The following is a 40,471-nucleotide window of genomic DNA, read 5'->3' as shown; positions in this document are numbered from 1 at the left end:
CGCAGTGAAGCCGCAGGCCAACATAAGGGGTGCCTTTTCTTTTGGTTCGTTTTCTTTGGGCAAACAAAGAAAATGAACTCGCCCCATAGGGCGAAATTTAGTGCCAAAAACATTTTGATTTGTTGGGGTTTGCACACTCAACCCAAACTTCGGGCTGACTATGCCTTATTTCCCTTTAATGATTTTAGAATCTGTTGGAGCTCTTTGATTTCCTCAGCCAAACAGGAAATTAATCGTGTGGTTTCAGTCAAAACTTTACCTATATCCTCTGGTGAGTGTTTGTCGAATGGGCTTTTGCCTGTTCTTGACAGAAACTCATGTCTAAAAGCGTTATGAGCAATGAAGTTTCGCCATTTAGTAATTTTCTTAATCTCATCAGCCTGTTCAGGCTTGGAAGATATATCTTTGTATTTAGATATTAAGGATCCAAGAGGTAGGTTGTTAATGTCTTTTTCCTGAAATCTGAACTTTACCGGTTTTGGGACTGAGAGTTGAATAATTTCATAAGATAAGCCTATACAGATTTTTAGTACTTCCTCAAGCATCTGAAAGCTTAAGATTGCGTGAATTGAGGCTTCGATATAGTTGTGACCTTTCATATTTTCATCTCATATTTTCAGAATTAAGTAACAAATCCAACTGCGCCTGCCCCTTCTCATCAACGACTGGCAATTCAAACCCACTCAAACTCAACCCCACCAACCTAACCGGTTTATTCCCTGCCTCAGTCCGAGCCAACAACTTCGGAATCCATTCCTGCAACTCGGCTAAGCCAATACTCCGATCCAGTGTTTGAGCCCGTGTGACTTGCTGAAAGTCAGCATATTTCACTTTAACGGTAACGGTTCTGCCTTGCATATCGTGTTTGTTGAGGCTTTCAAGCACTTGTTCGGCGAGGCCGAGCAGGATGTTCGTCAACTCAGGAACGGACAGAATATCTTCGGCAAAGGTTGTTTCCTTACCAAGCGATTTACGGATTCGTGAGCTACGTACCGGGCGTTCATCAATCGCCCGGGCGATGTTGTAGTAATACTGACCGGATTTACCGAAGCGTTCGGTGAGTTCGGCTAAGGACTTCTGCCGTAAGTCATTACCAGTATGGATGCCGAGGTTTTTCATTTTGGCTTCGGTGGCAGGGCCGATACCGTGAAATTTGCCGACGGGGAGTTTGTTTACAAATTCCTGACCTTGCTCGGGGCGGATCAGATAAAGGCCATCGGGTTTATCCATATCGGAGGCAATTTTGGCGAGAAATTTATTGTAGGAGACGCCAGCCGAAGCGGTGAGCCCAGTCTCGGCGAGGATTTCAGCTTTGATGGCTTTGGCAATCAAGGTAGCAGATCCGTTAAACGATTCTGTGTATGTGACATCCAGATAGGCTTCATCTAACGAAAGTGGTTCAACTTCTGAAGCATAACGCCAGAATATTTCACGGATTTGGTTGGATACTTCTTTATAGGCATCAAAACGGGGGCGGACAAAAATGGCTTCGGGGCATAAACGATAAGCTCTTGATGAAGCCATCGCTGAATGAATACCAAATTTGCGCGCTTCATAACTACACGCTGCGACTACGCCACGGCTGTCGGGTTGACCGCCCACGATTAGCGGTTTGCCTTTCAGCTCGGGAAAGTCACGTTGTTCAACCGAGGCATAAAACGCGTCCATATCCACGTGAATGATTTTTCGTTGTTTAGCCATTAAGAATTAGTGTTGGTAAGTTCTCGATATTTTCTCATAATCCATCTGCGGATGTGCCAATAGATATTGCTATCTTGATCCGACAGTCATTTCAGAGTGGATTGCCGGAAGCGTCAATGTTACTTTAGCGAATTAAACCTCATCAGTGAGCTTACGTTTGATTGCAAGTATCCGTTCCTGGCAAGAAAGTCTGCGGGCTTTTTTTACCCCCCAAGTTGTCACCATGCTGTTTCTCGGCATTGCGGCGGGGTTGCCGTTATTACTGATTTTTTCATCTCTCAGCCTATGGTTACGTGAAGCGGGCGTCGATCGCAGTGCAGTCACTTATTTCAGTTGGGCGGCGCTGGGTTATTCATTTAAATTTGTCTGGGCGCCGCTGCTGGATATTCTGCCATTACCGATTTTGCATCGCCTGTTAGGTCGACGGCGTAGCTGGTTATTTTTGTCACAGTTGATGATTATCGCTTCGATCATAATGATGGCGATGGTCGATCCGGCAACACATTCCTTAACCTTAATGGCTGTTGCGGCTGTGTTACTGGGCTTTTCAGCCGCGACGCAGGATGTGGTGATTGATGCCTATCGTATCGAGTCTGCCGATACCCGTTTGCAGGCATTAATGTCTGCCAGTTATATCGCCGGATATCGAATCGGCATGCTGATGGCTGGGGCTGGTGCGTTGATGCTGGCCAGTTATTTTGGCTCTGAAATGGGTGAGTACGATTATCTGGCCTGGCGACAAAGCTATTTAATTATGGCGGCACTGATGCTGATTGGTGTGGTCACCACCTTGTTAAGCCCTGAACCTGAGGTAAATAAAAAGGTTCATGAGGATCGCAAGCGGGATTATCTGGGGTTGATGCTGACGTTTGCGTTGTCGATAAGCGGATTTATTGCCTCTTTCTATCTTACCAGCGACTGGGCTGGTCAGGCACGTTTGCAGTTACTTAACGTTTTTAATAATGGCCCTATGTCGGCGGTTGGTGTTGAGTTAGTGCGCTTAGTACTGGCCACCATGGTGGCCGTGATTATTGCCAGAGTGTTGATCTTGATGGGCTGGGCGCAGAAAAGCATTGTGCATCGAAGCTATGTTGAACCCGTGCAGGATTTCTTCAAACGCTACGGCCTATCTATGGCGTTGTTGTTGCTTTCGTTGATTGGGTTATATCGAATATCCGATATTGTGCTGGGTGTTGTGGCCAATATTTTTTATCAGGATATGGGCTTCACCAAGCCAGAGATTGCCACGGTGGTGAAAACCTTTGGTTTGTTTATGACCATTGTTGGTGGTTTTCTTGGCGGTATTCTAGCGTTACGTTTTGGGGTGATGCGCATCCTGTTTTTAGGGGCGGTTTTATCGGCATTGACCAATCTGTTGTTTATGCTGCTTGCCCAAATGGGCAATGATATCTGGATGCTGTATATCGTGATTTCTGCTGATAATCTGTCCGGCGGTATGGCGAGTGCCGCCTTTATTGCATTTTTATCCAGCCTGACCAATATCTCGTTTACCGCGGTGCAATATGCCATTTTCAGTTCATTAATGACCTTATTGCCGAAAATCCTTGGAGGGTATTCCGGGACGATGGTCGAAAGCATTGGTTATGAGCAGTTCTTTTTGATGACTGCTTTAATGGGGGTACCAGTATTGCTGCTGGTCTTCCTGGCTGCCCGCCGTTTTCGAATTGATGGTTAGCTGATTAGCTTATGTGGCGCTGGCTATTCATTATCATGGTGATCTTTGTTGGCTGGCGTTACTGTTCACCCGACGCCATCCATTACGCCGCGCCTGATAAAGTCATAGATAAAGCACCTTTACAAGCCGAAGTAGCAGATCTTCCGCCTATACCTTTTGATGACTATGCAATACAGCCGATGGCTGAATTTACCCTGGAAGCCAGAGTTCTGGCACGGGAAGATTATTGGTTAGGACGTGAAACTGATTTATCACCCACCGATTTGGTATTGGGCTGGGGAGAAATGGCGGATCCTGAAGTTGTTAAACAGATCAACATTCGCCAGTCCGGTCGCTGGTATTTCTGGCAGGTCGATTCATTTCCGATTCCTCGTCGGAACATTGAAACCCAAAGCGCCAATATGCATTTGATTGCGGCGAATGATGAAGTCGCCAGAACGCTTAAGCAGATCCGTCCGGGACAATTAATTACTCTGCAGGGCTATCTGGTAAATGTGAATGCCGATGATGGCTGGCGCTGGCGCAGTTCGTTAACTCGGGATGATACTGGTGCCAATGCCTGTGAATTAATTTACGTGAAACAACTGAAAATCATTTCCTAACAGCTGGTTTTAGCGGGAAATTTCCCCGAAATGTTTATGCTATGTTGACTGCTTGAATTAACAACAAGGAGTTAATTATGTCGAATAGCGCTATTTCAATCGATGATTACGAGGCCATTAGCAAACTGATTCAGCATTATATTGATGGTGCTGTGGCAGGCCGTGGTGAACTTATGAAACCGGCGTTTCATCAGGATGCCACCATTTATGGTTATGTTGGTCCGGATTTATTTGCCGGCCCCATTCAGGGCTTGTATGACTGGAATGATGAAAATGGACCAGCCAAAGAGATGCAGTCCAAAATTACCCATATCGATGTGGTTGGCACAGCAGCCAGTGTTAGACTCGAATCAGATAATTGGACCGGTCATCGCTTTACCGATTTTTTTAATTTATTGAAAATTGATGGCAAATGGCAGGTAATGAATAAAGTCTTTCATCTGCATGATTAAAGCTTATCGAGGGTCTGTTTATTTTTCATCGCCGCCTCTGTTGGGACTGAAAACGTACCAATCAAGGCGCGAGGAGTGCAGTTTAGCCGTTCTAAATAAATGACGAGCAACGCAGAGTGGTGCGTTTTCTGTCACAACCCATAGGGCTGGGCCTATTTGTCCATCCCATAGGTTGAGAATGCCTACACCCTATCAATTACACCTTGCAAGATGGAAAATAGACACCAGCAGTGGTGACGATGAAAGATAAACAGACCCTAAACTGCTGGATTAATCCAGCAGCTTGTAACACGGTTTGTAAGCATTTTCGTCCTGTCCCAGTTTCATACGTTTTTCACGGACGAAGATACGTAACAAGTCATCGATGGCTCGCATTAAATCGGGATCGCCGTTGATGATGTAAGGGCCATGTTTGGCTACTTCGCGAATACCAAAGGCTTTTACATTACCGGCAACAATCCCGGAAAATGCCGAACGTAAATTGCTGGCCAGTTCATGACCTGGCATATCGGGATACAAACGTAATGAAGCCATATTCTCATGGGTAGGAATAAACGGCTGTTGCAGCATCGGATCGATATGCAGTTGCCAATTGAAATAATAGGCATCCTGCGAGTCACGACGGGCAAGATGTACCTGATCCACGGAATCACGAATGATTTGGCCCACTGTGGCGGGCTCGCCAATGACAATTTGATATAGTTCAGCCACCTTATCACCCAGACAACGGCGTAGGAATTTATCCAGTGTCTCGAAATAATCACGGCAGGATTCGGGGCCGGCAAACACCAGCGGAATACCTTGTTTGTTTTCCGGGTGCAGCAAAATGCTTAGCAGGTAGAAAATTTCCTCGACCGTACCTACGCCACCTGGGAACACAATAAAACTGTGACCGAGACGTACAAATGCTTCCAGCCGCTTTTCAATATCCGGCATGATGACTAGTTCATTAACGATGGCATTGGGTGATTCTGAGGCAATAATCCCCGGCTCGCTGATACCGAGATAACGACCGTTTTTGAATTGTTGCTTGGCATGACCCACCGCCGCACCTTTCATCGGGCCTTTCATTGCACCAATACCACAGCCAGTAATGATATCGAGATTTCTCAAGCCCAGTTCATAGCCCACATGTTTAGCGTAATCATATTCTTCACGGGGAATCGAATGACCACCCCAGCACACCACCAGATTTGGTGTCATATTTGGCTTGATGGCATCGGCGTTACGCAGAATCATAAACACGCTATCGGTGATCTGTTCTGATGTCGGTGAAGTTTGCCGGGCAAGAATTTTGAAATCGGTATAGATAATATCGCGCAGCGCCGATGACAAATGCTCCTGAATACCGCGAATGATTTTATCGTCGACAAAAGACTGTGCCGGGGCATTTTTGATTTCCAACACCACACCACGTGATTGCGGCACCAGTTTGATATCGAAATCTGCATAGGTATGAAAGATCTGTTCTGCATCATCCTGATGACTGTCGGTATTTAAAATCGCCAAAGCGCAATCACGAAACAGACGGTGCAAATCTTCACTGGTATTGCTGATGCGTTGGATTTCTTCCTGAGAGAGCAGATTTAAGGTTCTTAATGGGCGAATCGTGGTGTATTGGATTTTGTTCATAGACTTCTATAGATAAAAAAGGCGAGCTAACATACTCCCACTGTTGTGATTGGGAATCAATGGAATAGTCGATGCCTGTCAAAATAGCGGTCAGTATTTTTGCTGCAGACAAAACGAGCCGGATGTTTTCCGACCCGGTTTGTTTTAAACATGAAGTGACTTATTGCTGCTGAACGTAGGCCCGCCAGCCTTTAAGATGACTGATATCGGTGGCATTGGGGATGGCATAAGGCTCACAGATAAAGCCCGCATACCATTGCTGATCGGCCAGTTGCACCTTGCCAATACCTAATGGGGCAGGGATCCCAGCGACAAAAGAGCCAAAGCTGGCAGTGGGTAATTCCCATAACTCGACTTCAATCGCTTCCCCTTGTTGTTCATCTCTGACCAGTCCTGGTCGGGCTGGTGGTCCGCCGGGGAGTGCATAAAGTCGGTAATCTGTAGTGGTTTGTGTGGCGCGTATTAACTTGCCGCCACGCTCCCGCAATTGCCAATTGAGTGGTTGTCCCTCCAGATGTGCTCCACAGACAACGACCTTTATTCGATCCATAACCCCGGCGTTTAACGCTGGAGATTCAGCCAGCGGCAACGAGGTTGCTCCGAGCGGTAAGTTCAATGTTTGTTGCAATCGATTGGCATAAGACAATAAGCGGGTATCACTGAAAGCTCTGGAAAACAGTGTCACGCCAAACGGTAACCCGTTTGAGTTGAAACCTGCTGGAACGGCAACTGCGCTGCAATCGAGCAGATTCATAAAGTTGGTGTAATAACCCAGCTGGCTATTAAGTTTAATTGGTTCGGCCTGAACCTCTTTGATTTTGTAAATCATGCCAGTGGTTGGTGTCAGAATAAAATCAACGTTTTCCAGTACCGGGGTGACCTGCTGTTTGCAGTGCTGTAGTTGGTACTCGGCACTAAACAAATCCTCGGCTGAAGCGGTGTTATTGCTATCGAGAATGTGTTGTAAAACCGGCAGCATGTCTTCACGGTTAACATTGGCAGTGGCAAGACGTCGTTCAGCCACCCACGGGCCTTCGTATAACAATCTGGCTGCCGTCAAAAACGGCTCAAAATCAATTTCATGACAGATGCCGCCAAGTTTTTTCAGCGTTTCAACCGAGTTATAAAAGCCTTGTTCATTTTCCTGGTCGCCAAAAAACGCTAATTGTCCAGCTTGCGGAATGGCGAAGTTAAAGGATTCATCTTTAATTTGGCCATAATTTCGTCGGTTAGTATCTTTATTTTGCCGGGAGTAATCATCTTTCGCATCAAATGCTGCAGCCACTTCAAATACCCGGTTTGCATCGTCGGTGGTCAGGCTGAAGATAGACACACAATCCAGACTTTTACAGGCTGGAACGACACCGTGATTACTGAGCAAACCACGCGAAGGTTTTAAGCCAATGAGATTGTTAAATGCAGCTGGTACCCGACCAGAGCCAGCAGTATCGGTGCCTAAAGAAAAACTCACCAGTCCTAATGCAACCGCTACCGCAGAACCTGAACTTGAACCGCCGGAAATATACTCTGGATCAAAACTGTTCTGGCAGGCGCCCCATTTATCCGGTGAACGCACACCGACCAGCCCGGTAGCAAACTGATCCATATTGGTTTTACCAATCGGAATCGCCCCGGCATTAATCAGTAACTCCACTACATGAGCGGATTGCTCTGCTGTATAGCGATAGGCTTCACAACCAGCTGTGACATCCACACCAGCCAATTCAATATTGTCCTTTATCGCAAATGGAATTCCGTACAAGGGCAATTTATCAGGTGATTGGCCGATTAAATTGTCCAGATAAGGTTGGATGGCTTCGCGGGATAACAGGGTTATCCAGATATTTCGATCCGTATAGGTGGCGGCGCGTTTCAGTACCTCATCAATCAGTTTATGCGGAGAGAGCTTGCCATCACGATAAGCCTGATGGATGGCATCAATGGTCATATCCATTATTCTACCTCCCCGGAAATAACGACCAGACGATCACCCATGCCAACTTGCGCGCCGGCCTGTCGTTTAATTTCTGTGACGGTACCGGCTTGAGTCGCGGTTATCTGGATCTCCATTTTCATCGCTTCCAGGATCATCAATACATCGCCTTCTTGTACGGATGAACCGATTTCCACTTCCACTTTCCACACACTGCAGTTGAGTGGACTATCAACGGAAATAGCATTTTCCGGTAGCGGCGCACTTTCCTCCTCAATGATCTGCGGTTCATTGCCACTATCAAAATGTAAAAGACCCTCGCGTTTCCAGTGTTCCAGTTCTTCTTCAAAGGCGTGTTCACGCTGGCGGGTAAAGCTGTCAATCGACTCTTTATGTTCAGTAATAAACTGGTTGTAGCGTTTGAGATTGAAGGTGGTTTCTTCTATCTTCAGTGGATAATTGCCTTGCGGAAAATCACGACGGATCTGCACCAGCTCATCGTGAGTGACTTCATAAAACTTGATTTGATCAAAAAACCGTAACAACCAGGGTTTGGTGAATTCAGTAGTTTTCAGATAACGATTCCACATTTGCAGGGTCCGGCCGATAAACTGATAGCCACCCGGTCCTTCCATGCCATAAACGCACAGATAGGAACCACCGATACCAACGGAGTTTTCGGCAGTCCAGGTACGGGCAGGGTTATATTTAGTGGTGACCAGACGGTGTCTTGGATCCATTGGTGTTGCCACCGGAGCGCCCAGATAGACGTCACCCAGGCCCATCACCAGATAACTGGCCTCAAACACGATACGCTTCACTTCATCGACCGAGCTCAGCCCATTAATACGGCGGATAAATTCAATATTATCCGGGCACCAGGGCGCGTTATGCCGCACTGATTGCATGTATTTCTGGATGGCTTGCTGGCAGGCTTCGTCGTTCCAGGAAATGGGTAAATGCACGATACGTGCAGGCACATCCATCTCTTCGATATTGCTGATTTCCTGTTCTGCCTGTTTGAGAATCCCGACCAGGGTTTCCAGAGAAATTTGCATACCATCGTAGTGAATCTGCAGTGAACGGATGCCGGGTGTCAGTTCATGTAATCCTTTGATATTTTGTTGCTGTAACCACAACATCAAAGCATGCACTTTAAAACGCAGATTGATATCCAGTTTCAGTTCACCATATTCGACCAGAAGATAATGATCACCCGCCAACCGGTAGCAGACATCGATACCCGTTTCCGGTGACACCAGCGTGTCATAGATGGGTGAGCCAATTGCTGTGGGGATGACTTCAACAGGTTGCTGTGACAGTTGAGCAAGCGATTCCTGCTGAGCCCGCTCCATGGCTCTGGCAGTTTCTATCGACACTGGAATAAAACGCACCGTATCACCGGCTTTTAATTGGCCTATTTTCCACAGTTCTGCCGTGATAACGGTGGCGGGACAGACAAAGCCCCCTAATGACGGTCCATCGGGTCCAAGGATAATTGGCATATCGCCAGTGAAATCAATGGTGCCGACTGCGTAGGCATTATCGTGAATATTGGACGGGTGTAAGCCCGCTTCACCGCCGGTATTTCTGGCCCATTCCGGACGTGGCCCAATCAGTCTTATGCCTGTTCGGCTGGAGTTATAGTGAATTTTCCAGTCAGCAGCAAAAAACGTTTCAATATCTTGTTCGGTAAAGAAATCCGGCGCGCCATGCGGGCCGTAAATGACCTTAATCTCCCAATGAGTAGTGATTTGCGGAATTAATTCGGCAGGTGTTGTTGTTAAATCAACTGCCGCTGTTTCGTCTGATAAATGAAGAACATCGCCGGTTTTTAACGTGCGACCAACATGGCCGCCAAATTGACCCAGGGTAAAGGTGGATCGTGAACCAAGATAATTCGGGCATTGAATACCACCGGCGACCAGCAGATAAGTTCTTGTACCGGCGGCTTTGATTTGACCCAATGTTAGCTTGTCGCCGCTAGACACTGAATAAATTTGCCAGCAATCAATCGGCTCGCCATTGAGTTTGGCCTCAATGGTGGCGCCGGTAATGATAATTTGGCTGCTGCAGTTAAACACCAGTTCGGGGCCGCTCAGCGTGATTTCTAATCCGGCACAGTCTTCGGTATTGCCAAGCAGACGATTACCCAACCGGAAAGACCAGTTGTCATAAGGGCCGGAAGGCGGAATGCCAATATCCCAATAACCTTGCCGGCCGGGATAATCCTGTACTGTGGTCATGGTGCCCGGCGATAACACGCTGAAAGTATTGGGGTAATAGACAAAGCTGTCCAGATGACGGGTGGTAATGCTGGCGGATAAAAAGGCCGCATCATTCAAAATATGGCTGAGATAGTCGGTATTGGTTTCAATACCGTAGATGCTGATTTTTTTCAGTGCTGTGAGAAGTTTTGCATGCGCTGATTCGCGTGTTGGTGCATAGCTGATTACTTTGGCCAGCATCGGATCAAAAAACGGCGAGATTTCAATGCCGGGTTTAATCCAGTGATCAATACGTAAATCTGACAGTTCAGGAAATTCTACTTCAGTTAACAGACCGGCTGATGGCTGGAATTTTTTGAATGGATCTTCGGCATACAAGCGTACTTGTATGGCATGGCCATGAGGTTTAGGCGCTTCAGCAGGCAGTGTACTTTCCTGAGCACCGACTTCAATCATCCAGCGAACCAGATCCACCTGATAAATGGCTTCGGTTACACCATGCTCAACCTGCAGCCTGGTATTGACCTCCAGAAAATAAAAATCATGTGACTGGGCATCGTAGACAAATTCCACGGTACCGGCACTGTGGTAATGGACAGCGGCCATCAGCCGGACGGAAACCTCATGCATAGACTGACGAACGTTGTCTGGAATATTCGGCGCAGGCGCTTCTTCGATAACTTTCTGATTACGTCGCTGACTGGAGCAGTCCCGATCGCCCAGTGCCAGCACATGACCCTGACCATCGCCAATGATTTGTACTTCAATATGCCGGGCCTGGGTGATAAATTTTTCGATAAACACGCCATCATTGGAAAAATTATTGGCGCCCAGCCGTTTGACGGAATTGAAAGCATTCTTCAGTTCATCTTCGGTATCACAACGACTCATGCCGATACCACCACCGCCGGCGGTGGATTTCAGCATCACCGGATAACCAATGGTCTGAGCAATAGCAAGCGCCTGTTCAATATCCTCAAGTAATTCTGAACCTGGCAATAACGGCACATCGTTTTGCTGAGCCAGCGCTCTGGCACTGTGTTTCAGACCAAAGGCTTCCATCTGTTCCGGTGTGGGCCCCAGAAATACCAGATTACTGGCTTCACATTGTCGTGCAAAGTTGGAGTTTTCACTCAAAAAACCATAACCGGGATGAATCGCTTCGGCACCGGTTTCTCTGGCAATTTCAAGAATGCGTTGTTGATTCAGATAAGTGTCTGCAGCGCGGCCCTCTCCAAGCGAAAAGGCCTCATCGGCATAACTGACATGCAATGAGTCACGATCGGCTTCGGCATAGATGGCGACAGCCTGAATACCCATTTGCTGGAGGGTGCGAATAATTCGGGTGGCAATAGCCCCGCGGTTGGCAATTAAAATCTTCTTGAACATGGTTTTATCATCTCAAGGTGTGGGTCGTCCCACTTCATTCCGGCGCATTTCAAGTCGTCTTAAAACACGTTATTACTGTGTGAATCATCAATCCCAGATATAAAGGCCTATCGGTGTCGGGTTGTAGGCGTTACAAGGGTTATTGAGCTGAGGACAATTAGAAATCAACACGATGACATCCATTTCAGCCTGCATTTCAACGTATTTACCGGCTTCAGAAATACCGTCTGCAAAGGTCAACCCACCTTGTTTAGTGACCGGTACATTCATAAAAAAATTGATGTTATGAGTGATATCGCGTTTGCTGATGCCGAACTGTTCGTTTTCAGCAACAGCCAACATCCAGCTGTCCCGACAGGCATGCATGGTTTTCTTTTCCAGTGCGTATCGCACGGTGTTGGATTCCGTAGCACAGGCTCCGCCCAGGGTATCGTGACGACCGCAGGTGTCGGCGGTAATGGTTAACATGGGATTTCCCATATTGGTCAGTAAGGTGGTGCCGGCAGTCAGGTAAACATTTTTTTGTTCGCGAATGGTATCTATCGCGCTGTAGCGTTCAGCAGGATCAGCAACACTATAGAACAATGTATCTGCTGCCTGATTTCCATGTAAATCGACAATGCGCAACGTCTGGTTTTTCAGCAGCGGTTGCATCCAATAATCACCGGCCAGTACTTCTTCGTAACGGGCTGCCTGATTAATATTCAAATGACTTTCTTTAATCACGATCTGTTTGTCCTTTTTCGTTAATGATGACCACACAGGTGATAGAGACGATTGTTTTCAAAACCACGCTGGTTTTCGGCACAGGCATTCAGGCACAGATCGTCTTCAGTGAGGGCGGCAGCATTTCGAATTTGATAGATAACCGGTTTTTTCGGATAGGTCGCTGCCGTGTTCATCGGATGTGGGCAGGTGTGGAACAGCACCAGGGTATCCATTTCAAAGCGCAGATCCACATAATCACCGGCTTTACTGTGGTTTTCGACATAGCTCATATTGCCCAGATCATCTGTTTTGATACTGCTAAACAAATTAAGATTGGCTGCCATATCGCGTTTATTCAGACCATATTTGGCCAATTCGACTAAAAAGGCCTGTTCACCACTGATGGTCCAATCATTTCGAAACTGCTGGTAATTTTTGATGCCCCATTTTTCCTCCAACGCAGCATTGGTCAGATTGCCACCCACGGTATCGTGCCAGCCAAGCGTATCTTCTGTAATTGAGCAAAAGATGCGGCCCATATCAGAATAAAGGCAATGGCCTTTGGTGAGTTTGAAGGTATGCTGACATTTCAAGGTGTCGGGAGTGTTGTAGCGTTCCAGCGTATTCTCAGGGTTGTAAAACAACATGCCGACATTGGCGCCGCCTTCCTGGTCAATCAGCCGCAGGGTGGTGCCTTTTCGCATCAGCATTGACCAGTGAGCTCCACCTGGAAGCGTGTCTTGATATAAAACGTCTTTGTCTTGGGTAATTTCAGTCATTGTTTATAGCCTGTTGTGTCATCAACGTATCTTGAAAATCATTATTGATTTGTTTTTTGGAACGTCCTACCGGTATGTCATAAGTGATCGACGCCCCATAGCGGTTAGGCTGATCCGGATCATGTCGCTGTTTATCAAAGACCAGCAGTTGGGTCCCCAGGGAGAAACCTTCGGAGAGATCATGAGTGATCATAAATATCGTGATATTGGTCTCGCGCCATATCTCCAGAATCAACTCATGCATATCGGATCGAATACCCGGATCCAGTGCACCGAAGGGTTCATCCAGTAACAGAATTTGTGGCTGTTTAATTAAAGCCTGGGCGATTGCCAGCCGTTGTTGCATACCACCTGACAATTCGCTGGGATATTTGGTTAAAGCGTGGTCGAGACCGACCTTTTCCAACAAAGCGATCGCCCGTTCACGAATAGCCTGACGTTTTTTGCCAAAGCAGCGTCCCAGTAGGGGGGATTCCTTCAGTTCCTCACCCAGCATCACGTTTTCGACGACGTTAAGGTGGGAAAATACCGAGTATTTCTGAAACACGATGCCGCGATCAGCACCCGGTTCATTAGCTATTGGTTTACCGTTTAACAGCAATTCACCTCGCGTGGGTTGCTCAGTGCCCAACAGCATTTTCAGAAAAGTGGTTTTGCCACAACCTGATGCACCCACCAGCGTCACAAATTCGCCAGCTTTGACATCAAGATTGATATTTTCCAGCACAATATTGTCGCCGTATTCCTTCCACAGATTTTTGATCTTGATATCGTTCATTTGTTTTCCCCCTGGTCGGTCGCATGCCAGGGGAAGACGCTTTTTGACAGGCGTCTTAGCAGGTAATCCATCAAAAAGGCCAACAGGGTGATCCACACCACATAAGGCAAAATGATGTCCATCGACATATAGCGTCGAACCAGAAAAATGCGGTAGCCCAGTCCTTCGGTGGCAGAAATGGCTTCTGCCGCAATCAGAAATAACCAGGCTGATCCCAGACTCAAGCGAACGGCATCAATCAGCTTGGGTAACACTTGAGGTAATACCACTCGAAGAATCAGTTGCCAGCTGTTGGCACCCAATGTCTGGGCTTTAATGATGATTTCATGCGGTAATGCCATCACCCTGAGTTGTACGTCTCGAATCAGAAAGGGCGTGATGCCGAGCACAATCAGCATCACTTTGGAGAGTTCACCCAACCCGAATATAATGAATAATATTGGCAAAATGGCTAAAGGTGGCACCAGTGAAATGATGGTTATCACCGGTGCTATCCCAGCTCTGACCAATGGAATAATGCCGACCAGAATGCCGATAATCAGACCGGTCAAAGCACTGATGCCGACACCGAGTCCTAGTCTTTGCAGGCTGGCAGCAGTATCCGCCCACAGTACATAATCACCGGTACGCTTGTTGGGCTCAAATGCCAGATAAGACACCGCATCGATAAAAGACTGCATTGATGGCATCAACTTATCATTCGGATTAATTGCCAGACGTTCACTGGAAAAGTAAAAATAAACAATCCCAATAACAACGAATGGCAATAGACCCAGCAAGCATTTTCCTAGAGTACCTGGACGCTGATTGATCAGTCTCTTCACGAGAAACTCCCTGTGTTTCTTAACTTAAAGGGCGTTATCCGCAGCCATTTTCATGAAACTGGAATCAAATCTGAGTTTAACGTTGTTTTTATTACCTGCCACATCACCATCAGGATAGGCAATACCGATAAAATCGGCATCCATCGCGCCATCACCTAACAGACCATGATCAAACGAGAAGTCAGTTATGTGTTTCATCGTTGCTTGCAGCTGATCGCTGTTAGCAAAACTGACCGCTTCAGCGGCTGTGTAGAACATGTTGGTTGCATCCAGCTGTGCTTGATAGCCTGCCAGATCGGTTCCTGATGCTTCAGCCATCATCGTTAAGGCTTCTTCATCACCTGCTTGCATTTTGGCCATGATTTCATACCAGGCACCGGTTAACGCTTTACCAAAAGCCGGATTAGCCTCTAACGTTTCACTGTTAACCACTAACAGGTCGATGATTTCGCCCGGGATATCGGAGGAATCAAATACCTTGGTCGTATCTGGAATAGCAGTGATTTCTGACAGTAATGGATTCCAGGTGACTGTAGAGGTGACATCCGACGCATTAAATACGCCTACCAGATCGGCATCTGAGGTGTTGACTACGGTCACATCGCGTTCACTCATATCGACGCTATCCAAAGCACGCGCTAACAGGTAATGCGAAACGGATAATTCGACCAGATTGACCCGTTGACCTTTAATATCAGCAAGCTTTTTATCTGCGCCCTTCAGCACGATGCCATCATTGCCGTTGGAAAAGTCACCGATGATTAAGGCTGTACTATCGACACCACCCGCAGCAGGAATGGTCAGAGCATCCATATTGGTCATGGTGCAACCATCAAACTGGCCAGCGGTATATTGATTAATAGATTCGATGTAATCGTTTATCTGCACGACATCTATTTCGATATCGTATTTATCGGCCCACTTTTTAACGATGCCTGCATTGTCAGCGTAATCCCATGGCATCCAGCCGGCATAAATTGTCCAGGCAATACTGAATTTATCTTTGGTTTCAGCGTGTGCTGTTAATGGGGAAATAATAAAAGAGAGTGAAAGCAGCAAAACGCTGCCGATGCGGTAAAAAGTGCGCTTCATTTTGGTAGTACCTCACAGCTTAGGTTAAGAACACGGTGAAAGAGATGTTTTATTCAAACAATCTCCCGGGCTTTTATCCCTCCGTGTAACCTTCGCTGTGAAGGTCGGTCACTCTCGGTCCAGACATTATTTACATAACCGGAACCCTAGAGACCCTATTGCTGTTCTTTTGGTGTGATAAAAACACCTCTAACACGCTGCAGGTGTTAACGCAGGATCTAGGCCAACTTCATAAAGTGTTTAGATATCAATTAAAAACAATAGCTTGACTTGTTTTTAGGTTACGACAGTAAATGTTTGTTGCACCAGAATTGTGCGAATTTCAATGATAATGTTCAATTATGGAGCGGTTAGAGCGGTTTTATCTGATCAATTTTCCAAAAAAAAGCCCCTATTTCAGGGGCCTTTTTGTAGGTTTCTGCTAATGATTAGAACGGAATATCATCATCGTAATAATCTGCTTCACCGCCTGAACCATAATCCGGACCCGCAGATGCTGAAGCAGGTTGTGGATTGTTGTAGTTACTTTTCGCTGCTGGTTGAGAAGGACGATTTTGGTTGTAATCCTGATTATCGTTGCTTCCGCCACCACCCGCACCTTTGCTGTCCAGCATGGTCATTTCGTTACCAACGATTTCGGTGGTGTATTGATCCTGACCTTGCTGGTTTTGCCATTTACGGGTCTGAATACGGCCTTCAATATAGACTTGTGAGCCTTTGCGCAGATATTGCTGAGCGATTTCACCCAGTTTATTACGTAACACGACACGATGCCATTCGGTACGTTCCTGGCGCTCACCGGTTTGTTTGTCACGCCAGCTTTCTGAGGTCGCAATCCGCAAATTACAGATCGAACCACCATTAGGAAATGCCCGGCTTTCAGGATCAACCCCGAGTCTGCCAACCAGAATAACTTTGTTTACTGACATGGTGAATTCCTTTACTAATTCAAATTTTGGTTCATTTTACGCATAAATCAGACATGCTTCGAGTTCATGTAGATCTACATCATCGGCGAGGTATTTGACGTATGCAATCCTCTCTTCCAGCACTATGACGATCTCAACCACGCCCTTGATTGCATTCAGCCGTTCTACAAACTCATCAGCAGTCTCGGCGGTGACTTCGTTTAATGGAACAATGCGGCTACTGTAATGTTTTGGGGCTTGCATCGGCAACATCATAATTAACCAACCTGCACTAATGAGCCCCGCTGACCAGAAGATCCAGCTGATATCACCGAAACTATATATAACGCCACCCAATATACCGCCCAGAAAAGCGCCAATAAATTGCGCACTGGAATAGATGCCCATCGCGGTGCCTTTGTTTTTAATAGGACTGAGTTTGGACATCATCGAAGGCAAGCTGGCTTCAAGAATATTAAATGCGGTGAAAAATAACCATAAGCAAATCATCAGCATGGCCAATGAACCGGGTAATAGAGCCCAACCGACCTGAGCGACGGCCAGTACAGCAATTGCGCCGGTAAAAACCAGTTTCATTTTACGCTGTTTTTCGGCCAGCAGAATAAACGGCACCATGCAGATAAACGCCAGTAATAACACTGGTAAATAGGTTAAGGCTAAATCCGCTTTGGCGACACCAGCATAATCCTGCAAAGCAATCGGCAGTGCAAAAAAGCTTAAGGTGAGTAATAAATGGAGAATCAGAATACTGGCCACCAGCCGCATAATGGAGGTATTTGCCAATACCTCACCAATTTGCGCACGGGCAGGTTTCATATCCTGATGTTGTTTGTGTTTATAAGGAGTGGGGACCCACCAATGCAATACCAGCATGCCAAAAATAGCCATTAATGCAGTGGCCCAGAAGAGACCATCCAGTCCAATCCAGCTTTCTAAAGCCGCGCCACTGGCTAACGCCACTGAAAAAGATAAACCAATGCTGATACCAATGGCGGCCATCGCTTTTGTGCGATGTTGATCGCGGGTAAGGTCTGCGGTTAAGGCCATCACTACGGCGGCAATCGCGCCACTGCCTTGTAATAATCTGCCAACAATGACAGTGTAGATTGAATCTGCCATGGCGGCTAACAGGCTACCCAGGGCAAACAGGATCAGACCCAGATAGATAACCTTCTTACGACCAATCCGGTCGGAGAGCATGCCAAATGGAATTTGCAACAGCGCCTGCGTTAAACCATAGGCACCAATCGCCAGACCTATTAATAAAGGCGTGCTGTGTGAATATTGTTGAGCGGAGAGCGAAAATACCGGCAAAATCATAAACAAACCCAGCATACGCAGGGCGAAGATGACAGATAAACCGGAAATAGTACGTTTCTCCAGCGCACTAAGTGCGTCAGGTGTGGCTTGCTTTTGCGTCATGATAGGGTGACAGAGTATATTGATCCGTTGGATTTTACTACGGAACAGGCATGAAAAAAATCAGTATTCGCGGCGCCCGTACGCATAACTTGAAAAACATCGATCTGGACCTGCCCAGAGATGCGCTGATTGTGATTACCGGCTTGTCTGGCTCAGGCAAATCGTCACTGGCTTTTGATACCTTATATGCAGAAGGTCAGCGGCGTTATGTGGAATCGCTGTCAGCCTATGCCCGACAGTTTTTATCGATGATGGAAAAACCCGATGTGGATCATATCGAAGGGCTTTCACCGGCGATTTCGATTGAACAGAAGTCGACATCGCATAATCCGCGTTCCACCGTCGGTACCATCACTGAAATCTATGATTATTTGAGATTATTACTGGCGCGAGCCGGTGAGCCGCGCTGTCCAACCCATCACCTGCCGCTGGAAGCCCAGACCGTCAGCCAGATGGTGGACACTGTATTAGCGATGCCCGAAGGCAAACGTTTAATGCTATTGGCACCGGTGATTCAGGATCGCAAGGGTGAACATCTGTCAGTGTTTGAAGGCCTGAGAGCGCAAGGTTTTGTTCGTGCCAGAGTCAATGGTGAAGTCGTTGAATTGGACGAGCCACCGGAGCTCGAATTACGCAAAAAACATACTATTGAAGCCGTAGTAGATCGTTTTAAAGTTCGTGAAGACTTACAGCAGCGTTTGGCGGAATCGTTTGAAACGGCTTTGAAATTAGCCGATGGTGTGGCCAAAGTCGTCTCAATGGATGATGACGCGGACCAAACTTTATTTTCGGCCCGTTTTGCCTGTTCTGAATGTGGTTATTCGATTGCTGAGCTCGAACCGCGCATGTTTTCCTTTAATAATCCGGCCGGTGCCTGCCCGACATGTGATGGTCTGGGTATTAAGCAGTTTGTAGATCCTTCCCGAGTCGTTGCACACCCTGAACTCAGTTTGGCCGCCGGTGCCATTCGCGGATGGGATCGTCGTAATGCCTATTATTATCAAATGATTCTATCGCTAGCCGATCACTTTCAATTTGATATTGATGCGGCATTTGATTCATTACCTGAAAATGTCCGGCAAGTGATTTTGTATGGCAGTGGTCGAACTGAAATTGATTTCAGTTATATCAGTGATCGTGGCAAACGGGTGAGCCGTAAACATGCTTTCGAAGGCATAATTCCCAACCTGCAACGCCGCTATCATGAGACTGAATCAGGTAGTGTGCGCGATGAACTGGCGAAATTCCATTCAATCAGAGCCTGTCCGGATTGTCATGGCACCCGCTTACGCGAAGCCTCTCGAAATGTATTTATCAATGAAACCAATTTACCAGAAATAACGGCGATGCCGATTGGTGAAGCCACCGAGTTTTTCCAGCAATTACAGTTGCCGGGTAAACGAGGCGAGATAGCCAGCAAGATAGTCAGCGAGATTAGTGCCCGATTAAGTTTTCTGGTTAATGTCGGGCTGGATTACCTTTCGCTGGCGCGCAGTGCCGATACCTTATCTGGTGGTGAAGCGCAGCGTATCCGGCTGGCCAGCCAGATCGGTGCCGGTCTGGTCGGTGTGATGTATATCCTCGATGAACCCTCCATTGGCTTGCATCAACGTGACAATGATCGTCTGTTGGGAACACTGACCCGGCTGCGTGATTTGGGAAATACGGTGATTGTAGTTGAACATGATGAGGACGCGATTCGCAGTGCCGATTATGTTTTGGATATCGGGCCGGGTGCCGGTGTTCATGGCGGTGAAATTGTGGCGCAGGGCACACCAGAAGATATTATGAAAAGTGAGCATTCGCTTACCGGACAGTACCTTTCTGGTCGGCGAAAAATTGAAATACCAGCGAAACGCGAAACCGCCCATGCCGGTAAATCCATTGGTCTGCGTGGTGCCTGCGGTAATAACCTGAAACATGTCGATGTCGATATTCCGATCGGTCTGATGACTTGTGTGACCGGCGTATCTGGTTCCGGTAAATCGACGCTTATTAATGAAACCTTGCTTAAATTGACCTCTAAAACTCTGAACGGTGCTTCAGATGAACCGGCTCCACATACCGAAATTTTGGGCCTGGATCAGCTGGATAAGGTAGTAGCGATTAACCAAAGCCCAATTGGCCGGACACCACGATCCAATCCGGCCACTTACACCGGTTTATTTACCCCAATTCGTGAATTATTTGCCGGCACTCAGGAAGCACGGGCTCGGGGTTATGGGCCGGGGCGATTCAGTTTTAATGTTAAAGGTGGACGATGTGAAGCCTGTCAGGGTGACGGTCTGATTAAGGTCGAAATGCACTTTTTGCCCGATATTTATGTGCCTTGTGATGTCTGCAAAGGTAAGCGTTACAATCGGGAAACCCTGGATATTCGCTATAAAGGTAAAACCATCACTGAAGTGCTGGATATGACTATCGAAGATGCCAATGTGTTTTTTGAAAATATTCCGGTGGTGGCAAAAAAACTGCAAACCCTGATCGATGTCGGCCTGACCTATATCAAGCTGGGGCAGAACGCTACAACGCTTTCCGGCGGTGAAGCGCAGCGGGTCAAACTGGCCAAAGAATTATCCAAACGTGATACCGGTAAAACGCTGTATATCCTTGATGAGCCGACTACCGGGCTACATTTTTACGATATTGAGCAACTGCTGAAAGTCTTGCATCACTTACGCGACCGCGGTAACACTATCGTGGTGATTGAGCATAATCTGGATGTAGTAAAAACCGCCGATTGGGTAATTGATATGGGCCCTGAAGGTGGTGCTGGCGGCGGTGAAGTGATTGCTGTCGGCACGCCTGAGCAAATCACTGAATATCCACGTTCGCATACCGGACATTACCTGAAGCCGTTACTGAAATGAGTCTTGAACAGGAAATGAAACTCGCCGTGAATGGCGAGACCAAACTGAATCTTGCTGATCTGGAATGGCTGCAAGCCATGGTCAGTGAGCAAAAGCAGTTGCATCTGCGGACGGAATATTTTGATACCCCGCAACTGAAACTGAAACAGCAGGGCATCGCTTTACGCAGGCGACAGATCGACGATCAATGGCTGCAAACCGTGAAAACCAGTGGCAAGGTTCAAGATGGTCTGCATCAGCGTGAAGAGTGGGAACATCCGATCATCAATGGTGAGTTTGATCTGCCATTGCTTCGCCAGACACCCATAGCGCCGATTGTCGATGACAGTGGCAGCTGGAAGCAGTTGCAGCGTCTGTTCTATACTGAATTTGACCGGGATATCCTTATGCTGGAGGCCGATCAGAATACCCTGATTGAACTGGCGTACGACTTTGGTGAAGCCGTTTCGGGTAACAACAAGGCGGTCATACATGAAGTCGAGCTGGAGTTACGTCACGGCTCACTGGAAGTGTTACAGCAAATTGCAGAAAAGCTGAAGTCGGAATTGCCGTTGAGTTATAACAACCGCAGTAAGGCCGAGACGGGGTATCAGTTATATCAACAACAAAATACGGACTGAAGAACTAACGGGCCGACAGGCCTCGGGCACTTTCAAATTTCCAGGTGCGGATAATGGTAAGCATGTCATTATTTTGCAGAACATCCTCGGGGATTGCGGCATACGGAGCACCTAAACGCACAATTCGCACGGCGGCATCATCCAGTACCTTATGCCCGGATGATCGTGATACTACAATGCCATCGGGTGGAACACTGCCATCCGGTTTGATATCCACTGATAACATCAAGCTCCCATTAACGCCCTTATCCTTGGCTTCCTGCGGATAATTCATGTTGCCAATTCGTTCGACTTTCATTGCCCAGGCCCGCATATAGGCGGCGGCAGAATATTCCTTGGTAGCTGCTGATATGCGACGTTTTTTTGGTGTTTCACTTAATGCCCGGCTATTATATTCCAGTGTGCTTTGCAGTGATCCGATTTCGCTTCTTGCACGGGCAATCAGCTCTGCCCCGGAAATGTTTGGCGTAATCTCTGCCGTTTCTTCAACGGTCTCTTCAGCGACAATTTCAGACGTCTCTACCTTACGATCAGCATTTTCAGCCGTAACTTTTTTGCTGGTGGTTTTGGGTTCAGGTTTTGCTTCAACAACTGTTTTTTCAGCTGGTGGCTCTGGAACCACCTTTTCAGCTGGCGCCTCTGCTGGAGTGGATGGTTCAACAGGCGGAGCCGGTTCCACAACAGGTTCGGGTTTAACCGGTTCTACAGGAACCGGATCCAGTTCCGTAACCGCGGGAGATACGGGATCTGTTGATGCCGGAGTCTCTTCGGCAATAGGTACCGCTAGCTCCGGCGTAGGTTCAGGTGATTTTTCATCGGTTTCGCCACCACCTTCATTATTGACCTGGGCAAGATAACTGGCTTCTTCCGGTGCCTGCTCGGTTTGTTGTTTAACCAAAGTGATATCAAGCTGATTGACCGGGGCGTTGGTCGGTGGAGAAAAAACATTAAAACTGATGGTAAACACCACGATGACATGCAAAATAACCGACCCGATAAGGGTCAGTATCATCCGATCAGTGGCACTGCTGGTCGAAATCATTCGCTCACTCGTGGGGAATTTCGCGAATCACCGGTTCGGCATCATGTCCGGTTAATCTGACGCGTTTCTGCATAGCAGGACTCATTTCAACCTGACCATCTTCTGTCACCAGCATTACCATATCAATTCCCATTTCTGCTGCAATGGTTGGCCAGTCGCTTCCGGCCACAAATATTGCTGTTGCAGCGGCATCCGCCATTGAAGCATTTTCATGAATTACCGTTGAGGACATTGCCTGATCAGCTGGATAACCAGTACGTGGATCCAAAATATGTGGGTAGCGTTTACCTTCGTAGGTAAAAAATCGTTCGTAATCACCGGAACTGAAAACACTTTCATCATCACTGACTGCCACCGAGGCTAACACTCTGTCGTGTCTGGGGTGGCGAATACCAATAATCCAGGGACGCTCGCCATGAGTTCCTATCGCCCGTAAATCACCACCAATATTGACCACGGCATTTTCAATACCCTGTTGCTGCAGAATTGCGATGGCGTTATCGACCGCATAACCTTTGGCAAAACCGCCAAAACCGAGTCTGACAGCAGTGTTATTACTGGTTAATTGACCATTTTCGATAACGATATCATCCATCGTTGGGCTGACGGCCAGCCATGCATCGATATCAGCCTGTGCAGGAGGTGGGCGGGATTCAAACCAGTCATCCTGCTCATATCCCCATAATGCAAATAAATTACCGGCTGCTGGATTAAACAAATGGCCACTGTCTTTGGCTAGTTTCTGAGCCAGTAAAATCACGCTGGCAACATTGTCTTCTACCGCGATAGGTTGTTCTGCAGCAATTGCGTCATTTATTTTGGTTAACACACTGGGTTGCCAGGCATGCCACAGGTCATTTACTTCTGAAAAGGATTGCTCCAGAGCATCAATGGTTTTGGTTGCGGTTTCTTCATCAACACCGTAAAGACTGACGTCGATTTCGGTGCCAAAGGCATAAAACTTGGCTTGTAAGGCGCGATCCTGATCACCGCATGCACTTAATAAACTTAATCCAATCACCAATATAAGGCTGTTTAAAACAGTCTTCATAAATGTGCCTCAATACAATTCATCAAATCACCGGCAATATCCAGGTTGAATTGCCGATCCAGTTCACGGATACAGGTTGGACTGGTGACGTTAATCTCGGTCAGATAATCGCCAATCACATCTAAACCAACAAATAACAGACCTTTTTCGCGTAATTTTGGCCCAACCTGCTGACAAATCCAGCGGTCTCTTTCTGTTAAAGGTCGGCCTTCACCTCTCCCTCCCGCTGCCAGATTACCGCGCGTTTCGCCATCGGCAGGAATACGGGCTAACGCACAAGGCACCGGCTCACCGTTAATCAACAAAATACGTTTATCACCGTCTTTAATAGCCGGTAAATACTGTTGCACCATCACCGATTTTTTGCCTTGCTCGGTCAGCGTTTCGACAATCACCGAAAAATTCGGATCGCCTTGGCTGACTTTGAAAATGGAAGCGCCGCCCATGCCATCTAATGGTTTGATAATAATATCGCCATGTTGTTGCTGAAATTCACGCATCAATTGTTTTTTTCGGGTGACTAAGGTGGGCGGACAACATTGCGGAAACCATGCGGTAAACAGTTTTTCGTTGGCATCACGCAGGCTTTGTGGATGGTTCACCACCAATACACCCTCAGACTGAGCCTGTTCCAAGAGGTATGTGCTGTAGATATATTCCATATCAAATGGTGGATCTTTGCGCATCAGGATGGCATCAAGCTCGCTAAGTCTGCGGGTTGTTGGTTCGCCAAGTTGGTACCAGTTGTTGGCATCTTCTGTGACCTGTAAATCCCGCATGCTGGCCATCACTTTGCCCTGACTCAGATACAGATCCTGTTGTTCCATGTACTGAATCGTCCAGCCTTTGGCCTGGGCGGCCAACAGCATCGCAAAACTGCTGTCTTTTTTGATATTGATGGCTGAAATGGGATCCATCACGATGCCGATATGTCGCGACATAATTCTGCTCTTTAACGATTAATGGGTCGCTGCATTGTACCGTATCTGTTTCTTTGCGGTGACAGTCGCATTAGTCAAATCGTCGAGCCTGTAAATTCATTACTGAGTTGTCTCTACAAGCCACTGCTTTATTCGCTATAATCAGTACATTTTTAGTTATGCGAAGACAATTTTCTCAATGAGTGATTCTGCGGCAACTGTGGCGGCCACGCCAAAAACTTTTCAGGAACTGATTCTACGTCTGCAACAATACTGGGCAGAACAAGGCTGTGTGTTATTGCAACCCTATGATATGGAGGTTGGAGCGGGCACATTCCACCCGGCAACCTTCCTGCGAGCTATTGGCCCGGAGCCGTGGAGTGCGGCGTATGTACAACCATCCCGTCGCCCAACAGATGGACGTTATGGTGATAACCCGAACCGACTGCAGCATTATTACCAGTTTCAGGTTTTGATCAAACCCTCTCCATTGAATATTCAGGAGCTGTATCTGGGTTCATTAAGAATGCTGGGAATTGATACCACTATTCACGATATACGTTTTGTAGAAGATAACTGGGAATCACCAACATTAGGTGCCTGGGGCCTCGGATGGGAAGTCTGGCTCAATGGCATGGAGGTGACACAGTTCACCTACTTCCAGCAGGTTGGCGGCCTCGAATGTAAACCCGTCAGCGGCGAAATCACCTATGGTCTGGAACGTATCGCCATGTATCTGCAAGGCGTTGCAAGTGTTTATGATTTGGTCTGGGCAGATGGTCCATTAGGTAAAGTGACTTATGGCGATGTGTTTCACCAGAATGAAGTAGAAATGTCGACCTACAACTTTGAACATGCCAATACTGAACATCTGTTTCAACAGTTCGATACCTGTGAAAAAGAGAGTGAAAGAATGATTGCAGCGGGCTTGCCATTACCTGCTTATGAAATGGTTTTAAAAGCATCACATACCTTTAATTTGCTCGACGCACGTAAAGCGATTTCGGTTACAGAACGACAGCGCTTTATCCTGCGGGTCAGAACACTGGCCAGAGCAGTAGCTCAGGCTTACTATGACCGACGTGAATCTCTGGGCTTTCCGATGTTAAGCAAACAGGATGAGGTGCAGTCATGAGTGATGTACGTGATTTCCTGTTAGAACTTGGCACTGAGGAATTACCGCCTAAAGCCCTTTCGACTCTGAGTGAAGCTTTACTGAAAGGTGTCGAAAAAGGATTAGCGGAGGCTGAACTCACTTTCTCAACTTCAAAAGCCTATGCGAGTCCACGTCGTTTAGCCGTTGTCATCACAGAAATGCAGAGCCACCAGGCGGATCGGCAGATTGAAAAACGTGGACCTGCTGTTACCGCCGGTTTTGACGAAGAGGGTAACCCGACCAAAGCATTGCAGGGCTTTGCCCGTTCCTGTGGTGTGGATGTCGATGCTCTGGAAACGCTGGAAACGGATAAAGGTGCCTGGTTAGTCTATCGCGAAAAACAGTCGGGACAGGCTGCCACTGAATTACTGCCGGAGATAGTTAAACAGGCTTTGGCGGCATTGCCCATACCCAAACGAATGCGTTGGGGCAGTTTATCCGAAGAATTTGTCAGGCCTGTGCATTGGCTGATTTTGATGCTGGGGGATGAGATTATTCCGGCCAGCTTGCTGGGCGTACAATCCAATCAGCTTAGTTATGGACATCGTTTCCATCATCCACAGGCAATTCGAATCAGTAGTCCCCAAACCTACGCGCCACAATTGCTTAGCGAAGGGCATGTGATGGTTGATTTTGCTGAGCGTCGCGAAGCCATTCGCGGACAGGTCAAAGAATTGGCCAGCCAACTGGGTGGTCAGGCCATTATTGATGATGAATTGCTCGATGAAGTCACCGGACTGGTGGAATGGCCGGTTGCATTATCGGGGGAGTTTGAAAAGCGTTTTCTGGAATTGCCCTCGCAGGCACTGATCTCTTCAATGCAGGGCCATCAAAAATATTTCCCGGTAGAAGATGCGGCTGGCAAGTTACTGCCATTTTTTATTACAGTGTGTAATATTGAAAGTCGTGATCCGGCGCAAGTTATTGCCGGTAATGAACGGGTAATTCTACCCCGGTTAAGCGATGCCGCATTTTTCTGGGATACCGATAGAAAACGTCCATTAGCGGATCGTCAGGAACAACTGAAAACCATCGTGTTCCAGAATCAACTGGGTACGGTCTTTGATAAATCCCAACGAGTTGCGAAACTGGCTGGTTTTATTGCGGGCAAAATTGATGGTGATATAGCGCTTGCTGAACGCGCTGCCATGTTGGCCAAATGTGATCTGGTCACTGAAATGGTCGGTGAATTTCCCGAACTGCAAGGCATTATGGGCAACTTTTATGCTCGTCTTGATGGAGAGCAGGAAGAGTTGTCTGCAGCGATGGATGAGCAATATCTGCCACGTTTTGCCGGTGATGCTTTGCCACAGGGCAAAACCGGACAGGCATTAAGTCTTGCCGAAAAAATCGATACCTTGTGCGGACTGTTTGGCATTGGTCAGCCACCATCAGGTGCCAAAGATCCGTTTGCCTTACGTCGTGCGGCGTTAGGCATACTGAGAATTATCATCGAGAATAATCTGGATTTGGATCTGGCTGAACTTATACAACAGTCAGTGCAAAGTTACGATAAACAGCTTACTGAAACAGAAATCGTGGCTCCGGTGATGCAATATCTGTTTGATCGGTTACGTGGCTATGCGGCCGATGCCGGCCATCATGGTGATGTATTTGAAGCCGTGCTTGCTTTGAAACCCACGCGTCCATTGGACTTTATGCAGCGTATGCAGGCTGTGTCCGCTTTCCGTGAGATGGAGCAGGCCGAAGCGCTGGCTGCAGGCAATAAACGGATTGATAATATTCTGCGGAAAAACGGTGCCTACGAAGCGGGTCATCAATTAAATCCTGATTTACTGGAAGAAACGGCCGAACAAAAACTGGCTGAGACCTTACAACAAGTCTCTGCAGATGTTGCTCCGATGATGCAAAAGGCTGACTACGCCGGTGTATTACGTCGTCTGGCCGATATGCGCGACAGTATTGATGCGTTTTTTGACGAAGTCATGGTTATGGCAGAAGATGAAGCAATTCGTCATAATCGTTTGGCGTTACTGAATCAGACTCGGGCATTGTTTCTGGGTGTGGCGGATATTTCCCGATTACAAAATTAGGATGCGTATATGTCGCTGATAATTCTCGATCGTGATGGTGTGATAAACCATGATTCGGATGATTTTATTAAATCTCCGTCTGAATGGGAGCCCATTGAAGGCAGTCTGGAAGCTATTGCGAGACTGAATTATGCCGGCTATCGGGTGGTGATCATTACCAATCAATCCGGCATTGCCAGAGGCTTTTTGGATGTCGAAACCCTTAATCGTATACACAGTAAAATGCGGCGTATGCTGGCGCAGGTTGGTGGACGCATTGAAGCCATTTTTTTCTGCCCACATGGGCCTGATGATAATTGTGACTGTCGTAAACCTAAAGACGCAGCGTTTAAAGAGCTTGCCCATCGACTGCGGGTGAATCTGGATCATGTGCCTGCGGTCGGCGATTCGCTGAGAGATATTCAGGCAGCACAGTCTGCTGGAGCCAAACCCATTCTGGTGCGCACCGGAAAAGGTGAAAAGACTCTGAAGAAAGGTATCCCCAAGGATATACCAGTATATGACAACCTGGCTGCAGTGGCCGATGCATTGTTGGAAATCGTCATTTGATGCAAATTTTCCGTTCATTCATCTTTCTGATCGTTTACGCAATAACAGCCATTCTATTCTCGGTCATTGGCGTGCTAATCTGGCCATTACCGTTTAAACAGCGCTACTGGGTCGTTAGTCGTTGGGCGGTAATGAATATCTGGTTGTTAAAAGTTATTTGTGGATTGAGACTGGAAGTTGAAGGACGAGAAAATATTCCGAAAGAACCTTGTGTGATTTTATGCAAACACCAATCCGCATGGGAAACGTTGGCCTTACAGGCTGTCTTTCCTCCCCAGGTCTGGGTGTTGAAACGTGAATTATTATGGATTCCTTTTTTTGGTTGGGGACTGGCTTCATTGCGGCCAATCGCCATTGATCGAAATGCCGGCCGTCAGGCTTTGCATCAGGTAATTGAGCAGGGCAAGGAACGGTTACAATCAGGCGCAATGGTTGTGGTGTTTCCTGAAGGGACGCGTTTACCGCCTGGCACGATGGGGCGGTTTGGGGTGGGGGGAGCCCGTTTGGCGGTGGAAGCAGCTGTTCCAGTCGTTCCGGTGGCGCATAATGCCGGCAGCTTTTGGGCAAAAAAAGGCTTTCTTAAACGTCCAGGCGTGATCAAAATGGTGATTGGCGCTAAGATAGAGATTCAGGATTTGTCAGCTACGGCCGTTAATCAAAAGGCTTACGATTGGATGACATCAACCATGACCCAACTGGAAGGGAAAACACCGGTGCAATTTACTAAAGGTGAGCAGCGTGGCGAGAGCTGAAGGTATTTTACGGTTATTAATTATTGACGATTCGCTTACTGAAGCTGACGCTATTATTAATATATTACGCAGTGCAGGCCATGCGGTCAGAGCTGGACGTGAAGATGATTTTGACGCATTGGAGCAGTCATTAAGCAAGCAAAGCTGGGATTTGCTTATTTGCCGTGATAATTTGCCAGCGCTGGCTCCTGTTGAAATTGTTAACGTAATCAAACGCCTGGGTAAGGATTTACCATGCATTGTGATTACTGAAAATAAAGCCGCTGAAAAAGAATTGTTCCGGACCGGCGTTCAGGATGTTGTCTTGAAAGATGACATTGAACGGCTGAAGTTCGTTGTTGAGCGTGAACTGGATAATCTGTTTATGCGACGTCTTGGACGACGCAATGAACGTGCATTGCGCGAGAGTGAAAAACGCTCCCGAGCTTTACTGGAAAGCTCCAGAGATGCCGTGGCCTATATGCACGAGGGTATGCATTTATATGTTAACAGTGCCTACCTGAATCTGTTTGGTTATGAAGAACAGGAAGACATTGATGGTTTGCCAATTCTGGATTTGATTGATCCTGACGACCACGCCAAATTTAAAATGGTATTTCGTCAGTTTACTGAGCAGGTCGATTCGAAACCGGCTACGGTCACAGCTCAGTGTTTGAAGAGTGGTGGTTATGCATTTGATGCGGATATCGAGTTCAGCCATGCACAGGTAGAAGGGGAAGAATGTACTCAGGTTGTTGTTCGTGATCGCAATGTCGCCGTTGTTGAAGACAACGATCAACTACAACGTTTACGTGACTTTGATTTTCTGACCGGACTATACAATCGAACGCGTTTTGTAGATGCGTTACAGCTTGCAGTTAACCAGGCAGCTGAAAATCAGCAGGATTCTGCTTTGCTTTACATGGTGCTGGATGACTTTCAGCAAATTAAAGAGCTTGTAGGTCTTACGACCAGCGATGTTCTGATTAAAAGTGTTGCCGATCTATTGCTACAAACAGCCGAAGAGGGTGAAACGGTCGGCCGTTACGGTGATCAGATCTTTACCATTATTATCCCCAGCACCGACGAAAGTTTTGTGGATAAACGAGCCGATGATTTTTTGAAGAGCGTTGCTGATTTTGTTTCACATACCAACGGTAAAATGATCGATTTGCACTGTAGTATTGGGATAGCGCGTATCAGTGAAAATGTCGCCTCAGCCCAAACGGCTCTGGAGAATGCTGATAAAGCCTGTACTATTGCCCAGCATGCTGGCGGCAATCAGACAGCTCGATTCCAGGAGAAAATGCCCCAGAGTGATTCAGGCGAACTTTCTGCTTGGAAAACAGTGTTGCAAAATGCCCTGAACAACGATTTATTCAATATTCATTTTCAACCCATTGTTGCTTTGCACGGTCCTCAACAAGAGTTCTATGACGTTCTGTTAAGATTGCAGGACGGAAACAAAATCTTGCGAGCGGAGGAGTTTATTCAGCATGCTGTCAAGTTGCAGATGATGGCAGAGGTGGATAAATGGGTCATACGCACAGCACTTAAAATGCTGTCAGAACATCAAAAAACGCATCCTAAAACACGGTTTTTTATTAAACTTTCTGAACAGACTCTGCATGAAAAAGATTATGTAGACTGGTTATCAGCCACCCTTTCAGCACATAATTTGACCGGGCAGGCGCTGATATTTGAGATCAGTGAAACAGCTGCCGTGGATAATATTGAAGACACCAAAAATACTATTGCCAAACTTAAGGCCATTGGCTGTGAATTTGGATTAGAGCATTTTGGTTCCGGTATAGGATTTTCGCATAGTCTGAATGTGCTTGATGTTGACTATCTGAAAATCAACGGTAATTTTGTCGAAAATATGGCGAACGATACTGAAAATCAGGCAGCCATAAAAGCGATAATCGATATGGCAAAGCAGGCTGAAAAACCCTGTATTGCCGAGTTTGTCTCAGACGCAGTCAGTCTTGCTCTTTTATGGCGGTTGGGTGTTGATTACGCCCAAGGTTATTATATTCATAAGCCTTCAGATAAGCTTGATTACAACTTTGAAGACGAAGATCTCTAATCAGTTTAGAGAAGGTTCTGATAAATATAACAGGCTGATTTGAAGTGCAAAATCAGCCTGTTAAGCGTTAAATGCGACCGGAACGTAATGCTTCAATCCGTTTTTCAAGCGGAGGATGCGTCATAAATAATGCCGAAATCCCTGCACGTCCACCTGAAATACCAAATGCATGTAATTGATCGGGTAAAGCCTCTTCGGCAGTGCCTGCCAGGCGTTGTAAGGCAGCAATCATTTTTCCTGAGCCAACAAGCCTTGCTGCGCCGGCATCGGCACGAAACTCCCGCTGACGACTGAACCACATCACGATAATACTGGCGAGAATACCCAGCACTAATTCAGCAATGATTGAGGTAATCCAGAAAGCTGGACCATGTCCTCGTTCGGTTTTGAAAACCGTCCGGTCCACCAGATGGCCAATCACTCTGGATAATACGATAACAAATGTATTCACCACCCCTTGAATCAACGCCATGGTCACCATATCGCCATTCGCTACATGACTGACTTCATGTGCCAAAACAGCTTCTACTTCATCCTGTGTCATCGATTGCATCAGACCACTACTGACCGCGACCAGGGCATTGTTACGATTCATGCCGGTGGCAAAAGCATTAGGTTGCGGTGATTGATAGATGGCCACTTCAGGCATACCAATGCCCGCCTGTTGTGCCTGACGTGACACAGTATCCACCAACCACTTTTCAGTTTGATTTTTGGGTGAAGTAATTACTTCTGCGCCGGTCAGGCGTTTTGCTGTCCATTTTGAAATAGCCAGAGAAATGAATGAACCGCTGAAGCCAATAATTCCCGCAAAAATAAGCAAGGAGGTCATATCTAAACCAGAACCTTGCTCATCCAAAAGACTATCTATACCGAGCAGTCGCATTGTCACGCTTAATACCGCTAACACCGCAATATTGGTGGCAAGGTACAACATGATTCGTTTCATTCGAGATTCCTTGAGATTAAGTTGTCAGTAATATGGGTCAGCAACGGACTGTTTTCAAGCGGCAACCGCTAAATTTTGAACCAATATAGTGGCCAGATGATGAGCATTATTCTGCTCGGTTTCGTCTAGCATTAAACTGCAAATGATGTCACCTTTATCGATAACACTTCCTTCGGCAGGCAAGTCATGGCAATACTCTGGCCAGTCAAAATCCACCGGGATAATGATTTGTTCCGGAGCAAAACAAAACCATAAGATTCGTTTTTTTGCAGGAAGTTCAAGCGCTGTTTCAGGCATACCCCCCGTCAAACTCATCAACTGCCAACTGATAATGGGAGCATGATCCGGCAATAACTGACAGGAAGCGGTAGGACGTGGATTCAGTTCCAGCAGAAAAATTTCGCCGGATGGCTTGAGAATAAAATCCAATGACATCAAACCGATTAACGACAGATGTTCAGTCAGTTTTTGTAATGTCTGATGGAGAAAGTTTTGTTGTTTTAACTCAATTTGGAGGCCACTTGAGATAGCGTTTAGACTGAAGTTATACAGGCTGAGATTAACAGGAAATTGCTCATTGAAAAGTAATAACTGAATGTCATCCGCTGCAGCCAGAAACAGCACGGACCCACTGATACCCTCAATATATTGTTGATAATATCGGTCGGGACTTTCTGGTACCAAATTTGCTTCAACAATGTGTGTTCCTCCCCAACTGGCAGCCGATTTGGCTAGCCATTTACTATTTTCCGTCTGGGGTTTTTGGAATGTTGTTGGAGGATGCGGTAAAGATAATTTTTCCAGTATCGCAATCCATTTTTCAGGGAGGCAAATCTGCTCAAAGCACTCATATGAGGGCCCTGCAAATTTGATATGAGCGGGTAACTTTGGCAGAGCAGGATAAAAACGTTCGATACCGGTGCCACAGATTAACCAGCATGGCTCATCATCACTTAAGGTAATAATGGTCTGTAGCCATTGATGTTCTTCAAGGTTATCCAACGCAGATAGTTGCAGAAATCTATCTGCAGCGTCGAGGGTATCAATGTCAGCAAAGCAATCAGCTACACGGAGGGTATAACCCTCCCGTCTAGCCGATTGCGCCAGCATTCTTGCGCTTTGTGCAACGATCAACAGGAGCATCGGATGTTCAGCCATTACTGGCTCCTGTACTTTCTATGCTTAAACCAGTTTACGAGCACCTTCAAAGGCATTACGGAAATCCAGATAAACAGGTTTATCACTTTCCAGTGTTTCTCTGAGTAATGCTTGCTGCAGTTTATATTTCACATTACCAACTGCAAGTGCGCCGATACCGACAGCATTTGGACATTGTGGGGCAAATTTCAGCGGTTCGCCGTTATCCATTAACTCGAGACCTTCAATACCCAGTGGGGCAACGGCGTTTACATCGCCGGCCACTTTAAGTTTTTTAGCATCGCTCAACACAGAAGCATTCAAGACCTGAATACCTGCTTTAGCGGTACAGAAGACCACATCAGCATCGCTTAACAAACGGGCTTTATCTGCATCAGATGCAGCAGTGGTGGCTCGTAAGTTTACCCCGTAACGTTTACGGGCCTCATCAGAAAACTGCAGAGCGGTATCCAGTGAAAAGTGATCAACAATTGTGGTTTCAGCACCTTGCAGTGCGGCAATTACTGCGGTGGCAAGTCCCACTGGACCAGTACCGCCAAACACAACCGCTTTAACACCTTTGTAATCCTGTTTGAATTGTTTCTTTAATTCACGTTCGACACAGGCCACCAACGCCGCTGCAGTGGTAAAAGCACCACTTGGATCTGCAAATACCGGAATTTCGAATGGAGGGACCATTGCAGACTTAGCTGCATCAAGCATATCCATTGCCAAGCCAATATCTCTTCCACCGATAAACATACCCGTCTTTTTTACACCGGCAGGGCCACGAGAAAAAATGGCGTCTTGCGTTAAGCCAGCAACCTCTTTCAACTCAACGTTATTGTAAGGCATGATGATGTCATAACCGGCATCCAATGCCATGTTGATATCAAACGGACTGTTTTGTTTCATAGGGTTGAGCATATGAATGATGGAGCGCTTGGACATGTTAATCCCTCACTGTTTATTAAAATGTAAAGTCTTGCCGTCGATTGTAATGCCAGCACCCTTATTAACGCCAGCAGCACTAATTAATTCAATATTCTGCAATTGAGGATCTGCGTCAATCACGCCACGTAGCTCGTCGATAAGCTGATCCGCCTGAGACTGACTCTCGGTAAATACGCAGGATGTTGGACCCCATGAGCTTTGTGCCATGCCGTTAAAGCCCAGAGACTTGCTGTGTTCCATCAATATGGCTATGGCTTTGCTGGTGTACTGGCCACCTTGTGCTGGGGCAAAATGCTGACCAATCAGGGCTTGAATTTCGCTCACGGCGGAACCGAATAATTGAATATCCTGCTCAATTAATGCGGGGAGTAGCTGCATCAACGTCAAGTGACAAATACGCTGGCAGTGCTGTAAAGGGAACGTAGGCAATTGCTGAAATGCCTGGATTTCAGTTTGACCATGAATGCCCTGATGGCTTTTATCCATCAACATTACCAGTCGCCACTGAGAGGGGAAGTCATGCTGAAATAATCTGACCGGTGTCTGTGAGTTAGGCCCTAAGCCCGCATCTACTACAAAACCACCGGTATCAAAGGTACTGATCCCAATTCCTGATCGCTTTCCACGATCCATTGCCAGAGCAATTTTTGCGGTGGGAATGTCCAGCTGATGATGGTTCGCCAGTATCTGACCAATGACTAGAGCGAGCTGAGTGCCTGAGCCGAGCCCCGCATGTTCTGGAATCAACGAGTGAATGGTGAGGTTGACTTGGCGTAAATCAGTCGGGATATTCGACCCTAACGTGAGATAAAACTGATTAATCAGTTTAGTGATTTTGTGACGAATAGAGTCTGAAACGGGGGTATCTGAGGGGGGCTGATCATCAGAATCAGTAAGGCTGATTTTAGTATAGTGACTATCTACTGCCAAACCGATACTGCCAAAATGACGGCCTAAGCCGCCATTTAGATCCAGAAAACCTAGGTGGAGTCTTGCCGGAGCCTGTATACAAATCGTCTGAAGCTTAACAGGTGAAACCGGTTGTTGCATTGCTATCACTAGGCGTTATCAATTTTACAGGCGATATCGTAGATAGTGGTTTCGTCCAAAAACAAGTCATTGGTGTCAAACAGTGAAGCCACTGCTCCTCGATGTACCTTCATTTTAAAGTTACCAATCGCAATAGCACCGTAAAAACGCACTCCCTGTTTTTCCGTCCCGTTATCCATCACTTCCATACCTTCAACACCCAACGGTGGAACCGCATTAACATCAGCAATCACTTCGAGTGTTTTGCTAGCAGTCCAGGTCGCCTCTGGAACAATACAAACACCAGCGGGACCGGCAGCAATAGCCACATGGGCGTCTTTAAGCAATGCAGCAACGGCTTCATCACTCCGTGTTTCACCGGGAATCACATCAACCCCATAGGCTTTTTTCATATGTTCAACAGTGGCTTTGCTTCGCGCCATACTACGGCAGGTTAGGGTGACTTTGCTTGCACCCTCTTTTAACAGGTACAAGGCAGTTCGTTGCCCTACAGGTCCTGCCCCAAGAATCGCCACATTTTTGCCGGTAATATCGTAGTCAGTCATTACTTTTCGGGCAATTGCTGCTGCGGTGGTATTAGACCCATTTGGATCCAGCATGACCGAAACTCGAACGGGGCCAAAGAATGCTTTTTTTACAGCTTCTCCGACAAGCTCACTGGATGCTACATTTGAACCACCGATAAAAATTGCGCTGTTTTTCAGGTTCTTTCCACCGCGGGTAAAAATCATGCCATGAACATGAGAGGTGACATTGTCACGCGTTGCTCCACCATGCGCGATAATATTATCCACGCCGGAGTCATAGGCAACAGCTTGATCAAATGTGCTCGCGACGGTATCAGTATCGAGATGAAGCAGTAATTTTTTCATCATGTTCTCCTGCGTTTAGCATGGCTTGATGTGAGATAAATAAACGCTGGATTTTACCCTATGTTGTTTCTGTGAGGAAATTAAACTGCCATTATGCTCTATCAAAAAGTTTGATTGGCAATACGTTAAAGTGGCAATATCCTGTTCCTGTGTAGGAACTTGTCTTCCAAATTACCAGTCACAGCAGCACCATATAATAAAATTTTAGGAGTAGAGAATGAAGAAAACCAGTCTGACAGTCCTGTTTGCCAGTATGACCATGTTAAGTGCCTCCGCTATTGCCGATGACCATATGGATTTTTCTACGGTGACTAAGGTGCAATACGTCAATGATTGTATGCAGGCAAATACAAATTTAAACGTCTATGAAGGTGTGCATAAATGTTCATGCGTAGTGGACAAACTTGATGAAGCTTTTACTCAGACTGAGTTCGAAGATGTCAACACCGCTTATATGTACCAAAATATGCCAGCAGACAAAGGTGCACAGTTCCGCGATGATAAAGGTTTAAGTGGCGGTATAGATAAATACGAAGAAGTCTCGGCTTCAGCTTATAAAGAATGTCGCATCCAATAATTTCTGATAGATATCAGCGACAAAAAAAAGGCCGTTTAAAACGGCCTTTTTTTTTGCATGGGCGTAGTGAAAATGTCCGCTATATTTGTTTATCCATGCTGTAAGTCATTTCTTTAGTGTCATTCACCATCGCTTTTAACACACCATGTTTTTGCGGCGTGAAGGTAAACCGGATACTTGGGTCTTCACTTATAGAAATGCCAGCCTCAAGTGTAATCAGGTTTTCATCATCAAAATCTATGACGATTTCTTTCACATAATGCGGTGGAATATAGCCACGGGTTTTTTGATCAAACTGTAAGCCACTATTATTCGGGTGACTTACAACTACCTGTGCCTTTGTTGTTTCGCCAATGTTGGCTTCTCGCATACGAATCTGCATTTTGCCCAGTCGAGCCATAGCGGCTTCCATGTCTTTACCTGCAGGAGCACTACATCCTCCTGAGGCTTTGACAAATTTTGACACCATATGCAAAGAACCATCATTCATTTCTGCAATAGCGCGCATATCGGTGTACTGATCGACCCTGACCCGAGTAGCGATATCAATATCACCCAGTGTCGGTGATAAATGGAAATTCGCAGAATACGGCATCGGGTTTTTATCAATGATGATATGTATGTTTTTAATGTATCTTTCAGCGGTCTGTGGCTGAACCGATTTGACACTGATTGGAACAATGGCAGCATCTTCAGCCCGGGTAGGCGCTTCAAGGATCAAAACATCATCGGCATTTTCATGAATTTCACGATCACCAAAATAGGTTTGTTTAAGCGCTGACCATAAATCCTCTTCAGCTGTTGCAGCATTTGCAATGAAGCTATGACTCATAAAAACTGCAAATACAGCCCAAAAAATTGTATTTCGCCCCATCATTTTCGCTCTCCTAATAATTATTATTCCCACTCTAGTTCTACAAAAGCAGCGGTAACATTTCGACGATGATATTCTTCAAAAAGTTTCCACTTTTCAGCTTCTTGCGTGCCTACCGAGTCAATGGCTTGTTCAATGGTTCCCAGATCATTAATGATGACTCTAATCTCTTCACGTACGGTGGTCAGATAGCGCAGTAAATCCTGCCAGCCTTTTGAGTTTTCACCGTTAAAAGCAGTACCGTGACCCGGAATGATCATTGTCGCATCATGTTCAATTAAGGTATCAAGGGCATCAATCCAGCCGTTAATACTGCCATCCAAGGCCGGAATACGTTCAACGAATAATAAATCACCGGTCCATAATGTACTGGTTTTTTCATCATAAACGGTTAAATCATGATCAGTATGCGCCGTGGTAAATGCGGTTAAAATCAGTGGCCGGTTACCAAGATCCAATGTTAATGGTGAGCCAACCTTAACCAGGGTCTTCGCTTCGATAAACTCGGTGCCTTTGTAGGCATCACCCAAAATCTCTGAAAACTGTCTGGCAAAGTGTTGCTGTCGACTGGCCATTGCAGCCGGTAATTTTTCGTGACCTACAAATTCCGGCTTATCGGTCTTAAAAGCTGCATTTCCTAAAACATGATCCGGGTGCACATGGGTATTGATAACATAACAGATCGGCAAGTCACTATGCTGGCGGATGGTTTTACGCAATAACTTACCTTCCTGAAAACTGCCGCCGCTATCGATGACGGCAATGCATTGCTCACCAATGATAAAACCAACATTGGCAATGGCGCCCAGATTCTTAGCATCCGCTTCTTCGTGGCTGCCCTGGTGGTAAAAAACACCTTCAGCAACCTGCTGCACCTTATAGTTGTCTGCCTGAAGACTGCTGGCAAAGGCAAAGGATGAAACAGTAATAGATAGAAATGAAATTAATATACGCATGTTGATGACTCACTAATTGTCAGCGTCTGAACTGTTACAATAACGCACTTTATCGCAATACATCCACATAGCTAGCAGAGAACTTTTGATTATGACAATTCGTACGCGTTTTGCACCCAGCCCGACAGGATATCTTCACGTAGGCGGCGCCCGTACCGCACTCTTTTCATGGCTCTATGCCAGAAAACATGGCGGCCGTTTTGTATTAAGGATTGAAGATACCGATATCGAACGCTCATCAGCTGAATCGGTGAACGCGATTCTCGAAGGCATGACATGGATGGGGTTGGATTATGACGAAGGCCCTTTTTATCAAACGCAACGTTTTGATCGTTACAAGGAAATTATCCAGCAACTAATGGATCAGGGCGATGCTTATTACTGTTATTGCAGTAAAGACGAACTGGAAGCAATGCGTGAAGAGCAACGTGCCAATAAGCAAAAACCACGATACGACGGACGATGCCGTCATCTATCCACTCCCCGAGAAGGTGTTGAACCGGTTATCCGCTTTAAAAACCCTACCGTGGGCCAAGTGGTGGTTGAAGATGCCATTCGAGGCAATGTGGTTTTTGAGAATAGTGAGCTGGATGATTTGGTTATCGCCCGTCCAGATGGCACGCCCACCTATAACTTAACCGTAGTGGTAGATGATTTGGATATGCAGATGACCCACGTTATCCGTGGTGATGATCATTTGAATAACTCTCCACGGCAAATAAATATTTTTAAAGCACTGGGCGCTAAACCACCCGTTTTTGCTCATGTACCGATGATTTTAGGTGATGATGGCGCACGCCTGTCCAAACGACATGGAGCAGTCAGTGTCATGAGTTATCGTGATGCGGGATATCTTCCCGAAGCATTGCTGAATTATCTGGTCAGATTAGGTTGGTCTCATGGTGATCAGGAAATTTTTTCTCTTGCTGAGATGACGCAGTTATTCGATATCCAGGATGTGAACAAAGCAGCATCCAGCTTTAATACGGATAAATTAATCTGGCTTAATCAGCATTATATTAAAACCAGTTCCCCGGAACACGTTGCACAGCATTTGAGCTGGCATATGGGTGAGTTGGGTATCGACCCTGCTGATGGTCCAGCACTGATAGATGTTGTGGTGTTGTTGCAGGAGCGTGCCAAAACTCTTAAAGAGATGGCGGAATCAAGTGTGTACTTCTACCGGGACGTCGAAACCTATGATGAAAAGGCTGCACAGAAAAATCTGACTGAAGCCAGCTTGCCATTATTAGAAGCCGTATTGGCAGAATTGACTGAGCTCAAAGATTGGCTGGCTGAACCGATTCATTCAGTCATCAAGAACTGTGCTGACAAACATGAAGTTGGTATGGGCAAAGTGGCACAGCCAATACGGGTAGCGATAACAGGAAATACGATTTCTCCTTCCTTGGATGCGACTTTAGAGCTCTATGGTCGAGAGCGCGCACTCACCGCTATTCAGTCTGCAATTAGATGGATCAAAGATCATGCCTGATTTTTAGCTGAAAAATAAAGTTGTTAAATTTCAAAAGCTTATGTTGTCGGGAAAATCTTCCCGAAAATAAGATGGAAATACTCATAAAAAAGTTGTGTAAAGTTCTTGACGAACCCGGGAAGTCGGATTAAGGTTCGTCATACGCATGAGGTTCATCCGAACAAATCGTGACGTACAAAACTAAAAAGCAATAGAGGACAACTTTATGAAGCTGAAAACATTATCAATTGCAATGATGGGATTAGCAGCACCAGGTCTGGTGGCTGCTGATGAACTCATCGATATGCAAAAAAATGCTAATAACTGGGTTATGCCAGCAGGTAACTATGCTAACCAACGTTACAGCGAACTGACTCAAAT

Annotated in this window: 34 protein-coding genes and 1 riboswitch; of the genes, 12 read left to right on the top strand and 22 right to left on the bottom strand. The window is 46.5% G+C overall.

Annotation, left to right across the window (positions count from 1 at the left end; translation table 11 throughout):
• Window positions 1-158: 158 nt before the first annotated feature.
• Together B4F66_RS04665 and dinB are read right to left on the bottom strand one after the other, a co-directional pair.
• Complete coding sequence (locus B4F66_RS04665; RefSeq protein WP_292354617.1) at window positions 159-599, bottom strand: hypothetical protein; 441 nt, start codon at window positions 597-599, stop codon at window positions 159-161.
• A 4-nt stretch (window positions 600-603) separates the two neighbouring features.
• Window positions 604-1,701: a DNA polymerase IV gene (dinB, locus tag B4F66_RS04660; protein WP_292354619.1), complete on the bottom strand. Its 1,098-nt coding sequence runs from the start codon at window positions 1,699-1,701 to the stop codon at window positions 604-606.
• Between the two features lie 157 nt (window positions 1,702-1,858).
• On the opposite strand from dinB, the gene B4F66_RS04655 reads away from it, so the two are divergent.
• The 3 genes from B4F66_RS04655 to B4F66_RS04645 all read left to right on the top strand — a co-directional run bounded on the left by B4F66_RS04655 (window position 1,859) and on the right by B4F66_RS04645 (window position 4,451).
• Window positions 1,859-3,397: an AmpG family muropeptide MFS transporter gene (locus tag B4F66_RS04655; RefSeq protein WP_292411174.1), complete on the top strand. Its 1,539-nt coding sequence runs from the start codon at window positions 1,859-1,861 to the stop codon at window positions 3,395-3,397.
• 35 nt (window positions 3,398-3,432) lie between these two features.
• Window positions 3,433-3,999, top strand: a complete 567-nt coding sequence (locus B4F66_RS04650; RefSeq protein WP_292400576.1) for a hypothetical protein — start codon at window positions 3,433-3,435, stop codon at window positions 3,997-3,999.
• A 77-nt stretch (window positions 4,000-4,076) separates the two neighbouring features.
• Window positions 4,077-4,451, top strand: coding sequence for a nuclear transport factor 2 family protein (locus B4F66_RS04645; protein ID WP_292354625.1), 375 nt, complete (start codon window positions 4,077-4,079; stop codon window positions 4,449-4,451).
• Between the two features lie 270 nt (window positions 4,452-4,721).
• On the opposite strand, the gene ppnN is transcribed toward B4F66_RS04645, so the two are convergent.
• The 10 genes from ppnN to B4F66_RS04595 all read right to left on the bottom strand — a co-directional run bounded on the left by ppnN (window position 4,722) and on the right by B4F66_RS04595 (window position 18,165).
• A complete protein-coding gene (gene ppnN, locus B4F66_RS04640) occupies window positions 4,722-6,083 on the bottom strand; it encodes a nucleotide 5'-monophosphate nucleosidase PpnN (protein ID WP_292354627.1) in 1,362 nt (453 codons plus the stop codon).
• Between the two features lie 160 nt (window positions 6,084-6,243).
• Window positions 6,244-8,037, bottom strand: a complete 1,794-nt coding sequence (atzF, locus tag B4F66_RS04635) for an allophanate hydrolase (protein ID WP_292354628.1) — start codon at window positions 8,035-8,037, stop codon at window positions 6,244-6,246.
• Window positions 8,037-11,633: an urea carboxylase gene (uca, locus tag B4F66_RS04630; RefSeq protein WP_292354630.1), complete on the bottom strand. Its 3,597-nt coding sequence runs from the start codon at window positions 11,631-11,633 to the stop codon at window positions 8,037-8,039. Before uca ends, atzF begins: the two co-directional genes overlap by 1 nt.
• A gap of 87 nt (window positions 11,634-11,720) precedes the next feature.
• A complete protein-coding gene (locus B4F66_RS04625) occupies window positions 11,721-12,359 on the bottom strand; it encodes an urea amidolyase associated protein UAAP2 (RefSeq protein ID WP_292354632.1) in 639 nt (212 codons plus the stop codon).
• 20 nt (window positions 12,360-12,379) lie between these two features.
• Window positions 12,380-13,120, bottom strand: a complete 741-nt coding sequence (locus B4F66_RS04620; RefSeq protein WP_292354634.1) for an urea amidolyase associated protein UAAP1 — start codon at window positions 13,118-13,120, stop codon at window positions 12,380-12,382.
• On the bottom strand, window positions 13,113-13,898 hold the full coding sequence (locus tag B4F66_RS04615; RefSeq protein ID WP_292354636.1) for an ABC transporter ATP-binding protein: 786 nt from the start codon (window positions 13,896-13,898) through the stop codon (window positions 13,113-13,115). The genes B4F66_RS04620 and B4F66_RS04615 overlap by 8 nt, the downstream gene beginning before the upstream one ends.
• Window positions 13,895-14,722, bottom strand: coding sequence for an ABC transporter permease (locus B4F66_RS04610; protein WP_292354638.1), 828 nt, complete (start codon window positions 14,720-14,722; stop codon window positions 13,895-13,897). The genes B4F66_RS04615 and B4F66_RS04610 overlap by 4 nt, the downstream gene beginning before the upstream one ends.
• A gap of 24 nt (window positions 14,723-14,746) precedes the next feature.
• On the bottom strand, window positions 14,747-15,814 hold the full coding sequence (locus tag B4F66_RS04605; RefSeq protein ID WP_292354640.1) for a putative urea ABC transporter substrate-binding protein: 1,068 nt from the start codon (window positions 15,812-15,814) through the stop codon (window positions 14,747-14,749).
• Between the two features lie 60 nt (window positions 15,815-15,874).
• Window positions 15,875-15,975: riboswitch (guanidine-I (ykkC/yxkD leader) on the bottom strand.
• 267 nt (window positions 15,976-16,242) lie between these two features.
• Window positions 16,243-16,743, bottom strand: a complete 501-nt coding sequence (locus tag B4F66_RS04600) for a single-stranded DNA-binding protein (RefSeq protein WP_292354642.1) — start codon at window positions 16,741-16,743, stop codon at window positions 16,243-16,245.
• A gap of 36 nt (window positions 16,744-16,779) precedes the next feature.
• Window positions 16,780-18,165 carry an MFS transporter gene (locus B4F66_RS04595; RefSeq protein WP_292354644.1) on the bottom strand — a complete coding sequence of 462 codons (1,386 nt, stop codon included), beginning with the start codon at window positions 18,163-18,165 and terminating at the stop codon, window positions 16,780-16,782.
• Between the two features lie 50 nt (window positions 18,166-18,215).
• Here B4F66_RS04595 and uvrA point away from each other — a divergent pair, with 50 nt between their 5' ends.
• Together uvrA and B4F66_RS04585 are read left to right on the top strand one after the other, a co-directional pair.
• The gene (gene uvrA, locus B4F66_RS04590) at window positions 18,216-21,035 is read left to right on the top strand and encodes an excinuclease ABC subunit UvrA (protein ID WP_292354645.1); all 2,820 of its coding nucleotides are present in this window, start codon (window positions 18,216-18,218) and stop codon (window positions 21,033-21,035) included.
• Window positions 21,032-21,655 (top strand): CYTH domain-containing protein, encoded by a 624-nt coding sequence (locus B4F66_RS04585; RefSeq protein WP_292354648.1) that lies wholly within the window; start codon window positions 21,032-21,034, stop codon window positions 21,653-21,655. Before uvrA ends, B4F66_RS04585 begins: the two co-directional genes overlap by 4 nt.
• A gap of 4 nt (window positions 21,656-21,659) precedes the next feature.
• Here the strand turns inward: B4F66_RS04585 and B4F66_RS04580 are convergent, their stop codons facing one another.
• Genes B4F66_RS04580 through gshB form a run of 3 tightly spaced genes read right to left on the bottom strand, consistent with a single transcriptional unit; the run spans window position 21,660 to window position 24,689 of the window.
• On the bottom strand, window positions 21,660-22,697 hold the full coding sequence (locus B4F66_RS04580) for an energy transducer TonB (protein WP_292354650.1): 1,038 nt from the start codon (window positions 22,695-22,697) through the stop codon (window positions 21,660-21,662).
• A gap of 4 nt (window positions 22,698-22,701) precedes the next feature.
• Window positions 22,702-23,748, bottom strand: a complete 1,047-nt coding sequence (locus B4F66_RS04575; RefSeq protein WP_292354652.1) for an FAD:protein FMN transferase — start codon at window positions 23,746-23,748, stop codon at window positions 22,702-22,704.
• The gene (gene gshB, locus B4F66_RS04570) at window positions 23,745-24,689 is read right to left on the bottom strand and encodes a glutathione synthase (protein ID WP_292354654.1); all 945 of its coding nucleotides are present in this window, start codon (window positions 24,687-24,689) and stop codon (window positions 23,745-23,747) included. The genes B4F66_RS04575 and gshB overlap by 4 nt, the downstream gene beginning before the upstream one ends.
• A 178-nt stretch (window positions 24,690-24,867) precedes the next feature.
• Between gshB and glyQ the strand changes: the two genes are divergently transcribed.
• From glyQ to B4F66_RS04545, 5 genes are read left to right on the top strand one after another with little or no spacing between them, the layout of a single operon-like run.
• The gene (gene glyQ / locus B4F66_RS04565) at window positions 24,868-25,803 is read left to right on the top strand and encodes a glycine--tRNA ligase subunit alpha (protein ID WP_292354657.1); all 936 of its coding nucleotides are present in this window, start codon (window positions 24,868-24,870) and stop codon (window positions 25,801-25,803) included.
• Window positions 25,800-27,878, top strand: a complete 2,079-nt coding sequence (gene glyS / locus B4F66_RS04560; RefSeq protein WP_292354658.1) for a glycine--tRNA ligase subunit beta — start codon at window positions 25,800-25,802, stop codon at window positions 27,876-27,878. Before glyQ ends, glyS begins: the two co-directional genes overlap by 4 nt.
• 9 nt (window positions 27,879-27,887) lie before the next feature.
• Window positions 27,888-28,427, top strand: a complete 540-nt coding sequence (gene gmhB, locus B4F66_RS04555) for a D-glycero-beta-D-manno-heptose 1,7-bisphosphate 7-phosphatase (RefSeq protein WP_292354660.1) — start codon at window positions 27,888-27,890, stop codon at window positions 28,425-28,427.
• Entirely contained in the window at window positions 28,427-29,179 is a 753-nt protein-coding gene (locus tag B4F66_RS04550; RefSeq protein WP_292354662.1) for a lysophospholipid acyltransferase family protein, read from the top strand. Before gmhB ends, B4F66_RS04550 begins: the two co-directional genes overlap by 1 nt.
• A complete protein-coding gene (locus tag B4F66_RS04545; protein ID WP_292354664.1) occupies window positions 29,166-31,247 on the top strand; it encodes an EAL domain-containing protein in 2,082 nt (693 codons plus the stop codon). Before B4F66_RS04550 ends, B4F66_RS04545 begins: the two co-directional genes overlap by 14 nt.
• A 67-nt stretch (window positions 31,248-31,314) precedes the next feature.
• Here B4F66_RS04545 and htpX read toward each other — a convergent pair whose 3' ends face one another.
• Genes htpX through B4F66_RS04520 form a run of 5 tightly spaced genes read right to left on the bottom strand, consistent with a single transcriptional unit; the run spans window position 31,315 to window position 36,212 of the window.
• Window positions 31,315-32,196, bottom strand: coding sequence for a protease HtpX (gene htpX, locus B4F66_RS04540; RefSeq protein ID WP_292354666.1), 882 nt, complete (start codon window positions 32,194-32,196; stop codon window positions 31,315-31,317).
• Window positions 32,197-32,250: 54 nt separating this feature from the next.
• Window positions 32,251-33,354, bottom strand: coding sequence for an ATP-grasp domain-containing protein (locus B4F66_RS04535; protein WP_292354668.1), 1,104 nt, complete (start codon window positions 33,352-33,354; stop codon window positions 32,251-32,253).
• Window positions 33,355-33,378: 24 nt separating this feature from the next.
• Window positions 33,379-34,284: an NAD(P)-dependent methylenetetrahydromethanopterin dehydrogenase gene (locus B4F66_RS04530; RefSeq protein ID WP_292354669.1), complete on the bottom strand. Its 906-nt coding sequence runs from the start codon at window positions 34,282-34,284 to the stop codon at window positions 33,379-33,381.
• A 9-nt stretch (window positions 34,285-34,293) separates the two neighbouring features.
• Window positions 34,294-35,337, bottom strand: coding sequence for a beta-ribofuranosylaminobenzene 5'-phosphate synthase family protein (locus B4F66_RS04525; RefSeq protein ID WP_292354671.1), 1,044 nt, complete (start codon window positions 35,335-35,337; stop codon window positions 34,294-34,296).
• Window positions 35,338-35,345: 8 nt separating this feature from the next.
• Complete coding sequence (locus B4F66_RS04520) at window positions 35,346-36,212, bottom strand: NAD(P)-dependent methylenetetrahydromethanopterin dehydrogenase (RefSeq protein ID WP_292411173.1); 867 nt, start codon at window positions 36,210-36,212, stop codon at window positions 35,346-35,348.
• 214 nt (window positions 36,213-36,426) lie between these two features.
• On the opposite strand from B4F66_RS04520, the gene B4F66_RS04515 reads away from it, so the two are divergent.
• Entirely contained in the window at window positions 36,427-36,786 is a 360-nt protein-coding gene (locus B4F66_RS04515) for a hypothetical protein (RefSeq protein ID WP_292354675.1), read from the top strand.
• Between the two features lie 79 nt (window positions 36,787-36,865).
• Here the strand turns inward: B4F66_RS04515 and B4F66_RS04510 are convergent, their stop codons facing one another.
• Together B4F66_RS04510 and B4F66_RS04505 are read right to left on the bottom strand one after the other, a co-directional pair.
• Complete coding sequence (locus B4F66_RS04510) at window positions 36,866-37,618, bottom strand: quinoprotein dehydrogenase-associated SoxYZ-like carrier (protein WP_292354676.1); 753 nt, start codon at window positions 37,616-37,618, stop codon at window positions 36,866-36,868.
• A gap of 65 nt (window positions 37,619-37,683) precedes the next feature.
• Entirely contained in the window at window positions 37,684-38,616 is a 933-nt protein-coding gene (locus B4F66_RS04505) for a quinoprotein relay system zinc metallohydrolase 2 (protein ID WP_292354678.1), read from the bottom strand.
• Between the two features lie 91 nt (window positions 38,617-38,707).
• Between B4F66_RS04505 and gltX the strand changes: the two genes are divergently transcribed.
• Entirely contained in the window at window positions 38,708-40,111 is a 1,404-nt protein-coding gene (gene gltX / locus B4F66_RS04500; protein ID WP_292354679.1) for a glutamate--tRNA ligase, read from the top strand.
• Window positions 40,112-40,471: the final 360 nt, after the last annotated feature.

Origin of the sequence: Methylophaga sp. UBA3603 (assembly GCF_002375335.1) — a bacterium.
In the GTDB taxonomy this organism is placed as follows: domain Bacteria; phylum Pseudomonadota; class Gammaproteobacteria; order Nitrosococcales; family Methylophagaceae; genus Methylophaga.
This window is presented reverse-complemented; position numbering and strand designations above follow the sequence as displayed.

What these genes read in the sequence shown, in the direction of transcription:
- B4F66_RS04665 (WP_292354617.1), bottom strand. Translation starts at nt 599, where the DNA reads ATGAAAGGTCACAACTATATCGAAGCCTCAATTCACGCAATCTTAAGC.
- dinB (WP_292354619.1), bottom strand. Translation starts at nt 1,701, where the DNA reads ATGGCTAAACAACGAAAAATCATTCACGTGGATATGGACGCGTTTTAT.
- B4F66_RS04650 (WP_292400576.1), top strand. Translation starts at nt 3,433, where the DNA reads ATGGTGATCTTTGTTGGCTGGCGTTACTGTTCACCCGACGCCATCCAT.
- B4F66_RS04645 (WP_292354625.1), top strand. Translation starts at nt 4,077, where the DNA reads ATGTCGAATAGCGCTATTTCAATCGATGATTACGAGGCCATTAGCAAA.
- ppnN (WP_292354627.1), bottom strand. Translation starts at nt 6,083, where the DNA reads ATGAACAAAATCCAATACACCACGATTCGCCCATTAAGAACCTTAAAT.
- atzF (WP_292354628.1), bottom strand. Translation starts at nt 8,037, where the DNA reads ATGGATATGACCATTGATGCCATCCATCAGGCTTATCGTGATGGCAAG.
- uca (WP_292354630.1), bottom strand. Translation starts at nt 11,633, where the DNA reads ATGTTCAAGAAGATTTTAATTGCCAACCGCGGGGCTATTGCCACCCGA.
- B4F66_RS04620 (WP_292354634.1), bottom strand. Translation starts at nt 13,120, where the DNA reads ATGACTGAAATTACCCAAGACAAAGACGTTTTATATCAAGACACGCTT.
- B4F66_RS04615 (WP_292354636.1), bottom strand. Translation starts at nt 13,898, where the DNA reads ATGAACGATATCAAGATCAAAAATCTGTGGAAGGAATACGGCGACAAT.
- B4F66_RS04605 (WP_292354640.1), bottom strand. Translation starts at nt 15,814, where the DNA reads ATGAAGCGCACTTTTTACCGCATCGGCAGCGTTTTGCTGCTTTCACTC.
- B4F66_RS04600 (WP_292354642.1), bottom strand. Translation starts at nt 16,743, where the DNA reads ATGTCAGTAAACAAAGTTATTCTGGTTGGCAGACTCGGGGTTGATCCT.
- B4F66_RS04595 (WP_292354644.1), bottom strand. Translation starts at nt 18,165, where the DNA reads ATGACGCAAAAGCAAGCCACACCTGACGCACTTAGTGCGCTGGAGAAA.
- uvrA (WP_292354645.1), top strand. Translation starts at nt 18,216, where the DNA reads ATGAAAAAAATCAGTATTCGCGGCGCCCGTACGCATAACTTGAAAAAC.
- B4F66_RS04585 (WP_292354648.1), top strand. Translation starts at nt 21,032, where the DNA reads ATGAGTCTTGAACAGGAAATGAAACTCGCCGTGAATGGCGAGACCAAA.
- B4F66_RS04580 (WP_292354650.1), bottom strand. Translation starts at nt 22,697, where the DNA reads ATGATTTCGACCAGCAGTGCCACTGATCGGATGATACTGACCCTTATC.
- B4F66_RS04575 (WP_292354652.1), bottom strand. Translation starts at nt 23,748, where the DNA reads ATGAAGACTGTTTTAAACAGCCTTATATTGGTGATTGGATTAAGTTTA.
- gshB (WP_292354654.1), bottom strand. Translation starts at nt 24,689, where the DNA reads ATGTCGCGACATATCGGCATCGTGATGGATCCCATTTCAGCCATCAAT.
- glyQ (WP_292354657.1), top strand. Translation starts at nt 24,868, where the DNA reads ATGAGTGATTCTGCGGCAACTGTGGCGGCCACGCCAAAAACTTTTCAG.
- glyS (WP_292354658.1), top strand. Translation starts at nt 25,800, where the DNA reads ATGAGTGATGTACGTGATTTCCTGTTAGAACTTGGCACTGAGGAATTA.
- gmhB (WP_292354660.1), top strand. Translation starts at nt 27,888, where the DNA reads ATGTCGCTGATAATTCTCGATCGTGATGGTGTGATAAACCATGATTCG.
- B4F66_RS04550 (WP_292354662.1), top strand. Translation starts at nt 28,427, where the DNA reads ATGCAAATTTTCCGTTCATTCATCTTTCTGATCGTTTACGCAATAACA.
- htpX (WP_292354666.1), bottom strand. Translation starts at nt 32,196, where the DNA reads ATGAAACGAATCATGTTGTACCTTGCCACCAATATTGCGGTGTTAGCG.
- B4F66_RS04535 (WP_292354668.1), bottom strand. Translation starts at nt 33,354, where the DNA reads ATGGCTGAACATCCGATGCTCCTGTTGATCGTTGCACAAAGCGCAAGA.
- B4F66_RS04530 (WP_292354669.1), bottom strand. Translation starts at nt 34,284, where the DNA reads ATGTCCAAGCGCTCCATCATTCATATGCTCAACCCTATGAAACAAAAC.
- B4F66_RS04525 (WP_292354671.1), bottom strand. Translation starts at nt 35,337, where the DNA reads ATGCAACAACCGGTTTCACCTGTTAAGCTTCAGACGATTTGTATACAG.
- B4F66_RS04520 (WP_292411173.1), bottom strand. Translation starts at nt 36,212, where the DNA reads ATGATGAAAAAATTACTGCTTCATCTCGATACTGATACCGTCGCGAGC.
- B4F66_RS04515 (WP_292354675.1), top strand. Translation starts at nt 36,427, where the DNA reads ATGAAGAAAACCAGTCTGACAGTCCTGTTTGCCAGTATGACCATGTTA.
- B4F66_RS04510 (WP_292354676.1), bottom strand. Translation starts at nt 37,618, where the DNA reads ATGAGTCATAGCTTCATTGCAAATGCTGCAACAGCTGAAGAGGATTTA.
- B4F66_RS04505 (WP_292354678.1), bottom strand. Translation starts at nt 38,616, where the DNA reads ATGCGTATATTAATTTCATTTCTATCTATTACTGTTTCATCCTTTGCC.
- gltX (WP_292354679.1), top strand. Translation starts at nt 38,708, where the DNA reads ATGACAATTCGTACGCGTTTTGCACCCAGCCCGACAGGATATCTTCAC.